This is a genomic window from Celeribacter sp. PS-C1, assembly GCF_019429625.1.
In the GTDB taxonomy this organism is placed as follows: domain Bacteria; phylum Pseudomonadota; class Alphaproteobacteria; order Rhodobacterales; family Rhodobacteraceae; genus Celeribacter.
Genome location: NZ_JAHXRW010000006.1, coordinates 166,891 through 221,854, shown reverse-complemented (window position 1 = coordinate 221,854; position 54,964 = coordinate 166,891). Strand labels below are relative to the sequence as shown.

Here is a 54,964-nt window from a genome sequence, read left to right as displayed (position 1 = left end):
GTTCGAGATAACAAAGGGGCATGAGGCCAATGAGCAAGAGCACAACAATCAAGAAAGCGCTGTACGCCGGTGTGGCAGCCCTTGGCCTGGGCGTCATGCCGATGGCATCTTGGGCGGAAACGCTGGGCGATGCGCTGGCGTCGGCCTACAAGAATTCCGGACTTCTGGAACAGAACCGCGCCACGCTGCGCGCGACGGACGAGGGGGTGGCCTCGGCTCTCTCCGATCTACGTCCTTCTCTGACGTATAATTATCAGGTCGGCAAAGAACGCGGTTTCCAAACCGGCGATGTCTGGTCTGACTGGAGCGACACGTTGTCTTTCGTCGCTTCGATGGACATCTACACCTTTGGACGCAACAAGCTTTCCGTTGATCTGCAAAAAGAGGTTGTGCTTGCGACGCGCGCCTCTTTGGTCAATGTCGAACAGGCCGTTCTGGCCTCTGCGGTCGACGCTTATATGAGTGTGCGAGAAGCGCAGGCGCTGGTCAATCTGCGCCAGAACGCTGTGCGTCTGAACCAGCAAAACTTGCGCGCTGCACAGGATCGGTTCGAAGTCGGTGAGATCACCCGCACCGAAGTGGCGCAGTTTGAGGCGCAATTGGCGTCCGTGCGCGCCGATCTGGCTTCTGCGCAGGGTACGCTTTCTGCCGCGCGCGAGACCTATAAGGTCGCTGTCGGACATTATCCGACGTCGCTCTCGACCCCGCCCAACATCACATTACCGGTGCCGACGCTGGAGGCTGCTGTCTCCACCGCGCGTCAAAGACATCCGGGCATCATCGCACTGCAGCACCAGGCCACCGCTCAGGACATCGCCGTCGATATTGCCGAACGCAATATGTTCCCGACTGTGACCGGCTCGGTGACGCAGAGCTATTCCGACGATTTTGACAATGACACGACCTCCATCGGCGTTGGCGTCTCCGGCACGATCTATTCCGGCGGTGCCGTCGCCTCCGGTGTGCGGAGCGCGATTGCCAACCGCGATGCGGCGCGTGCCGAATTGCTGCAAACCACCCGCGAAGTGGAGCAGGGCGTGCGCACCAGCTGGGCGATGCTGTCTGTGTTTGCGGCTTCCGAGAGCGCGTCGAACGCCTATGTTCAGGCCCAGCGTGTGGCCTATGACGGTGTGCGCGAAGAGGCCGATCTGGGCGCAGCGACCACGCTCGATGTGCTGGACGCGGAACAGGACCTGCTCGATGCGCAGGTCTCGGCCATTCAGGCCCGTATTGCGCGCGAAACCCAATCCTACGCGGTGCTGCAATCGCTGGGTATGCTGACCGTGGAGCAACTCAAGCTCAATGTTCCGGTTTATGACCCTGCAGCTTACTATAACGCTGTCAAAAATGCCCCGACCCGCTATGTCAGCCCGCAAGGCGAAAAGCTGGATCGGGTGCTCGAAGGTTTGATGAAAAAGTAACAGCCGAGGCTTTCGGTTGACTGAAAACGCCCCCGCATGTCGGTTTTCCGATCTGCGGGGGTTTGCGTTTGAAGACGGCTTCTGTTGTATGTGAGACGGAAGCTGGCTACCATCAGGGGTAGTGTAAGGGGAGTCGGGATGTCTGATCCGATGACAAATCTTGATGCGGACGATGTTTTGGCCTCGATCCGTCGTTTGGTGGCGGAAACCCACGCGCAGAGTGCTGTGAAGGCGTCTGCGCCATCAAAAGCCGCAGAGCCGCCCCTGACTTTGGAACGCCCGCTTGAGACACCTTCTGAGCCGAAAGACGTCGCTCCTGCGCCTGCAGCGCTGGTTTTGACGCCTGATTTCCGGGTGGAAAAAGCGCCAGCCGTCGCACCGGAAGAGGCTAGCGAGCCGCTTTCGGAAGCCCCCGAGCCTTTGGTTCTGTCGATGGAACAGGCCGTGCATGTTCCGCAAGCGGATGAAGAAGAGGCGCCTGAGACGGACCTCGAAGCCTTGGTTGCAGAAGAGGTGCACGCTGCGGCGGACGCGCCCGAAGAGCCCGTGCCTACGGCGGAAGATTGGAGCGCCGATTTGGACGACACGCCCGACGAGGTCGCGGCCGCCCATGTCGCACGTCTGTCTCTTGAACAACGCATTGCCGAGCTTGAAGCCGCTGTCGGCGCGCAGGGCATGGAATGGGAGCCGGACGGCTCCGAGGACCTTGAGGCAGAAATTCCGCGTGAGATGCCGCGTGCCTTCGCGGAGCCGGGGGGGCGTGTGCTTCATTTCGGTCCGGTAGAAACGGGCCCAGTTGAAACCGGCTCTACGAAAACTGGTCCGGAGGAAACGAATACTGCGGATTCGGAGGGGGATGAGACGCCCGCCGAGGACGGGACGGACAAAGCACATGAGGCAGACGGAGCTGCAATGACACAGTCTGACGACCGGGCAGATGACGAGATGGATAACATCGCCGATGCCGAGGTGATTGAGGAAAGCGCGTTTCAGTCTGCCCAAGACGCGTCGGAGAATGTCGCAGCCGAGGATGAAGAACTTGAGGCGCCCGCACAGGGCGTCGCCCCCGATTTCGATCCAAACTTCGAGGAAGAACTCGCTTTGGCGGGCTATGCCGATGAGGAGATTCTCGACGAAGAGGCGCTACGTGAGATGATCGCTCAGGTCATTCGCGAAGAGTTGCAGGGCGAGTTGGGCCAGCGCATCACCCGCAATGTGCGCAGTCTTGTGCGGCGCGAAGTGCAGCGCGCTCTGACCCTGCGCGAGTTTGAGTGATCAGACCGCTTTGATGGCTTCGGCAAGCGCATAAATTCGGTCGAGGTCCAGATGGGCCTCGATATGATCTGCCAGCGCATCCAGCGTGTGCTCCACCGTGGCGTCGAAAATGATCCCTGTGTTCGCGGCGCCAAATCGCTCCAGATAGGCTGAGCGAAACGCATCTGCGGTGAACAATCCGTGCAAATAGCATCCCATTACACGCCCGTCCTGTGACGCCGCGCCTTCGGGGCGTCCTTCCAGGGTGAGCCAAGCGCGGGCCATGTCGGGACCGTCGGTGCACCCGATGTGGATTTCATAGGCGCGCACCTCATGCCCGCTGGCGTGGTCCGTCGCCACCACTTCCGCCAGCCGCTTGTCGCCGCCCATGGTGGTTTCCACGTTCAAATACCCAAGTCCCGGATGGCGCCCTTTCGGCCCTTCGATGCCCTCGGGGTCGTCGATCCATTGTCCAAGCATTTGATATCCGCCACAAATCCCTAGAACGTGCGCACCACGCCGGATATGGGCGTGCAGGTCGATGTCCCACCCTTGCGCCCGAAAGAATGCCAGATCGCCCAGCGTCGATTTCGTGCCGGGGATCAGAACCAGATCAGCGTCACCGGGCAGCGGCTCTCCCGGTTCCACGATCTGCACCGTCACATCCGGCTCGGCGGCGAGCGGATCAAGATCGTCAAAATTCGCGATCCGCGAGAGTTTCGGAACGGCGATTTTGATCCGCCCTGTTCCACGCGAGCTGATCTCCATTACATCCTCGGCGGGCAGACGATGGGCCTCGGGAAACCAAGATAAGGTGCCGAGATCGGTCCAGCCGGTGCGTTGGGCGATGTCTTTCGAGCCCTCTTCGAACAGTTTTGGATCACCTCGAAACTTATTGACGGCGAAGCCCCGTATGCGGGCGCGATCCTCAGGGGAGAGCACCGTGTGAGAGCCGACAAGCTGCGCGATCACGCCTCCCCGATCGATGTCGCCGACCAAAATGACAGGCACATCGGCGGCCTCGGCAAAGCCCATATTTGCAATGTCGCCTTTTCGTAGATTGGTCTCCGCCGGGCTGCCGGCGCCTTCGATCACTACGAGATCGGCAGCTGCGGTGAGGCGGTGGAAGCTTTCCAAAACCTTGGGCATCAGATTGGGCTTTTCCTGCCCATAATCGCGCGCCATGAGCGCCCCTACGCGTTTGCCTTGCACCACGACCTGAGCGCCATGTTCGCTTTCGGGCTTCAATAGCACGGGATTCATGTCGGAATGCGGAGCCAAACCGCAAGCGCGAGCCTGAAGCGCCTGCGCGCGGCCAATCTCACCGCCATCTTGGGTCACGGCAGCGTTGTTGGACATGTTTTGCGGCTTGAAAGGCACGACTTTGAGCCCGCGACGGGTGAAGGCCCGGCACAGCCCCGCCACCAACATGGATTTGCCCACATTAGAGCCGGTGCCCTGGATCATGATCGCCTTGGCCATGTGCCTCTCCCTTTTGAGGCTCATGAGTATGTGAGCTGCAATGAAGAGGGAAGGGGTTAATCCTCGCCGGGGCCACGGCGACGGATGTTCGGGTAAGGTGTTCCATCAAGTTGAAAGTAGAAATTATCTTTTCCTGTGTCCGCCATGAGATCGAGGCCGGGGTAAAAAGCCCGCTCGCCCTTTTTGCGCGATCCAACTTCCAGCACGACCACATCGCTGTCGGTGTCGTTGCGCAGACAGTGGCCGATCTCGACGCCTGCTTTGAATCCTGCGCAATCTCCCGGCGAGAGGCGTTCTTCGCTGTCGCCATAAACCAGCGTCGGGTGGCCCGCGACGATATAGACAAACTCGTCTTCCTGTTCGTGCCAGTGGGGCAGGGCGGAACTGCTGCCGGGCGGCAGTGTGGTTAGGTTGACACCGAATTGTGTGAGCCCCGCCTGATCGCCAAGCGCGCGTTTGACGCGGTCGCGCGTGCCCATGTGATGCGGGGGCGGGTAGAGGGTGCCGATCTTGGGCGAGATGGCAGAGATGTCGATTTTCTTGCTCATGTGGCTCTCCTTTTGAGACAGCATGCGCGCAAAAGAAAAGACGCGCCAGCAGCTTGGCGCGTCTTGTTCAGAACATCGGCAATAGCGTGTTTTACGCAGCCTCTGCCGCCTCTTGGGCGTGACGACGTTCGCTTTCCTCGCGCGACAGCGCGACGGAGGTCCGAATGCCTTTGGAGACGAATTCCATCAGACCGGAGACGACGCGTTCACACGGGTCGATGCCGGCACAGGACAGAACTTCACGGCCATCACGAGAGCGCGCCCAACGGGCGATCTGTTCCGGGCCATTGCCATATTTTTTATCATCGGCGATCGCATCATCGAGCGCAGCCAAAACAACAGCGGCAAAAAGTTTGCGTGCGCGTTGTCCTTGCTCGTAATTGAATGCGGTGCCATCCACGAACTCAGCCATGAGTTATCCTTGTATTATTGCTCTTGTCTTTTTGGCGTGCGGGCCCTTATGGCAGGTTTGTAACGATTCGGATACAACGCAAATGCATACCTATCTTGCATTTGGCGCATATCTTTCAGCGCTAACATCCTGCCCCAGTTTCCGCGAGACAAAGCGGTACACCTTACTCCGGAGCGCCCAGAGGCGCTTGTCGTGAGCCTTGTCAGCCAGCGACTGGCCAGATATAGGGTGCGCTGAGATATCTTCAACCAAACGCCACGGTTTAGTGACATGCCCAAAATCAACGGTAACGAAATCCGCCCCGGCAATGTGCTGGAACATGACGGGGGCCTTTGGGCCGCTGTGAAAGTCGACCACGTGAAGCCCGGCAAAGGCGGCGCCTTTGCTCAGGTCGAAATGAAAAACCTCCGCGACGGACGCAAGCTCAATGAGCGCTTCCGCTCCGCCGACAAAGTCGAGCGCGTGCGTCTTGAGCAAAAAGACATGCAGTTCCTCTATGAGAGCGACGGTCTTTTGAACATCATGGACACCGAGACCTACGAACAGGTCACGATCCCGGCCGACATTCTGGGTGAGCGTCGTCCGTTCCTTCAGGACGGCATGACCATCGTTGTTGAGTTCTACGAGGAGGAGGCGCTGAACGCGACCCTGCCGCAGAAAGTGATCTGCAAAATCGTGGAGACCGAGCCGGTCGTCAAAGGTCAGACCGCTGCGAACTCCTTCAAACCCGCTACGCTCGACAACGGCGTGCGCGTTATGGTGCCGCCGTTCGTGGGCACCGACGAGGACATCGTGGTGAATACCGAGACGATGGAGTATTCGGAACGCGCCTGAGGCTCAGGTCTTTCGCTGAAATTAAAAAAGCCGCTCCTTTCGGGCGGCTTTTTCCGTTTTCAGGGTGCGAGGATTATCCGGCCCGCAGTCCAAGAATTTTGCGGGCCTGTGCAGGTGTCGCGATGGGGCGGTCGTGGCGCTGGGCGGCCAGAACCGCGAGTTCCACCAAGGCCGCATTCGAGGGCGCAAGCGTGGTCTTGTCGATGCGGATGTTGTCCTCAAGCCCGGTGCGCAGGTGACCACCTGCGGCTGCGGCCCATTCATTGACCTCAAGTTGATGCCGCCCGATGCCTGCGGCACACCACGGGATATCATCACCAAAGAGGTCGTGCACCGTGTCGACATAAATATCGAACACGCGCTTCACGGCGGGCATGGCGTTTTTCACCCCCATGACGAATTGCACATAGGGCCGCGCGCCGATCTGGGCGTGCTCCATCATGTCGTGGGCTTTATAGATGTGTGACAGATCGAAGGCCTCGATCTCTGGTTTGACGCCGTAGGTCTTCATCTCTGCGGCGAGCCAATCGACGAGATCCGGCGGGTTCTCGTAGACGCGGGTCGGGAAGTTGTTCGAGCCCACGGACAGCGAGGCCATCGGCGGGCGCAGGGACAGCATGCCGCCCCGGGTTTTGCCAGCGCCGGACCGACCGCCGGTCGACAGCTGGACAATCATGCCGGGACAATGAAGCTGGATCCCCTCCATCAAGCGACCGAAGCGCTCGGGATCGGAGGTCGGTTTGCCCTCGTCGTCGCGGACATGGCAATGCGCGATGGAGGCGCCGGCCTCATAGGCCTCATGCGTGCTTTCGATCTGTTCGGAAATGGTGATCGGAACGGCCGGATTGTCGGCCTTCGTCGGCAAGGAGCCGGTGATCGCCACACAGATGATACAGGGTTTTCCGGCGACATCGCTCATGCCAGTTCCTTTCAAAATGATCTTCCCGCCGCGGCACGATGTGCAACATGCCTCCCGTCGGCATATCCATCATGCCGTCGCTTGCGCGGATTGAACAGAAAAGAGTTTGCGATTTTGTTAAAGGCTGATCAGCGCGTCACCGGCTTTAAGCGTGCCATGGGCTCGATCATAGCGCAGATAGGCGATGGCGCGGTCACCCGACTGGGTGAAGAGCGTGCCTGCAGTTTTGCCGTCCTCGGTCACAATCTCGGTGCCGACGGGGGCGGAGCCGTCGATTGCGACTTGTTTCAAGCCTTTGCGCAATTCGGTTTTATGATGCATCCGAGCGGTGACCTCTTGGCCGACATAACAGCCTTTCTTGAAGTTCACGCCGTGCAGCTGCGCAAAGCCTGCCTCCAAAATGAAAGTGTCCGGCGTGAGTTCAATACCGAATTCCGGCACGCAATGCGCCACGCGGATCGCATCCCAATCGACGTCCTCCGAGGGCCGCCCGTCATAGGCGCGCCAGCCCATCTCGGGCGTGCGGGGGTCTTGGAAAGCGCCCTCGGGGGCTTCGCCGAGGCCCCGAGATACAACACGGTCCGTCGGCGTCAGTGTGACTTTCGAGCGCAATTTATACATGGTGAGCCGCTTCATCAGGCTCTCTTCTTCGGAGGCCGGGATGTCCATCAGCACCACGTCGCCCTCGGGGACGAGAAAGAAATCGACGAGGAACTTGCCCTGCGGCGTCAAAAGGGCGGCATAGACCGCGCCGGTCTCGAGGCCTTTGACATCATTGGTGATCAGCCCTTGCAGGAAATGTAGCCGGTCGTCGCCCGAGATTTCGATCACTTTGCGCGCTTGGTCAGTCATGTGAACCCTTTCCCCTTTTGTTGCCCTTCATATAGGAAGGGAAGAAGCCAAGAGAAGCTGCAAACCTGTTGAGGGGCCTATGCGCGCACCAATTTCTGTCATTATCCCGACGCTGAACGCGACGCCAAAGTTGCGGGAGACGATGCTGTCTCTGATGGAGGGGCTGGATGCCGGGCTGGTGCGGGAGTTGATCCTCACGGACGGCGGTTCCACCGATGGGGTGGAGAGAATGGCCGATTTCGTGGGCGCCGAACTTGTCATCGGCGCGCCGGGGCGCGGGGCGCAGCTCAAGCGCGGCGCAGAAGCGGCTCAAGGCGATTGGTTGCTGTTTTTGCATGCCGACACTTGGATGCCGGAGGGCTGGGCCGAGGCGACCGTGCAGCATCTCGCGAAATCTTATGACCACGCGCTGGTCTATGGTCTGTCGTTTCGCAACGCAAAGGGGCTGGGTCCGAAAGTGACGGCAGGTTGGGCCAACCTGCGCAGCAGGGTGTTCGATCTGCCTTATGGCGATCAGGCCCTGTTGATCTCGCGCGAGCTTTACGACGAGATCGGCGGATTTGCAGAACTGCCGCTGATGGAGGACGTGGAGATCGCGCGCCGCCTCAAGGGCAAAATCGCGCTTAGTCCTTTGCGCGTCCAAACAGACCCAACACGTTATCAAACATCCGGCTGGTGGCGGCAAGGAGCCCGGAACCTTTGGCGTCTTCTGCGCTACCTTCTGGGCGCCGATCCTGCCCGGCTCGCACGGGGCTACCGTCCATAACCGTGCGCCCGTCGGCGTATTGTAGGCGATAGAGATCGGCATAAAGCCCACCGCGTGCGATCAGTTCGTCGTGGGTCCCTTCGTCCACCACGCGACCCTTGTCCATCACCACAATCTTGTCGGCGTTGCGGATGGTCGACAGACGGTGCGCGATGACCAAAGTGGTGCGGTTTTTCGACAGATCTTCGAGCGCGTTTTGCACAATCTTTTCGGACTGGGCATCAAGCGCCGAGGTGGCTTCGTCCAAGAGCAGCACGGGCCGGTTGCGCAACACGGCGCGGGCGATGGCCACGCGCTGACGCTGACCGCCCGACAGGCCCGATCCGCGTGGTCCGACCGGGGTGTCGAGCCCATGATCCAGGCGGCTGGCAAAATCCTCGACATGGGCGGCCTTAAGTGCGGCTTTCAAGCGCTTGTCGTCGACTTCGGTGCCCATCAGCACGTTGTCCCGTAGGCTTTCGTCGAACAAAAGCGCGTCTTGCGAGACCACGGAATAGAGCCCGCGCAGATCCGTCAGGCCCAGTTTCGTGGTCGGCACGCCGCCGATGCTGATCTGGCCTTTGACCGGATCCGCGAGGCGGGTCATCAGATGGAACAGCGTCGATTTCCCGGCACCAGACGCGCCCACAAGCGCGGTGGTCTTGCCCGCTTCGGCGGTAAAGGTCGTGCCGCGCAACACGGGGGAGTCCGCATAGGCGAATTCCACGTTCTCGAACCGAATGTCGGCCTTTGAGGCCGGCACCGGCAGGGAAACGGGTTTTGCGGGGCTGGTGATGTCCGGGCGTTCGTTGAAAATGGCGTAGATGCGCTCCAAAGAGGCGCGCGCGGCCTGCCACGAGCCGGAGACATTGCCGAGACGCCGCAGGGGTTCGAACACCACGGCCATGGCGGTGAAAAACGACATGAATTCGCCAACAGTCTTTGTGCCGTCGATGATCTGTTGCCCGCCGTAGAGAAGCACCCCGAAAAAGCCGAGCCCTGCGACCAAATCCATCAGCGCGGGAATACCCGCCTGACCGGCGTCAGAGCGAATCTGCGCGCTCACCAGATCGGAGATTTCATCCTCGAACCGATCCGCCTCACGGCGTTCTGTGCCGGACAGTTTGATGGTGGTGGCGCCGTGGAAAATTTCATCCAAACGGGTCGAAACGCGGGCAGAGGCCGCACGGGCGCGGCGCGTGGTCCGGCGCACGAGGTTTTGCAGCACTGTGACAGGAACGGCCAAGAGCGGCGCGCCGGCCACAGCGATCAGGGTCCAGCGCCAATCAACGGAGATCGCCACAGCCAGTAGCGAGACAAGCATGATAACATCGCGGAAGGCGGCGGAAAGCACCGTGCTCCACACGCCCGCCGCAGCACCACTGTCGCCACGGGTGCGTTCGATCAGTGTGCCCGGTGGGTTGTCCTGAAAGAACCGCCCGTCGAGCGTCAGCATGTGGGCCACCAGATTGCCCTGAAGTTTGGCGGAGACCTTTTGGCCGACCCGCGACATGATCACGCGCTGACCAAAGGAGGCCAGAGCGCGCATGGAAAAGACGCCGAAAACCGCGAAAGCGACCCAAAAGAGTGCGTTGGATTCCCCTGCGACCAGCACCTTGTCGAACATCGGTTCAATCAGGGAGGCGAAGACCCCCAACATGGCACCTTCGACCGACATGAGAATGAGGGCGATGATGACCAGGCCGATATGAGAGCTGAGATAGTCCCGCCACATCCAGCGGATCAGCACTTTGGACGGTGTGTCCGGGATGACTTGAAGGCGACTGCCCCGGGGCGGAGACTGTCGAGCCGGGGCGCTGGGGTCGCCGTTGGTTTTTTGCGGTGTGCCTGTCATGGGAAGGCCCGAAATGTTTTGAACTCACGCGCTTTTTGCCGGTCGTAACGAGTCAGGAACCACTCGCGGATCGGGATCGGCCCGTTTTCTTCCACGTCTTTTTCATAAAGGCGCAGGATGTAATCAAGAATGCCGGTTTTCGTGCTTTTGAGATGCATGAACCGCCAGGACAGCATTTTCTTGGCCTCTTTGATCGACGCTCCCTCGCAATGCAAAAGATAGAGCGCCGCGGCCATGCCAGCCCGGTCTGCACCCGATTTGCAATGGATCACAAAGGGCTTTTCGAGCGAGGCCAGAATGTCGATCTGTTCGACATAATCCTCTCCCTTAAGCGCATTGCGGGCGCCTGCCTTTTTCGTGATGACAAGATTGAGACCATGCGCTTCGCAGGCCTGCTTTTCGAGCAGAGTGTAAGACACATCTTTGTCGCCTCTGAGCGACAGAACGGTCTTGATCCCCATCTTTGCGTATTGGGCAATCCGGCGCGGCGACGGCTGGTTCGAGCGCCAGGCGCCGGGGGCGAATTCATAGAGGTTTGTCCAAATCCCGCGCAGAAACGCGTGGTCGAACAGGTGGAAATGCCACATTGCCAGACGCCGGGTGCGCGGGGTCGTGACGTCGTTGCCAAATTGGCCGACCTCTGCGCGTTCAAGCTTCTTGAACCCTTTTTTCAGCGTCTTGAACATATGGTCCATTCCTAAGAAAGATCGCGTCTCTTTATCCGTCTTTGCGGGTTGGGGCAAGCGAGGCGCAGGCGGCGCCATCTCTGCAAGGCGGATGTGCCTCTACATGTCATTGACGCAGGCGCAGCGCAGCGCTAGTCGAAAGGTCTTCACAGATTTTCGAGGTTTCTCATGTCTCTTGCCAACGGCCGTCATTACCTTGCTATTCCGGGTCCGTCCGTGATCCCCGATCCCGTGTTGCAGGCGATGCATCGCCCGGCGCCGAACATCTACACCGGCGAGTTGGTGGAACTGACCCACGGTCTGATCCCCGATCTCAAGACGATCGCCGGGACCTCTGGCCATGTGGCGCTTTATATCACCAATGGTCACGGTCTTTGGGAAGCCTCTCTCACCAACATGATCTCGCGCGGGGACAAGGTTCTGGTCTGTGTGACTGGCAATTTCGGCCATGGCTGGGCCGATGTCGCGGCGCGTCTGGGTGCCAATGTGGAAATTCTCGACTTCGGGAAACAGGCCCCGGTCGATCCCGCTCGCCTCGAAGCGGCTTTGAGGGCAGACACCAAGCATGAGATCAAGGTGGTGCTCGCCACCCATGTCGACACCGCCACCTCCGTGCGCAACGACATCGCGTCGATCCGCGAGGCGATCGACGCCGCCGGGCACCCCGCTGTCTTTGGGGTCGATTCCATCGCGTCCCTCGGCTGTGACCGGTTCGTAATGGACGCCTGGGGTGTCGATGTGATGATCGCAGCCTCGCAAAAGGGGCTGATGACGCCTCCCGGCATGGGCTTTGTCTGGTTCTCGGAAAAGGCCCGGCAGGAGGGGCAGGGCAATGATTTGCGCACGCCCTATTGGGACTGGGAAACGCGCGCCAAGCCGGTGCATCTCTACGAATATTTTGACGGCACGCCGCCGACGCATCACCTTTATGGTCTGCGTCAGGCCGTCACGATGATCCTCGAGGAAGGTCTGGAAAACGTCTGGGAGCGGCACGAAACGTTGGCGCGGGCCTATTGGGCCGCTGTCGAGACTTGGGGGCAGGGCGGTGATTTGCGCTTCAACATCGCCGATCCGGCTTACCGCTCACATGCTGTCTCGACGCTGAGCCTCGGCGCTGGAGACGGCACGCGGCTGCGCACATGGCTGACGGAGCATCTGGGGATCACCTTGGGGATTTCCTTGGGCTTTGGTGACATAGGCTCGTCTGAGGCCGCCGGTTATTTCCGCATTGGTCATATGGGCCACATCAACGCGCATATGGTGCTGGGCATCATTGGCGCGATGGAAACGGCCTTCACGGCGCTTGAAATTCCGCATGGTGAAGGCGGGTCTGTCGCCGCGGCCAAGCTTTTGGCCAGCCGGGTGTGATCCAAGGGGCCTTCGGGTCCCTTTCTTTTCTGCGGATTTGTCTTTCAGATTGAAGAGGAACTTAGCTGCCACCTCTTCCCCTCGCGTTAACTTTAATGCGAGGTTATGGAACGTGGCGCAAAGCGTGGGCCGTTACCCCAAATCCGCGAGCGCCAGCGGCAGGCGCTCCGCGAAAATCTCGATCTCTTCGGGCAACCCGACAGAGACGCGGATGCAGCGATCTAGTGGCGCCACACCAGGCATGCGGACAAAGACGCCACGGGCATCGAGCGCCTTGACCAGCGCGCGGGCATAATCGCCATCGTGCCCGCAATCCATCGTGACGAAATTGGTGGCCGACGGCAGTGGTGTCAAACCTGCCGATTGTGCGATCTGTGCAAGTCTTTCGCGGCCCTGTGTGACGTTCTTGACGGTGTCAGCCAGATAGGCCTGATCCTCAAGCGCTGCCAAGGCACCCGCCTGCGCCATCCGGTTCACGCCGAAATGGTTGCGGATTTTGTCAAAGCTCATGGCGATGTCACGATGCGCAATGCCATAGCCGACACGGGCGCCCGCCATGCCATAAGCCTTTGAAAAGGTGCGAAACCGGATCACACGGGCGTTCGAGGTGTCGAGCGCTGGGCGGGTGCTCTCCGGTGCGAACTCGGTATAGGCCTCGTCCAAGATCATAAGACAGCCCTCTGGCACGGCGTCAATCATCGCCTGCACAGTCTCCGCCCGATGCACCGATCCCATCGGATTGTTCGGATTGGACAAGTAAACCAGCTTGGCTCCGACCTCTTTTGCCTTGGCGATCAGCGCCTCGGGGTCCTCAAAGTCGCCCTTGTAAGGCACAGTGTGCAGCACGCCGCCAAAGCCCGCGACATGATAGTTGAACGTCGGATAAGAGCCCGCCGAGGTGACCACCGCATCGCCAGCACCGACATAGAGCCGCACAAGATTGCCCAGCAGACCGTCGATGCCTTCGCCCACTGTGATCTCATCTGCGTCAATGCCATGGTGCGCGGCCAACGCCAGTCGCAAATTGCGATTTTCCGGTTCGCCGTATTTCCAGACACCGCTCAGGCTTTCGGCCATCGCCTCCAAGGCCTTCGGAGAGGGTCCAAAGGACAGTTCATTGGCGCCCAGTCGGGCGTCAAAGGCGGCGCCACGCAGTTCTTCCATGCGCTCGGGCGCGACGAAAGGCACGGTGGCGGGCAGGGATTGGGCGAGCGGGGTTTGGCGTGTGTCTGTCATACCGGCTTCCTGCCCCAAAGCGCAGGGGCGCGCAAGCGCCGCAACGTCAGACATGACGGATTTGCGTGCCTTGATAAGGTGGCTGAAGGAGGACCCACCATGACCGTCACGCTCGAGATCAAAGACCACATCGCCCATCTGACCCTCAATCACCCCGACAAGATGAACGCGGTGACCGAAGGCATGATTGCCGATCTTCTGGCGCATGTGGCGGAGATTGCCGCCTCAAACGCTCGTGTCGTTTTGCTTTCGGGCGCGGGCAAGGCCTTTTGCGCGGGGCTTGATACCTCGAATTTCCAACGCTTCCTGTCCGAAGATTTGGACCAACTCGTGATGGAGCGCACTCATGGCGATTGCAATGCGTTTCAGGCCTTCTCTCTCGCGCTTTACGACCTGCCGATCCCGGTGATTGCCGCGATCCATGGTCCCTGTTTCGGCGCTGGCATGCAGTTTGCCATCGCGGCAGACATTCGCATCGCGAGCCCTGAAGCCCAACTGTCGATCATGGAGATGAAATGGGGGCTGATTCCCGACATGGGGGGCATGGTGCTGTTTCCGCGCGTGCTGAGATCAGATGTGTTGCGGCTGCTGACCTACACGAATGACATCGTTCCTGTCGACCGCGCAATTGAGCTGGGCCTCGTCACCGAAGTGGCCGAAGACGCGCACACGCGCGCCTTTGAGATTGCCACCACCATTGCCAGTAAAAGCCCATCGGCGATGCGCGCCGCCAAGCGGTTGATCGGAGTGGCGGAAACCTCGGAGGATCGCACGCATATCCTGATGGAGGAAAGTCGCGAGCAACGGGCCTTGATTGGCACTAAGGACCAGATGGAAAGCGTCATGGCGCAGATGCAGGGCCGCGCGGCCAAGTATAATTAAGGGGTTCTTCTTGGTCTAAATACTCAAAAGGCCCGCCGGTGTGGCGAGCCTTTCATGAGTATTTTTGACCGCAATGAAGATCAGGCGATTTCGGAAAGGCGCGCGAGTGCCGCTTTGAGTTTGCCCTCTTCCTCTTCGCGGGCGGCGAGGTTTTCCTGCGCCTCGGCGACAACCTCTTCAGGCGCGCTGTCCACGAATTTCGGGTTGTTCAACCGACCGCGCAGACCGCCGAGTTCCTTTGCCAATTTGCCAAGCGCTTTTTCCAGACGCGCCTTTTCCTCAGCGATGTCGATCACGCCTTCGAGGGGCAGGGCGAAGGTGCCGCCCGCAACCGAAATCGTGATCGCGCCTTTGGGCATTGCACCTTCGGACAAGCTGTCGAGGCGCGCGAGTTTCATGATCATCGCTTCGTTGTTGGCCCAGGCGGTTTTGCCCGCCTCGTTCAATTCGACCTGCACCATCGGGATTTTGAGACCCGCAGGCACATGCACCTCGGCGCGCGACGAGCGGATGCTCTCGATCAGATCAATCACCCAGTTCATTTCCGCATCGGCGTCCGCGTCGATCAGATCGGAGGACAGCTCCGGCCAATCGGTGAGCGCCAGCATGCCACGACCCGGTTTGATCGTGCCCCAAAGCTCTTCGGTGATAAACGGCATGATCGGGTGCAACATGACCAGCGCCTGATCGAGGACCCAGCCCATGGTCTGGCGCGTCTCGGCCTTTGTCGCCTCATCGCCATCGTAGAACAGCGGTTTCGACAGTTCGACATACCAGTCGCAGAGCTTGCCCCAGACAAAGGCATAGAGCGCGTTGGCGGCGTCGTTAAACCGGTATTCCTCGAAGGCGGTGTTGACCTCAGAGAGCACCTTGGCGGTTTCACCGATGATCCATTTGTTCACGGTCGCGCTGGGCGTTGGTGTAAGGCCCGGCTCGTAGGCGTCAAAGACCTCGTTCATCTCGGCAAAGCGCGCGGCGTTCCAGATCTTCGTGGTGAAGTTCCGGTAGCCTTTGATGCGGTCCACGGAGAGTTTCAGCACACCACCGATGGAAGCCATGGAGGCATTGGTGAAGCGCAGCGCATCGGCGCCGTATTCGTCGATGATCTCCAGCGGGTCGATGACGTTGCCCGTGGTTTTAGACATCTTCTTGCCCTTCTCGTCGCGGACGAGCTGGTGCAGGTAGATCGTGTGGAACGGGATTTCATCCACGACCGCCAGTTGCATCATCATCATCCGGGCGACCCAGAAGAACAGGATGTCAAAGCCGGTGACCAGAACATCGGTCGGGAAGTATTTCGACGTACTCTCATCCCAATTCGGCCAGCCCAGCGTGCCGATCGGCCAGAGGCCCGAAGAGAACCAGGTGTCGAGCACATCGGGGTCACGCCACACCGGGTAGACGAGTTTGGTCGGGTCCTGCGTGACGTTATATTGCGCGAGGCCTTCGGCGAAGGCTTCGATGCCTGCTTGGCGATCTGCGACCTCGATGACGCGGCAGTGGTTCAGCGGCGTCGGCAGGTTAGCCATATCGGCGAAGAATTTGGCATGCACGGCGTCGAAGTCCGACGCGCAGTGGTGGACGGAACCGGCGTGCAACATGCCGCCCTCGGTCAAGAGGCGCATGAGTTCGACTTCGTCCAGAGCGCCATCGCCCTCGTCGTCTTTGAAGTTCGGCGCGGAGAGATCGAGGCCGTACCAGACAGGGATTTGATGCCCCCACCAGAGCTGACGCGAAATGCACCAGGGTTCGATGTTCTCGAGCCAGTGGTAGTAGGTCTTCTCGCCGCTTTCCGGCATGATTTTTGTGCGGCCAGAGCGCACAGCGTCCAGCGCGGGGCCGACAACTTTCTCGGCGTCCACATACCATTGATCGGTCAGCATCGGCTCGATCACGACTTTGGAGCGGTCGCCGAAAGGCTGCATGATCGGTTTGTTTTCGACGTAAGGAACGGTCTCGGTCACCTCGGACTCATTGCCATCCTCGTCTTTGACCTTCTTTGTTACCGTGGTCATGACGGCGAGACCTTCGTCGTTGATCTCGGAAACAACGGCTTTACGCGCCTCGAAACGGTCGAGACCGCGCAGGTGATCCGGCACAAGGTTGATCGTATCGACTTCGGCCTCGGTGAACGGTTTGCCCGCGAGGATTTCGGCGGCCAGAATGGCGCTGTCTTCGTAGGACAACCCGTCGGCGCGCATCGCGCCTTTGGTGTCCATCAGGCGATACATCGGCAAGCCGCCACGTTTCGCCACCTGATAGTCGTTGAAGTCGTGCGCGCCGGTGATTTTCACCGCGCCGGAACCGAAGTTCATATCGGGGTATTCATCGGTGATGATCGGGATCAGACGGCGGTGTTCTTTCGGGCCGACCGGGATTTCGCAGAGCTTGCCGATGATGGGCGCATAGCGTTCATCATCCGGGTGTACCGCGACGGCACCGTCGCCCAGCATGGTTTCGGGCCGGGTCGTGGCGATGGAAATGTAGTCGCGTTCCTCGGAGAACACGACGTTACCGTCCTCGTCCTTCTCCACATAGGTGTAGGTCTCACCACCCGCGAGCGGGTATTTGAAGTGCCACATATGGCCCGCAACTTCGATGTTCTCGACTTCGAGATCGGAGATCGCTGTTTCGAAATGCGGGTCCCAGTTCACAAGCCGTTTGCCGCGATAAATCAAGCCCTTGTCGTACATGTCGACAAAGACCTTGATCACGGCGTCATGGAAATTCGGGCTGTTTTCATGGCCGATGCGCGGATCACCCGGCGCGCCGGCCATGGTGAAGGCGTTGCGCGACCAGTCACAGGACGAGCCGAGGCGCTTGAGCTGGTTGATGATCGTGGCGCCGTATTTGCCTTTCCACTCCCAGACCTTCTCGATGAAGGCGTCGCGGCCCAATTCGGCGCGCGACGGCTGGCCGGTTTTGGCGAGTTCCTTTTCGACCATCAACTGCGTGGCGATGCCCGCGTGGTCCTGACCCGGCTGCCAGAGCGTGTCAAAGCCGCGCATCCGGTGCCAGCGCACAAGGATGTCCTGAATGGTGTTGTTGAACGCGTGTCCGACATGCAGCGCGCCCGTGACGTTGGGCGGCGGGATCATGATGGTAAAGGTTTCGTCGCGGCTCTTGTTGGCCCCGGCCTTGAAGGCGCCTGCCTTTTCCCATTCCGCATAGATGCGGGCTTCCGCTTCATGTGCGTCGAATGTCTTTTCCATAGCCATCTTATGTCTCGCTCAGTCGGATTTCTCGGTCTCGCGATGTTTAGCCTGTGCGGCTGTGAAGGAAAAGGGCGAAAGACCGGGAGAACTGCGGCGGGAAACCGGTCGGGAAACCCATGTGGGCGGCAATATGCTCGACCACCGCTTGCCCTATTTTGCGATGGGCGTGCCCAAATTGTTCGTGACGCCAATCCTGTTGCCGCTCTGATAGGGCGAGGAAATCGACCTTGATGCGCCCCTTTTGCGTTGCATCGGGGACCGGACGCACAACCTGTGCCGCGCTCCGCAGAGGCTCTCAGACATTCAACAGGCCCGATCTTAAATAGACCGGTCGAATTTGGTCGACAGGTGAATGAGGCTTTCGATGTCCTGCACGCCGGTGATGCCGTTGATCTGATCAAGCGTCTGGTCGATCTCTTCGGTCGTCTCGCAGGCGATCTGCGCGATCAGATCGACGCGACCGGTCGAGGTCGCGACCATTTCCACCTCCGGCACGGCTTTGAGTTTCGTCACCACAGAGGCCGAGCTGCGCGGCTCCACCTGAATAAGCACGGTCGCCTTGATCCGTCGCGCCAGCGCCACGTCCCCCAGTTTGATCGTATAGCCCGCGATGATGCCTGTGGTCTCCAACCGCTCAAGGCGGGCCTGTACGGTCGAGCGCGCGACTTTGAATCGACGCGCGAGTCGCGACACGGAGGTCGAGGAATCGGCGGCCAGCGCCATCAGAATCTTGTTGTCGAGATCGTCCAAAATCGTCTCCCAAAGCCCGAGGTGCGGTCTCGAAGGGCCCGCAAATCTGCCTCGTGTCAAATTGACCGATCATTTCGTCAAAATGACCGGCATTCCGCATGATTTTACCCTTTCGAACGGCAAAATCAACACGCATATAGCGATCATTGATTTACAGGATCAAAGGGCGGTCGAGACCCCCGGGAAGACCCGGAAGACCTGCACCTGGCCTGGTTCGGATTAACCGCGTAAGCGCAATCCCAACCGGACTTTTCCCGGGCAAGATGTGGCTGCGCTCTGTTGGTAAAGGACGACACCAATGGGGCTCTCTAAGACCATCTGGGCAACGCCCAGCGAATTCCTGCGCACTCATGCTCCTGAGCATCCGGTGCTGTTCTTCTCTCCCTCGATCCTGCAAGCGACCGCGCGTCGCTTTCTCAAGGGGTTCCCGGGGCTTGTGACCTATGCGGTCAAATCCAACCCGGATGAAGGCGTGCTCGCCAACCTCGTTGCCGCTGGCGTCAAAGGGTTCGACGTGGCCTCCCCCGTCGAGATGGACACCATTGCCCGCATCGCGCCGGGTGCGGCCATGCATTACAACAACCCGGTCCGCTCGCGCACCGAGATCCTGCATGCCGTCAAAATGGGCGTGAAATCCTACTCCGTGGACAGCCACTCCGAGCTTGTGAAACTCGGTGAACTGGTGCCTGCCGATGGTGTCGAGATTTCCGTGCGCTTCAAACTGCCGGTCGAGGGCGCAGCCTACAACTTCGGTGCGAAATTCGGCGCGACTGTCGAATCCGCTGCCGAGCTTCTGCTGCTCGCCTCTCAGCTCGGCTTCACGCCGTCTTTGACCTTCCACCCGGGCACCCAGTGCACCGATCCGCATGCATGGGACAAATACATCCGTGCCGCTGCCGAGATCGCCCGCATGGCCGATGTCAAAATCGCGCGTCTGAACGTGGGCGGCGGCTTCCCGTCGCACCGTCTGAACGAAGTTGTACCGCAGCTCGAGCCGACCTTCGACCTCATCGGTCGTGTGGCCGCGGAAGCCTTTGGCGACGACATGCCGGCGCTCGTCTGTGAGCCGGGCCGTGGTCTTGTGGCCGAAAGCTACTCGCTTGTGACCCGCGTCAAAGCGATCCGTGACGACGCCCATGTGTTCCTGAACGATGGCGTCTACGGTGGCCTCTCCGAGCTGCACCTCGTCGGCGTCATCGACCGCATCGGCGTGTTCGGCCCGCAAGGCGTCAAACGCGACGGCGAGACCGTGAACCGCACTGTCTTTGGCCCGACCTGTGACAGCCTCGACAAACTGCCGTCCGAACTGGCTTTCCCGGTGACGATGGAAGAGGAAGATCACGTGATCTTCTACGGCCTCGGCGCCTATTCTTTGGCGACCGCAACGAAGTTCAACGGTTTCGGTCAGATCACCGTGGAAACCGTGCACCGTCACCTGTGATTGGCACTTGTGATCGGGCGCCTCTGAGATACGCCTGAGAGTCGTTCCTCATGCGAAACCCCTCCTCGAAAACCGGGGAGGGGATTTTTAGCGATTCTATGGTAACTCTCAGGAATGGAAGAGAGAAAAAGCGTCATTGGCCGTCTCGGCCCTTTGTTCAAATTTCGCAAACGCGTCCGCACTTCTGGCGGGCATCATTCGCGTGGGCCGCTGAGCCATGTGATCTTGATGGATGGCACATTGTCGTCTTTGCAGCCGGGGTTGGAGACCAATGCGGGACTGGCGTATAAACTTTGCTCCGAAGAGGCGCAGGCGGCGAACATGCTGGTGCGCTATGAGGCGGGGGTCCAATGGGTCGATTGGCGTGACACGCGCGATGTGATCGAGGGGCGGGGCATCAATCGGCAAATTCAGCGTGTCTATGGCGCGCTGGCCTCGCGTTATCGACCCGGCGACAAGATTTACCTTTTCGGCTATTCGCGTGGCGCCTATGCGGTGCGCTCACTGTCTGGGTTCATCGACATGATCGGGCTGTTGCGCGCCGAAGAGGCGACCGAGCGCAACATTCGGGACGCTTACCGGCACTACCAAATGGCGCCGCATGCGCGGTCTTCCAAGCTGTTTTCACAGGCGCATTGCCACGACAAGGTCGAGATTGAATTCTTGGGCGTCTGGGACACAGTGGCAGCCCTCGGCCTGCACATGCCTTTGGTGTGGCGCTATTCTTCGGTGTTTCACGAGTTTCACGACCAAGAACCGGCGTGCTGTGTCAAAGCGGTTTATCATGCGCTGGCCTATCACGAACGCCGCCGCGCCTATGAGCCGGTCCTGTTCGAAAGCCCCGCCGATCCGCCTGTGTTCCACGGGCGCAAACAAGTGTTGCAGCAGATGTGGTTCCCCGGCACCCATGGCGATGTCGGCGGGCAATTGTCGGGCTATAACCCGGAGCGGCGGTTGTCCAATGCGACCCTTGTGTGGATGCTGGACAAGGCGGAGCAGTCGGGGCTGGAGCTGCCGGAGGGGTGGCGGATGCGCTATCTGGCGGACCCGCATGGGCCGTCGGTCGGGCTCAATCGCGGGTGGGGCAAGTTCTTTTGGCTGCGTGACAAGCGCAAGGTGGGGCAGGACCCGTCAGAGATCCTGCACCCTGCGCTCAAATCAGAGATCGCACCTTAAATCACGCCCAGATTGGCGCAGACAGCTTTGGTCAGGGTCGGGCGGTTCAGCGTGTAAAAATGCAAATCCTCGATGCCTTCCGCGAGAAGCTTTTCACAGAGCTTGGTGCACAGATCGATGGACAGCTGGTGGTGGTCCGTCGAGTGCTCAAAGGCTGCTTCGTAGCTGATCGGGATCGGCGTGCCGCAGGAGGAGGCGAATCTCTGGATGCCTTTCCAGCTGGTGATCGGCAGAATGCCGGGGATCAATTGCCCGGTGATGCCTGCGCGGTCGCAACGGTCGCGGAAGCGGAAAAAGTTTTCCGGCTCAAAGAAGAACTGCGTGATGGCGGAATCGGCACCGGCTTCGAATTTCTGTTTCAGCCAGGAGACATCCGCATTCTCGTCCGCGGCCTCAGGGTGCGGATCGGGGTAGGCGCCGACGCGGATTTTGAAGTCACCGGTTTCTTTCAGGGCACTGATCAGCTCGACAGAGTTGGCAAAGCCGCCCTCGGCGGGGGTGAATTTGCCCGCACCTTTCGGCGGATCGCCCCGAAGTGCGACGATCTCATTGACGCCGACCTCTTTGTAACTCTTTGCAATCGCGATCGTTTCTTCCTTGGTGGCATTCACGCAGGTCAGGTGCGCGGCGACGTTCCAGCCGTATTCCTTATGCAGCAGAGAGACCGCATCATGGGTCAACTCGCGCGTCGTGCCGCCTGCGCCATAGGTCACGGAGACAAAGGTCGGGTCCATGCCCTGAAACGCCTCGACGGTTTCGAACAGGCTGAAACAGGCCTGGATATTCTTCGGCGGGAAGAATTCGAAAGAGATATTGGGCGCTTTGGTCATGATCTTATCCTTGGTCTTTTGACGCCTTGTGTCATGCCTCGCCATGTGAGACAAATTCATAATTCTCAAGAACAACATGAGCGTTACTCAAGATGCATCTCGAATTTCGCCACCTGCGGACGATCAAGGCCATCTATCAGGAGGGCGGTCTGGCGCGTGCGGCCGAGCGTCTGAACATTACGCAATCCGCGCTCAGCCACCAAGTGAAGGGGCTGGAGGATCAGGCGGGGGTGGAATTGTTCGTGCGGCGCTCGAAACCGCTCAAGCTTTCCGCGGCTGGGATGCGGTTGTTGGCTTTGGCCGAGGACGTGCTGCCCAAGGTCGAAGCCCTCGAAGACGAGTTCCGCGGCATCGAGGCGGGCACGTTGGGGCGGCTCCACATCGCGATGGAATGCCACGCCTGTTTCGACTGGCTCTTTCCGGTGCTGCATCAGTTCCGCGAGGCTTGGCCCGAGGTCGACATCGACATTCGCCAACGCCTCGCCTTCGGGGCACTTCCGGCGCTGGAGCGCGAGGAGGTGGATTTCGTCATCTCGTCCGATCCCGAGAACATTCACGGCATCACCTTTGTGCCGCTGTTTGATTACGCGCCGATGTGTGCCATGTCGTCCAAGTCGCCGCTGACGCAAAAGGCCTATGTCGAGGCGGAGGATTTTCGCGATCAGACCTTGATCACCTATCCGATGGACCGCACGCGGCTTGATGTGTTTAAGAATTTGCTGATCCCGGCGGGGGTCGAGCCGTTGCAACAGCGTAAGGTCGAGTTGACGGATGTGATCCTCATGCTGGTCGCCGCCGGGCGCGGGGTGGCGGTGCTGCCCGATTGGGTGATGCGCGATATTCGCAACATGCCGGATTACGCCGTGCGCCCGCTGACCGCGAAGGGGGTCAAGCGCACGATGTATGCCGCCGTGCGCGATACTGATCTGGAAAAACCCTATATGACCGATGTGCTGCGCATCGCGAAAGCCGAGGCGACCAAGCTCAGAGGCGCCTGATCACCGTTTCAACATCGTCTCAAAAGTGCCGAAGATCATGCGTTTGCCGTCGAAAGGCATGTCTGCGCCCATCTCAGCGAAACGCGGGTCGGTTTCCATTGCTTCCATACAGGCCATGGCTTTCTCCGCATCGGGCCATTCGATGAAAGAGACGACCACGGTCTCATCGTCCTTCAGTTGAACTGCCATCGGCAGGGAGGTCACCTCGCCCGGCGGCACCATACTCCCCCAGCCTTCGAACATCTGCACGGCACCGTATTCCATAAAGAGCGGGGCCATCTTGGCGGCGATGGTTTCATATTGAGTGCGGCTTTGCGTGGGCACGGGGATGACGGCGATTTGAAAATAAGACATGGTGAACCTCACTGTGTTTTCATCCGTATTTGCACGAGACGATAGCACGGAGCTATCGGAGGTGGACGGTTTTCGTTTCCCCCCATCGCGACCGGCGGAAAATGGCGATCCGTGTCAAAAACGGCGCCAGAGCATTTCTTTGCCCGCAAACCCTTGGCAGAAAGGGTTTGGCGGCGTATACGCCCGGTCTGAACATCTTACACAATCTACGCCCCGGAGCCCGGACCCATGCAAGGCAGTGCCAATCTCAACGTCATGATCAAAGCTGCGCGCGCCGCAGGCCGCTCGCTGGTGAAAGACTTCCGCGAGGTCGAAAACCTGCAAGTGTCCTCGAAAGGCGCCGGCGACTTTGTGTCCAAGGCCGACATCCGCGCCGAAGAGATCATCCGCGACATGCTGATGGAGGCGCGTCCGAACTACGGTTGGACCGGCGAAGAGAGCAAATCCGTTGAGGGCAAGGACCCGACGCGTCGCTGGATCGTCGATCCGCTCGATGGCACGACGAATTTTCTGCACGGCCTGCCGCATTGGGCGGTGTCCATCGCGCTTGAGCATAAGGGCGAGATTGTCTCCGCCGTGGTCTTCGATCCGGCCAAGGGCGAGCTGTTCTGGGCGGAAAAAGGCAATGGCGCTTGGATGAATGACATGCGCATCCGCGTTTCTGGCCGCACCAAGATGATCGAGTCGATTTTTGCCACCGGTTTGCCGTTTGGCGGTCGTGCCGATCTGCCGGAAACTCTGCGCGATCTGGCGCGGCTTTTGCCCGCCACCGCCGGTGTGCGTCGTTGGGGCGCCGCGGCGCTTGATCTCGCCTATGTGGCTGCGGGCCGTTACGACGGGTTCTGGGAACGCCGCCTCAATGCGTGGGATATGGCTGCGGGTGTGCTCTTGGTGAAAGAGGCTGGCGGTTTCGTTGAGGCGATTGATCCGGAGGACAATCCGGTCGAGAGCGGCGAAGTGATCTGTGGCAACGAGGCGCTGTTCGAGCGTTTCGCCAATGTGATCCGCTCCGCCTGATAGCGCGACAAAACGCGACCTTAGGTGCCGTCTTGTGACGGCTCCTTCGTCCACTCACCTTTCATTTGTACGGATTTCGCCTCAGTTTCGGCGCTTTTGGCGCGGATAAAGAAATCGTTATCAGATGGATGTAATGTGATGGACGCGATGAAAATCTCTTGGCGCAAGTTTCGCACCGCAGACGACGGCGCGGTCACTGTGGATTGGGTCGTGCTCACTTCCGCGGTCGTCGCTCTTTGTATCACATTGCTGAACGTGATCTGGGGGGGCGCTTTCACCTTGACCACGAAAGTGACCACGGAAATCGAAAACATCGATGTCGAAAAATACATCAGCGGCATGGATGGCGGCTGATCTGGCTGGCGTGTCTTCGCCGCTCTCTTCACACAGATAAACGACTGTTACCGGCGTCTGCGGACGACCGGGATAGAGCTTTGCGCAAAGCGATAGCGCGCCTCGGCATGGGCCGGATGGCCGCGCGTGTGTGACCAGAACGCTGTGCCGCCCAGACGTTTCCACATCGGGTAGGTCACGACAACCCCGGCGATGAAGCCGCCGATATGCGCAAGATGCGCCACGCCGCCCGCGCCGGTCGATCCCATTTCCGCGACAACCTGCAAGCCGAACCAAAGTCCTAGCATGATCCATGCGGGCATGGGGAAGACTTTGAAAAAGATGATGAAAATGAACAGGACATCGACGCGCGCCTTGGGGAACAGCAGAAGGTAGCCGCCCATCACGCCTGCGATTGCGCCCGAGGCGCCGACCATCGGCACGCGTGAGGACGGGTCGGCAAGATACTGCGCCAGACCTGCCGCGAGGCCGCAGGTCAGATAGAACCCGAGATAGCGCAGATGTCCCATCTCATCTTCGAGATTGTCGCCGAAGATCCACAGGAACAACATGTTGCCCGCGATATGTAGAAAGCCGCCGTGCATGAACATGGAGGTGAAAAATGTGAAATAACCGTCGCCATAGCTGATGCGCGCAGGCAAGAGCGCCCAGTCCGAATAGATCTGCAACAGCGCGCGCTCGTTGCCGTAGCTGGGCAACATTGCCATGAACACCGCGATATTCACTGCGATCAACGCATAGGTGACAAAGGCGGGTCGGCGGGACGGATTATGATCGCGGATTGGGAACATATCGCCAATTTGGGGGCCGGTGGCGGCAGGTCAAGGGAAACCGTATGCCGCATCTGCATAACCACGACAAGGTGATGTTTTGAGGAGTCGGCAAGGGCCCGCGTGTCTTTCTTAAATCAAGGCAGCATCATGCCATTTGTCAAAGCATTGCCACATTCTCGCCCCACTTAGGACGTCGGCCTTTTATAGCCTCGGAAAAAATGACGAGGCTTCGATGCGTAATCTCTTCATATTGGCGGCCCTCATGCTCATGCCCTCAGGACTTTTCGCAGATAAGGCCGGTGTTGGCGCGTGGGAGAACAGCAGCAACTCCATGTTGCGCTGGATCGAAGAGGCGCCGGCGCTTGATTGGTATTACACATGGCGCCCGACGCAGATGTGGTCGCAAAGCCGATCGCGCCGTTCGGTCGAATTCGTGCCGATGATCCGTGATGCGTCTGACGTGAATAAAAAGATCGTCTCCGAGTTGCCGGTGCGCGCTCTTTTGGGATTCAACGAACCGGATTCGCGCAAAAGCGAGGGCAGCAATATCTCCGTCGAGCAGGCCGTCGCCCTCTGGCCCAAACTCGAAGCCCGTGGGTTGCGTCTTGGCAGCCCGGCGGTGACACAGGGGCAGACGCTTGGCAAAAACTCGTGGCAGGGGCGCTTTATGGCGCAGGCTGAGGCGAAAGGCCTGCGCGTCGACTTCATGGCGGTGCATTACTATTCCACCAATGGCAATGTGAAAGACTTTGAAAACTGGCTGCGTAAGGTGCACGCCGAATATAAGCGCCCGATCTGGGTCACGGAATTTGCCTTTATTGATTGGGAAAACGTGCGGGGCGTCAGCTACACGCAAAACGCCGCCTTCGCCGAATCCGCGATCCTGATGATGGAGCGTTTGCCCTTCGTCGAACGCCATGCCTGGTTCGCCGCCAATCCCTATCCCTATGGCGGGGCCAAGCCGCAGATCAATCTGGTTTCCAACACCTTACAGCCGACCCCTGTGGGTGTCGCCTTCGACCGCACGCTCAGCCGCATTGGCGCACGGCGCGTGGCGTCCAACACCGAGTGAGCCCTTCGCGGCTTTCTGGTTGGAAATCGACTTGTAACCGCCGATACATCCTGTAACTGTCCGTCCTGACATGTTTCTTGAGGCTGATCCCGGAAAAAGGGCTTCGCCGATGAATTGGCCCGCGTGGTGGAATGGTAGACACAGAGGACTTAAAATCCTTAGGCCGTAACTGGCCGTGCCGGTTCGAGTCCGGCCGCGGGTACCAATGACGCTTTGCGTCAGAAAACTACCAAATATCTGAAAACAGCGACACGCGACGGCGTCTCCTGGACATGAAAAGGCCCTCCGCGGGGGGAGGGCCTCGTCACATTCGATCATGGTCGCGGAGGAGCCTTAGCTCCGGGTGCCCGCGAATTTTTCCTGCCATTCTTCGCGCTGCTCGTCAGCGATTTTGCCAAAAAGATTGTCCGGCACAGCGAAAGCATGACCCGGTTTCAAGGCGTCAAGCGCACCTGCCACGTCTTCCGGCCAATCGAGATCCGGCAGCGCCAGAGCGGTTTGCAGCTTGCCTGCCGTGTCCGGGATGAAGGGGGCGGAGAGGCGCGCGTAAAGGCCGATCAGGTTGAGGCCCAGACGGACCTGCGCCGCCGCCTTTTCCGGGTCTTCCTTAAAGGTGGACCACGGTGCGGCCGATTGCAGGTATTCGTTGCCCGCGACCCAGATGGCCCGCAAAGCGTTGGCGCCTTTGCGCACGTCGATGGCGTCCATATGGGACTGATATTCAACGACTTTTGCGGTCAGGTCGGCAATCAACGCCGCTTCCTGTTCGCCATACTCACCGCCCTCAGGCACCGCTTCGGAGAATTTCGAGCGGCAGAATTTGGTGATGCGGGAGACGAAGTTGCCCAGCACGTCGGCGAGGTCTTTGTTCACGGATTGCTGGAAGTTTTCCCAAGTGAACTCGGAGTCCGAGCTTTCGGGGGCATGGCTCAATAGCCACCAACGCCAGTAGTCGGACGGCAGGATCGAGAGCGCCTGATCCATGAACACGCCGCGGCCGCGCGAGGTGGAGAACTGCCCGCCGTCATAGTTCAGATAGTTGAAGCTTTTGATGTAATCGACCATCTTCCATGGCTCGCCCGCGCCGAGCATGGTGACCGGGAAGGAGAGGGTGTGGAAAGGCACGTTGTCCTTGCCCATGAATTGCACATATCGAACATCGTCCGCACCTTTGTCCGTGCGCCACCAGCGTTCCCAAGCCTCATCGTCCAAGCCCTGTTTCGCGGCCCATTCGGCGCCACAGGCGATGTATTCGATCGGGGCGTCGAACCAGACGTAGAACACCTTGCCGTCCATGCCATTCCAAGGCGCGCCTTCGAATTGCACCGGCACGCCCCAGCTCAGGTCGCGGGTGATGCCGCGGTCCTGCAGGCCATCGCCGTCGTTGAGCCATTTCTTGGCAATCGAGGTGGTGAGCACCGGCCAGTCGGTCTTGCTGTCGATCCACTCATTGAGGGAATCGCGCATGTCCGACTGTTTCAGATAGAGGTGTTTCGTGACGCGCTGTTCCAGATCGGTCGCGCCCGAAATCGTCGAATGCGGCTCGATGAGATCGGTCGGGTCGAGCTGTTTCGTGCAGTTGTCGCACTGGTCGCCCCGCGCGGAATCATAGCCACAGTTTGGGCATGTGCCTTCGATATAACGGTCCGGCAAGAAGCGCCCGTCGGTTTCCGAATAGATCTGCGTCTCTTCTACGACTTCGATCAGACCTGCTTCGTAAAGTTTGGTCGCGAGGTGCTGGGTCAGCTCATGGTTCGGCTGCGAGGAGGACCGCCCGAAATGGTCAAAGGACAGGCGGAAGCCTGACGCAATCTCGGCCTGAATGTCGTGCAGCTCGGTGCAATATTCCGCGACCGGCTTCCCGGCCTTTTGTGCCGCAATTTCTGCGGGTGTGCCGTGCTCATCGGTGGCGCAGAGGAACAGAACCTCATCGCCACGCGCGCGGCGGTAGCGGGCATAGAGATCGGCAGGCAACTGAGAGCCGACGAGATTGCCGAGGTGCTTGATGCCGTTGATATAGGGCAGGGCGGATGTGATAAGCGTGCGTGCCATGAGGAGAGTGGTCCGGTCGGTTACATATGTCTTGGGGCTTTCCTATCGCGCTTGTGGGCAAAGGGCCAGAGGGCATAGGGTTTCCGGACCAAGTGAGGTCCTGGCTGTGCGGAAAAACCTGTGCGCTCGGGGTTGCTCTGCGGGCCAGCAGAGCTAGTGTATGCGACAACTCACAAAGAGACAGGATCCTTTCATGAAAATGCGCAAAATTGGTCGCAGCGACCTTTTGGTATCGGACATTTGCCTCGGCTCCATGACTTGGGGCAGCCAGAACACCGAAGCAGAAGCCCACGCCCAGATCGATCGGGCCAAAGAGGTCGGCGTCAATTTCATCGATACCGCCGAAATGTATCCGGTGAACCCCGTGCGCAAGGAAACCGCAGGCGATACCGAAGAGATCATCGGGCAATATTTCGCGGCGCGTGGCGGGCGCGAGGATTGGGTGATCGCGTCGAAAATCGCGGGGCCGGGCAATATCAATGAAGAGGGCATTCTGCCCAGCAACCTCGAGGCGCGGCTGGACGCGAGCCTGAAACGGTTGAAGACCGATTATGTCGACCTTTATCAATTCCACTGGCCGAACCGTGGCTCTTACGCCTTCCGCCAGAACTGGCATTACAATCCTTCAAAACAGCCGTCTAAAGCCGAAATCGAGGACAACATGCGTGGCGTGCTCGAGGAGATGACGCGATTGCAGAAAGCCGGCAAGGTGCGCGAATTCGGGACCTCGAACGAGAGCGCTTGGGGCATGGCGATGTGGCTCAAGCTGGCCGAGGAAATGGGCGCGCCGCGGATGCAGTCGATCCAGAACGAATATTCCATGATGTGCCGCCTGTATGACCTCGATCTGGCCGAGCTGGCGGTGCATGAAGACATAACGCTTTTGGCATATTCTCCTCTGGCTGCCGGGCTTTTGACCGGTAAATACGAGGGCGGCACGGTGGTGCCGAAGGGCTCGCGGATGGATCTCAACGGTGATCTTGGCGGGCGGACCAAAAGCGATCGTGTCTGGCCGGCAGAGCGCGCCTATGTGGCGCTGGCGGCAGAGAACGGGTTTGATCCGACGACGATGGCGGTGGCCTGGACGCTGGCGCGCCCGTTCGACTGTATGCCGATCATCGGCGCGACCTCTGTCGATCAACTTGAGAAATCTCTCGACGCCCGCGATGTGACTTTGCCCGAAGATCTGTTGAAAGAGATCGAAAAGCTGCACAAACTGCATGCGATGCCGTTCTAAGGATCCTGCGTGATGCGCCAGATTTTGATGGGCCTCTTGGTCTGTGTAAGCCTCGCGGCCTGTCAGGGCGAGGAGACGGAAACCTCGCCGGGCTACGGGCTTGCGGGGTTTGATCCCAATGCGGTCCAGACCCAAAAAACGGCCTGCGAAGCGCGTGGGGGCAAGTTTCAGCCCGGCGGGCTGGGTGGGTTCATGACCTGTTTTGTGACGCCGAAGGATGCGGGTCAGCGCTGCACAAAGTCGACGGATTGCTCGACGGGCAATTGCCTCGCACGTTCTCAAAGCTGCGCGCCGATCACGCCGCTTTTTGGCTGTAACGAAATGCTGGACGCCGAAGGGCGTAGGGTGAGCCTGTGCGTGGACTGATCGCTGCTGTGTCTCTTGTCGTTCTGTCAGGCTGTCTGGCGCCGGAGGCCTCTGAACCTGTGACACGCAATGCTGATGCCTCGATGTCCTCCATCGCGGCACTTGATCCGGTGCGGTTTTCCGGTCGCTGGTATGAGGTCGCGGCCTTCGTGCCCGAGGGCAAATCCTGCGTCATCGGGGCGGTGACGTTCACGGCGCAGAAGTCCGGTGACCTGATGGTGACCGAGGGGCCTTGTGCCGATGGTCAACCGACGCGCGGTCTGGCGCGCAAGGTGGGGCCGGGGCGCTATGCCTTCAAAGGCGACGAGATCTGGGTGCTCTGGGTCGACGCGGAATACCACACGGCGGTGATTGGCTACCCATTGGGGCCAGCGCATGTTTTGTCGCGTGATCTGAGCCTGCCGTCGGACCGCAAGCTGGCGGTTGAGGGCATTTTGGAATGGAATGGCTACGATGTCGGGCTGTTGCGTCCGGCGCGGCGGCGCTGATCGTCAGATAAGCCTTTCAGATATGAGCGGAAATCCCCTCTTCACAGATGGTGATGGGGGGATGCAGAATTTTTGACTAGGCGGTTTGAAAAATCCCGCCTATAGGCCGTGCCATGACGATGGAACGCACATATCTTGAGCACGCCAAGAAAACTCTGGTGTTGGGGCTGCCTTTGGCGGGCAGTCAGATCGCACAATTTGCGGTCCATATGACCGATGTGATCATGATGGGGTGGTATGGGCTCGATGAGTTGGCCGCGCTTGTTCTGGCTTCGGGGTTCTGGTTCATCCTCTTTATTCTATTGGCGGGCTTTGCCTTTGCGGTGATGCCGCTCGTTGCCACCGCCTCGGGGCAGGGGGACAGCACCACGGTGCGCCGCGCGACCCGGATGGCGATCTGGCTGTCGGTGTTGGCGGCCGTGCTGATCTACCCGATCTTTGGCTTTTCCGACGACATTCTCATGGCGCTGGGCCAACAGCCGCATATCGCGGCCCAAGCTCGCCCCTATCTGGCCATCGCCGGGATTGAAATGATCCCCGCGCTGATCGTCGCCGTCTTTCGTAGCTATTTCTCCGCGCTTGAGCGCACCCGCGTGGTGCTTTTTGCGGTGATCGGGGCGGTGATCCTGAACGCCGGACTGAACTATATGTTTATCTTCGGTAATCTGGGCGCGCCGGAATTGGGCGTTATGGGGTCGGCGATCGCCTCTCTGATCGTCAACTTTACAATGTTGGCGGTGCTGGCGGTCTATGCTGCGAAGGCGACGCCGGAGAATGATCTATTCCGCAACCCGTTCAAGCCCGATTGGGCGATGTTTGCCACAGTGTTCAAGATGGGCGTGCCGATTGGCATCACCTCTCTGTCTGAGGTTGGCCTCTTCAATGCTGCCGCCCTCATGATGGGCTGGATCGGCACAGCGACACTTGCGGCGCATGGCATCGTGCTTCAGCTTACGGCGATTGCCTTTATGACCCAGATCGGCCTGTCACAGGCCGGGACGATCCGTGTGGGCAACGCCATGGGGCGCGGCGACGAGGCTGATATGCGCAAGGGCGCTTTGGTCGTCGTTGTGCTGTCGCTGATCATGGCGGCGCTGTCTGCGGCGCTGTTTCTGTTGCTGCCGGATCTTCTGATCGGGTTGTTCATCGCTCCGGACGAGCCGGCGCGCGATGAGGTTTTGGCCATCGGCGGTGTGCTGATCTTCTTCGCGGCGGCGATGCAATTCTCTGACGGCGGTCAGGTCGTGGCATTGTCCTTGCTCCGAGGCCTGCATGACACGGCGGTGCCGATGTGGCTCGCGGCGATCAGCTATTGGGTGCTCGGCATGCCTGCGGGCTACATCTTTGGCTTCGTGCTGGGGTGGGGCGCAGAGGGCGTCTGGATGGGCTTTTTGTTCGGTCTGACTGCGGCGTGGGTGATGATGAGCTATCGCTTCTGGGCGCAAAAAGCGCGGCTGTCGCGCGTAGCGTAAGTCTCAGTCTTTCCCCAGCAAACGGTCAGCCTTTTTGCGCACTAAAACGGTGCGCAGGTCATGCATCGCCAGCAAAAGCGCATCGGTGACGTTTTCCAATTGCTCATCCGTGGCGCGCGTCTGGGCCCAATGCGCCGTCAGGTTCAGGTAGTCCACAGCGCGGTGAATGTCGTCGATGTCGCGTTGGGCCAGAAGCGCGACGCGTTCGGCCAGCCAGTCTTCGATGACCTTTAGATCCTCCGGCGACAACTCGCGCCCGCCATGCGGTTTGATCTCCCCGTTTTTGACGTTCACCACAGCGATCTGATCCATCTCGATCCGGCGCTGACGGTTTTCTGTGTCCACGCGGAACACAAACGCGCCGTTCTCACGGACGCGGAAGTAATATTCGGGGAGATCGACGCTCATTTCAGCCCTTTGCAAAAGGCCTGAATGCGGGTGCAGGCTTCTTTGAGGGTCTCGTCCGAGGTGGCGTAGGACACGCGGAAGTTCGGCGATAGGCCAAAGGCCGCCCCAAAGACCACGGCGACACCGTTTTCTTCGAGCAAAGCGGTCGCGAACTCTTCGTCGTTGGTGATCTGCGCACCACCTGCCGAGGTCTTACCCAGACAGCCGGAGATGTCCGGATAGACGTAGAAGGCGCCCTCGGGCGTTGGGCAGGTGATGCCCTCCGCCGCGTTCAGCATCTCAACCACCAGATTGCGACGACGCACAAAGGCCTCGTTGTTCTCTGCGATGAAGTCCTGCGGGCCATTGAGTGCCTCGATGGCGGCATATTGCGAGATTGAACAGGGGTTCGAGGTCGATTGTGACTGTACCTTGCGCATTGCGGCAATGAGTTCCACCGGACCCGCCGCATAGCCGATCCGCCAGCCGGTCATCGCATAGGCTTTGGAGACGCCGTTCACGGTCAACGTGCGCTCGTAGAGACCCGGCTCGATCTCGGCAGGGGTGCAGAATTCGAACCCGTCAAAGGCGAGGTGTTCATACATATCGTCCGACATCACCCAGACATGAGGATGTTTCATAAGCACATCGGTGAGCGCCTTCAGTTCCGCTTTTGAATAGCCTGCGCCCGTCGGGTTCGAGGGCGAGTTGAAGATGAACCATTTGGTTTTCGGCGTAATCGCGGCGTCAAGCTGCTCCGCTGTGATTTTAAAGGCGTTTTCAAGCTTGCCTTCGATCGCGACCGGCGTGCCGCCTGCGAGTAAGACCATATCCGGATAGGACACCCAATAAGGCGCCGGGATGATCACCTCATCGCCGGGGTTCAGCGTCGCGACCAGCGCGTTGAACAGCACCTGCTTGCCGCCGCCAGACACAGAGACTTGGGCGGGTGTGTAGTCGAGGTTGTTGTCGCGTTTGAACTTGGCGCAGATCGCGGCTTTGAGTGCCGGCATGCCATCGACGGCGGTGTATTTCGTCTTGCCCTCTTCGATGGCGCGAATGCCCGCCGCCTTAATGTTGGCGGGCGTGTCGAAATCCGGCTCGCCTGCGCCCAGCCCGATCACATCCTTACCCGCGTCCTTGAGTTCGCTCGCCTTATTGGTCACGGCGATGGTGGGCGACGGTTTTACACGGGAGAGGGTCTCGGAAAGAAAAGGCATGGGATGAGTCCATTTGCGTTAGATCGTCGTAGTGATAGCGTCAAAAACCGCCCCGCGCCAAGACGTCCCTTGCGATAATCCTGTACCCGGTGCAAAAAGCGCGTGATCAAAGGGAGTTTGCCATGACAGAGACCATCGACATTCGCCGCAAGCGTCTGAAAATTCGTGCCTGGCGGCGTGGGATCAAGGAGATGGACCTTTTGATTGGCGGCTATGCCGATGCGCATCTGTCGATGATGGATGAGGCGCAGCTTGATGAATTCGAGCAGCTGATGGATGAGCATGATCAGGATCTTCTGTCCTATGCGACTGGGCTGAAGCCTGTGCCGGAGCACCTGAAGCCGATGCTCGACAAGGTGATCGCGGATGCGGATCACGCGTCATGGGGCGTGAAAGGCTAAGAAGGCCCACAAAGGTTACCAAACCCTTGTCATATCCTGCGCTCTCGTCAGGCAATTTTTCGATCAATTTGCTTCGATTGCAAAAATCTCAGCTGTTTAACCGAATTTTGGGAAATTACGGTCAATCTGCTCTGTGAAAAAGCCATTGGCGGAGTAACAGATGAGTATGCATTCAGCATTCGTAAAGCCGGTAGAGACCCCGTTTATGTCTCAATATCTTGAGGCCTTGTCCCTCGTGGAGCGGCTTCATCGCTTGCTTCTAGATGTGATCAAGGACGAATTCGAACGGGTTGGCATTCTCGAGATCAACGCGGTTCAGGCACTTTTGCTGTTTAACGTGGGCGAGAATGAGGTGACCGCCGGTGAATTGAAAACGCGTGGGTATTATCAGGGCTCGAACGTGTCCTATAACCTCAAGAAACTCGTCGATATGGGCTATATGCACCACCAACGCTGTGAGATTGACCGTCGCTCTGTGCGTGTCAAGCTGACCGATAAAGGCAACCATGTGCGTGTGACTGTCGCCGATCTCTTCGCGCGCCATGCCGAGGGTTTGCAGGGCAAAGGTGTAATTTCTTCCGAAGGGATTGAGGACATCAACACCGCGTTGCGCCGGGTCGAGCGGTATTGGGCGGATCAGATTCGCTACATTTATTAAGATATTTAACGATCCCCATGATGGAAAACGCCTCCCTGCAGAGGGAGGCGTTCCACGTTTCAATAGGGTCGCTGGCTCGTCGTCTTTGGATTACCAATGCCCTGTGTTTTCCATCGAGGCCCAAGGCTCGGCAGGGGCAAGGCTTTCGCCTTTCTGCAACAATTCGACAGACACATTGTCCGGCGAACGCACAAAGGCCATATGTCCGTCACGCGGCGGACGGTTGATCACCACGCCCGCGTCCATCAGCTTTTGGCACAGCGCGTAAATGTCCTCGACCTCATAGGCCAGATGCCCGAAATGTCGGCTGTCAGAAGGAAGGCCCTCGTCGCCGTCCCAATTGTAGGTCAGTTCCACCGGGCATTCAGGCTGGCCCTCGGGCGCCATGAAGATCAGCGAAAAACGCCCACCCTCATGGTCGATCCGTTTGGTTTCTTTGAGCCCCAAAAGCTCGAAAAACGCCATGGTTTTTTCCAGATCCTTCACCCGGACCATCGTGTGCAGATAGCGCATGCGGCTTCCTCCTGTCATTGTCTTGCCTGAACTCTAGCTTTTCTCGGGGCGAATTCCATGTTTTGTCCTCTTCCTGCTTGGCGAACCCCCTTTGCATTTGTATGACTGGACTCTCTGACGCCACTACATCTTGGGGGATGCCCGTGCAGCAATACCATGATCAGCTGAAAACCATCCTAGCTCTCGGGGTCGACACCACCGACCGCACAGGTACGGGGACGCGATCCTATTTCGGTCTTCAGGCACGCTATGACTTGGTCGATGGCTTCCCGATGGTGACCACGAAAAAGCTGCATCTGCGCTCTATCATCCACGAACTTCTGTGGTTTCTTTCCGGCGACACCAACATTCGATACCTGAAAGAGAACGGCGTTTCGATCTGGGACGAATGGGCCGATGAGAATGGCGATCTTGGTCCGGTCTACGGCGCGCAATGGCGCAAATGGCCAGGGCATGAGCGTGGACCCATTGATCAGATCGAGAACCTGCTGGCCGCGATCCGCAAATCTCCCGATTCCCGCCGCCTCATTGTCTCCGCCTGGAACCCGGCGGAGGTCGATAATATGGCACTGCCACCCTGTCACACGCTGTGGCAGGTGAAAATCCTCGGCGGCAAGCTACATCTGCAACTCTACCAACGCTCCGCCGACATGTTCCTCGGCGTGCCGTTCAACATCGCCTCCTACGCGCTTCTGCTCGCGATGCTGGCGCAGGTCACGGGCTATGAACCGGGCACCTTCGTGCATTCCATCGGTGACGCGCATATCTACACCAACCACATGGAGCAGGTGGATCTGCAACTGTCACGCACGCCGAAGGCGTTGCCGACATTGCGTCTCAACCCTGATGTGAAGAGCCTGTTTGATTTTAAGTATGAGGACATCGAAATCCTCGACTACGACCCCGACCCGGCGATCAAAGCGCCGGTGGCCGTGTAAGGACCCGCACAGATGATTACGCTTATCGCCGCCCGTGACCGCAACGGGGCCATTGGCAAGGACAACACCATCCCGTGGGAGGCGCCGGAGGATCTGAAATTCTTCATGCGCGAAACCATGGGGGGCGCGGTGATCATGGGACGGCATACTTGGGACAGTCTGCCATTCAAGCCATTGAAAAACCGCCTCAACCTTGTGGTGTCGCGGCAGGGCGTCGATCACGAACATGTCTTTGAGACGGTAGAAGACGCCATCGCTTTCGCCCAATCCGAAGGCCGCGCGCGCATCTATGCGATGGGGGGCTTCCGGATCTACGAGGCGATGCTGCCATTGGCCGATCGGCTGGTGATCACCGAGGTCGATACAGAGGTCGAAGGCGCAGACACATGGTTCCCGACGTTCGATCCCAAGGACTGGCGAGAAGTGTCCCGTGTTGTGCTCCGCGAGGATGCGCCGCGCTGCGAGGTTGTGGAGTGGATGCGCTAAGTCGCACCAATGCGCAGAATGGGGCGTGATTGTTTCTTTCTTGTTAACAATTATTCCGTCTTCGCCTCCAATCCTTGCTGCACATCTGGCCCGGAGGTATCCTTGACAAACAAGTCGTGTCAGGAGTTCGAGCCATGTGGAAGTCAGCCATCGCCGCCCTCGTCGTGACACTGGGCGCAAGCTCGGTTTTTGCCGCGGAGACGCAGCCCTACGATCCTTCGGTCAAGCTTTTCGCCTATGAAAAACAGGTGGATAACTTCTGCCCGTCAGGCACGCAGCCGATCCGCTACGAGGGCATGATCTCTTGTGGAATACCCAACGCAACCGGCTACGGCGAGGCGCCCGTTGTGCGTCGAAGCCCTGCGCCCACCGCGCAGGCGACCGGTCCGAAATCGCCCATTTATCAGCCCGACACGATCTACATGTCGGGAAACTAAACGGGATCTGCATTGGCGCAGAGATTTCATAGGGTGGTTGTCATATCTGTGTTACATTAGGGGCATGACCACCAGACGCACAGCTTTTCTCTGTTTCCTCTTCGCGGTTTCGATAACCGGTGTTTCGGGCGTGCAGGCTCAAAGCCTGATCGGCGACGTCCTTTGCGGCACCAAAGAGGACATTCATACGAAACTCACCCGCCAATTCGGCGCGGTCAAAACAGGAGCCGGACTGCGTGGCCCTGAGGCGGTGATGGAGATTTGGACCAATCCCAAATCCGGAGACTGGACCCTTGTGCAAACCTATGTCGAGGGTAACAGCTGCATCGTCGCTATGGGCGAATATTGGGAAGACCTCGTGCCGACGGACACACCGGAGACCGCCGGCTGAGCTTCAGTCCTCCGCAATTTCCGACAGGATAAAGGCGGCGAAGGCCTGACCCAAGGTCTCATGGGCTGCGGCGTCAAAATGCACGCCGTCCAGATCAGAGACGGAAATCACCTCATTGGCATCAAAGACGGCCACGTCGCGGGCGTCGGCCTCTGCACGCATGGCGTCCTGAACCGCCTGCGCTTTGTCCGCTGCGCCGATATAGGTCTCAGCCAGGCAGCCCGCTGCATGAGGGCGGGGCGGCAGGATGAGGAAGGGCTCGAACCCACCGTGGCGGGACTGCATCTCTTCGGACAGTGCGACGTCGAGGTGAAAGGCACAGGCGGCAGCGATCTCTGCGGGGGAGGCTTCGAAATGCGCCTTGAGATCGTTGGTGCCCAGCATGATCGTCAAGGCATCAATCGGCCCGTGGCTTTCAAGCGCGGTGAACAGCCCGATCCGCCCATCCATATGCGGACCCATTTCGGGATCGGGAAAGGCAAAGGTGCGCCCCGGCAACCCCTCTTCGATCACGTCCCATCCCAGAACTTCGGCCATCACCACCGGCCATCGGCGGGTAAGGCGCGGCAAGTCGGTGGGCCGCGTGATCATCGGCTGAACGCCATGGGTGTTGCTGTCGCCGAAGGTCAGGATCAAAGGCATCGGGATCTCCAAAAAGAAAAGCGGCCCCGAGACTGCGCCCGGAACCGCTGACTTTCAAGATCGAAAAGCTTTAAAGCGCGACAAGTTCAGAGGCGGATGCGCGACCGTCGCGACCTTCACGAAGTTCGTAGCCGATCTTCATGTTGTCTGCGAGGCCGGTCATGCCGGCGCGCTCGACCGCGGAAATGTGCACAAACACATCCTTGCCGCCATCGTCAGGTGCAATAAAGCCGTAGCCTTTGGTGGTGTTGAACCATTTCACGGTGCCAGTGGGCATAGTCCGTATCTCCTTATCGTTTCATCCGCCGCAACGTGCGACGGGCCGGTGCAGCCAGGTCTTCCAAGTCTTCCTGCTGCCCCGTAAAAAGGAGCGGTCGTTCGAAAGTCAGCAGTCACGCTTTTGAGTGTGCAACACATCCGTATAAAGGCAAGCGACAAAATCGTAACACATGGCCAAGTGCCGAAATTTGGGCAAAATGCCACCAAAACCGCCAGTGAGGAGAGAGAAATGACTGTGATTTACGGGATCAAGACCTGTGATACATGCCGAAAAGCGGTGAAGTCTCTGGGTGTTGAGTTGACCGATATTCGCGCAGAACCTCTGTCCAATGAGCAACTTGAGCGATTCTATGCGGTGTTTGGTGAGGCTTTGGTGAACACGCGCTCGACCACCTGGCGCGGGCTCTCGGAGGAAGAGCGCACCCGCGCGCCGCTCGATCTTTTGACGGATCACCCGACGCTGATGAAGCGACCGGTGATCGAAAAAGACGGCCAGCTTTATCTCGGCTGGGGCAAAGATGTGCAGGCAGCCCTTCTTTAAACGCGGCTCCACATGTCTTATGTGCAAGCGACAGGTGTAAAGGAGAGCGAAGATGCGCAACGCGGCGCTTGTGCTTGGAATTTTGGGCGGCGTGCTCGCCATGTTTGTGGGATTTTTCAGCTTTGGCTATACCGAGGCGATCGATCGCTGGGGCGAGGTCGAAGGGTTGTTCGAACAGGTTGCGAATGTTGATCTGATCCGGGCGGCGAGCTTTCTGGCCCCGATCCTCGCCATCGCAGGTGGCGCCATGGCCCACGCCCGCGCCCTTTGGGGCGGTGTTCTGATGTGGGCCGCGTCGGGGCTGATCTATGTCGGCTTTGGCTTCAACGTCTTTACCATGTTCCCCTTGGGCTTTTGCGTGTTGGGCGGTTTGTTGGCACTGGCGGCGGGCAAACCGGACGAGGCCAAGGCGCATTTTTAACGGTGTTTCAGGCGGTTGAAAATGAGCCGATCCAATGAGGCCCAACCTCCGCCAAGGCCCACAAGCGTAAGCAAGACCATCCCCCAAAGCGCGCGTTGATCGAGGATCAGCGCGTCTGAATGCCGGTCGAACAGCGCGCCAATGCTCGCCATGTCGAGACCATGCCCGATCACATCGGTGAGGCTTTGCACGAGGACAAAGCCGATCATGCCCAGTGCGGCCAGCCGGGTCGCGAGCCCTAATGTGATGAGCAAAGGCAGTAGGAATTCGGCGTAGGCTCCCGCCATGATCACCAGCCATTCAAAAGCACCAAAGCCCGAAATGTCATAGCCTGCCGCCTCCATTTTTCGCGGGAAAATCTGGGCATAGGCGTTGAAGGACGGGGTCAGCGGTCCCTCCAATTTGGTCAACGCCGAGGCCCAGAAATAGCGCAGCAACACGGCGGCGAATGTGAGACGCGCCAGCAGAGGCAGGGCGTTCATGGCCACAGCGTTGGTCTGGGCGAGCTTGGTCGAACATAGATCTTTAAACATCGTGATCCCCCTCCAGAATGTCGATGATGGCGCCGCCTTTCAAAAGCGTGCCGAGAAACTGCGAAAGATCGAGCTCTGTAGGCGCAAGCTCGGCGGCATTCGCGAGCGCCATGCCGTTCCGCAGCGCATCAAGCACGGCGATGGTGCCGTGAGGGAAGGCCGTGGCGACGGGGTCATAGCCCGGGCGGGTGATCAGAACATCCTCCGCCCCGCCGGATGGCCTGTCGCCGTCCAAGGTAAAGCGGCGCAATTGCGTGACGGGATAGGTGCTCGCGAGCCAGATCACCGTGGGCGCGAGCACCACTTGGCGGGTGAACAACAAGGGATCAGAAAACTCCGCCGCCGGCACCGGGCGCGTGTCGGCGGCATGATAACTTTGGCGAAGCGCAAATTCGAGGCGCGCCACATCGGCGAGATAGGGCAAACGGGAGGCCGGAGCAAAGCCCTCGATAAATTCTGCGAAATCATCGCCATAGAGTGGCAGGATTGGCGTTTTTGGTGCATGTGCGCGGACGTAGTCTCCCGTCATCGCCTCGAAAAATGCGTCTCCGACGAGAGATTTGACCGCGGGGTAGGAGGCGGCGATGGCTTCTTTCAATCCGACGATGATGTTGTTGCGATAGACGTCAAAGCGCCTCTGTGCAGGGGCGCCAGAGGGGGTGATAAGCCCTGCCGGAATAGGGGCATCAGGCGCAAGCGCGGCTTGGATGAACTCTTGCTGTTTCATACCAGCACCTGTTCAAGACGGAGCGCTGCGCGGGCGGCCTCAGAGGCCAGCACGTCCCATTCGGGCACATCCGTGTCCCATTCGATGAGTGTCGGCTTCGGCCCGCCGGTGGCCAGCGCGTAGGTGTAAAGATGCCAAACCGGATCGGCGACCTCGCGACCGTGGCTGTCGATCAAAAGCGGCGCGCCGTCTTCGTCCTGATCCTCATCATGACCGCCAAGGTGGATTTCCCCCACGGCCTCATGCGGAAAGGCGTCGATATAGTCATGGGCGTCAATCCGCAGGTTGTTGGCGGAGACGAAAACATTGTTCACATCGAGCAAAAGCCCGCAGCCGGTGCGCTTGACCACAGCGCGCAGGAACTCGACCTCGCCATAGGTGCTTTCGGCGAAGGCCAGATAGGAGGACGGATTTTCCAACAGCATCTGCCGCCCCAAACGGTCCTGCACCTCGTCGATATGATCGCACACACGGGCGAGGGTTTTGGCGGTATAGGGCAGGGGTAAGAGGTCGTTGAAATAAGCCGTGTCATGCGTTGACCAGGCGAGATGTTCCGAGAAAGAGGCGGGGCTGATCTCGTCGATGAGATGTTTCAGCCGGGCGAGGTGATCCGGGTCCAGACGGCCCTCGCCGCCAATAGAAAGCCCCACACCATGCACGGAAATCGGAAAGCGATCTGAGAGCGCGCGCAGCTGCGCCATCGGACGTCCGCCGGCCGCGCCTTTTTCCCCCATGTAGTTTTCTGCATGGATTTCGAGCCATTTTACCGGGTGATCCCCCTCGGAAATGTTTGAAAAGTGCTTGGATTTATATCCCACGCCGACGCCCATCGGCAGCTGTTTTGTCTGGTCCAACATCGAAGCCTCCTACAGGTTTGCGAAAATTGGCCCGGCACATGTGGTCCGTCACGCGCCGGGCCAAACCGGTTAGCTGTCCATCGGCAGGTCGCGGTCAAGCGCTTCGAGCGAGCCCATGCGCGCTGTGCCGTCCATCATGGCCGGAAGTTCGATGTCGGCGCAGGTGCCAGCAGGCACCAGCGTCCAGGCGTTGCCTTGGTAGTCGACCTTCGAGGTGCCGGCACAGGTCGTACCCGGACCTGCCGCGCAGCCGTTCTCACCGGCCAGTGCCACGCCGAAGCATTTTTCCTGCTCTTGGGCAGAGGCGGCGTTCGCGATGGAGAGGGCGGCGGTCATTGCGCCCAGAAGCGCGAGGGTTTTGGATTGAGTGCTCATTGGGTGTGTCTCCCGTTGGTTTCATGCGTTTCCGCCGTCAGTGGCGGTGAACACAGATTGGCCGACTGAGGCGGTCACAGGCCATTCACGGGGGCGTCACCTGACGCGTGTGTCAGGGTTTGAAACAAACGGGTTTGTGAATTGATCCGATGGCGAAACTGGTCCGCGACGCCCGAATTCAAACTCTCGAATTTTTCCGAGGTTGCTATTTTGAGCGTATACTCAAGTATTTGTCGGCCAAAATCCGCCGCTGTCCGCCTGTAACAATCCTCACGCAAAAAGCGATATTGCGTGTGCCGCAATGCAAAAGGCCCCCAAAGCGGGGCCTTTTCGTTTCGGAAGTGTCTGAATTATTTCAAGTCTGGCGCGAGAGCGGCGTCTTTCAGCTCAGCCACGATGTCCAAAAGTGACATCATAGCGGTCTGTTTTTCACCCAAACGGCGCACTGAGACGGTCTTGTCCTCGACCTCGCGGGCACCCACAGCCAGAATCACCGGCACTTTGGCAAGGCTGTGTTCGCGGACCTTATAGTTGATCTTCTCGTTGCGAATGTCGGCCTCGGCGCGCACTCCGGCGGCTTTGAGGGCGGCCACGACCTCGGCGGCGTAGTCATCCGCCTCGGAGACGATGGTGGTCACAACGACCTGACGGGGCGCGAGCCAGAAGGGCAGTTTGCCCGCGTGCTCTTCGATCAGAATGCCGATAAAGCGCTCGAAAGAGCCCACAACGGCGCGGTGCAACATGATCGGGCGGTGTTTCGCCCCGTCCTGACCGATGTAGCTGGCGTCCAGACGCTCCGGCAGGTTCGGGTCCACTTGCAGCGTGCCACATTGCCATTCGCGGCCAATCGCGTCGGTCAGCACGAATTCAAGCTTCGGTCCGTAAAACGCCCCTTCGCCTTCTTGAATCTCATAGTCGTAACCGGCGGCCTTACAGGCGTTGCCCAGAGACTCCTCGGAGTGATCCCAGCTTTCTTCCGAACCGATACGTTTCTCGGGACGGGTCGAAAGTTTGATCGACCAGTCGTTGAACCCGAGATCGGCGTAGATTTTCGCAAGAAACTCGATGAACTTCTTGGTCTCCGCTTCGATGTGCTTCTCTTCACAGAAGATATGCGCGTCGTCCTGAGTGAAGCCGCGCACGCGCATGATGCCGTGCAGTGCGCCCGAGGGTTCATAGCGGTTGCACGAGCCAAATTCGGCCATACGCAGCGGCAGGTCGCGGTAGGATTTCAAACCCTGATTGAAAACCTGCACGTGACAGGGGCAGTTCATCGGTTTCAGCGCGTTGACGGTCTTCTCGCGGGCATGGTCCTCGTCCACTTCGACGATGAACATGTTTTCCTGATAGTTGTCCCAATGCCCCGAGGCTTCCCAGAGCTTGCGGTTCACCACCTGCGGCGTGTTCACCTCGACATAGCCGTCACGATCCTGTTGGCGGCGCATGTAGTCCTGCAACGTGGTGTAGATTTTCCAGCCGTTCGGATGCCAGAAAATCTGTCCCGGGGCCTCTTCCTGCATGTGGAACAGGTCCATTTCCTTGCCCAGCTTGCGGTGATCGCGCTTGGCGGCCTCTTCCATCATCAGTTCCCAGGCCTTCAGATCCTTGCGGTTCTTGAAGGCCACGCCATAGATGCGCTGCAACATCGGGCGCGAGCTGTCGCCCAGCCAATAGGCGCCCGCCACATGGGTCAGTTTGAAGGCATCCGCAGGCACTTGGCCGGTGTGTTGCAAATGCGGACCGCGGCAGAGATCCTGCCAGTCGCCATGCCAATACATCCGCAAATCCTCACCCTCGGGAATGCGGTTCACCAGTTCGACTTTGAACGGCTCATTGCGGGCGTTGTAATAATCAATCGCCTCGTCACGGCCCCACACTTCGGTCTTCACCGGCTCGCGGGCGTTGATGATGTCCTTCATCTTCGCTTCGATCGCCCCCAAATCTTCGGGCGTGAACGGCTCTTCGCGGTCGAAGTCATAGAACCAGCCGTTGTCACGCACCGGGCCGATGGTCACTTTGACATCGGGCCAAAGCTCTTGCACCGCGCGCGCCATGATATGCGCAAGGTCATGCCGGATCAGTTCAAGTGCGGGGGCGTCGTCTTGCATGGTGTGAATGGCGATTTGGGCGTCCGCGTTGATCGGCCACTGGAGGTCCCAGTGCTGACCGTTGACGGACGCGGAGATCGCTTTCTTCGCAAGGCTGTTCGAAATGCTTGCGGCCACATCGGCAGGGGTCACGCCAGCATCAAACTCGCGGGAATTGCCATCGGGGAATGTGAGAGAAATCGGTGCCATATTGTGGCTCTCCTCGTCGGTTTGGCGCCTACCAAGCGCCCGGTTGCGGGTATGTGTGTTTGCCCTATGTCTTCGTTTGAATGTGTAAAGTCAATGTGAAAGGTTTCCCAAATGTCTCTTTCCGAGCGTCTGTTTCGCACCCTGAGCGGGGCACAACTGCGAGACGCAGACGCGCAAGACACGGCCAATGGTCTGAGCGATCAGGCGACGCAAGCCGAACCCACAAATTTCCTGTGCCATGTCGGCGCTTTGTCGATGACCAAATCCGCCGATGGGCTGTTCGATCCGAAACTTGTCCTGTCATGGTTGATGTCGCATCTGGGCGCACCCGCCGCGCTCATCGGGCTTTTGGTGCCGATCCGTGAGGCGGGCGCTTTGTTGCCCCAGCTTTTCACCGCGCCCCGCATTCACCGCATGGCGCAACGCAAATGGGCTTGGGCGCTGGCTTGTCTGGGGCAGGGGATAGCGGCGGCTGCCCTCGTGCTCATTGGTCTGACGCTTTCAGGTTGGGCGGCGGGCCTCGCGGCCTGTGTTGCCGTCGCCTTTCTGGCGGTGTCCCGCTCCGTGGCCTCGGTCAGTTACAAAGACATCCTTGGCAAAACTATCGCCAAGACCCGGCGCGGTGCGGTCACTGGCGCTGCGAGCTCTGTGTCCTCGATTGTGGTCGTGGCTTTCGCGCTCTTGCTCATTTTCTTCCCTGTCGACCGCTATGCTTTGGTCCTTGGCGCGCTGGCCCTCGCAGCGGTGCTTTGGGGGCTGGCCTTTGTGATCTTTTCCACTCTGCGCGAGAAAAAGGACCCCGGAGAAGGTCGGGACAAAGTACTGGCCCAGCTCAAGCTCCTCAAAGAGAAGCCCATGCTGCGCCGGTTTATCTATGCACGCGGGCTTTTGACCGGCACGGCACTGGCCCCGCCCTATCTGATCGTCCTGGGCGCGGAGGCGGGCAATGGCACGTTTGAGGCCTTGGGGGCTTCCGTTCTTGCCTCCGCACTTGCGTCTTTTCTGTCGTCTTACGTTTGGGGACGGTTGGCGGATCGCTCGTCGAAAACCGTTCTGGCGCTTTCCGGCCTCTTCGGGGCTGCCGCACTTGTGCTTGGCGTTGCTCTTGATTTCATGGGGCTCTCCGCGACCTCTTGGGCCATACCATTGTCGCTATTCCTGCTCATGATCTGCTATCACGGCGTGCGTCAGGGTCGCTCCACCTACCTTGTCGATCTCGCGCCCGAAGACCAGCGCACGGCCTACACCGCGGTTGCCAACACGGTGATCGGCGTGATCCTTTTGGGGTCGGGTGTCATTGGCGCCGCGGCATCGGCCATCGGTCCGCATGCCGCCCTTTTGACCTTTGCGGGTCTGGCGTTTGCGGGCGCTGCAGTGGCTTTCCGTCTCGAAGAGGTCGAAAAGGGCTTTACGCTCTTCGCCATGGAAAAAGACTGATGCGCGATTGATTGCAAACCTTCGGCAGGACCGATAGCACTCATCTCAAAAGGGAGCCCAACATGACCGATTATCTCGACACCCCCTCCGGCCGCCGCATCGCCTACAATCGCCTTGAGGGCGAGGGCACGGGCGTCGTGTTCCTTGGCGGGTTCATGTCAGATATGGCGGGCACCAAAGCCGTCGCGCTGGAACAATGGGCGGCGGCACAGGGACGGCCCTTCTTGCGGTTCGACTATTCGGGGCATGGCGAAAGCTCTGAGGCCTTTCGCGATGGTGCGATTGGCGACTGGGCCGAGGATGCGCAGGCGGTGATCGAAGCGTTGACGGACGGCCCGCAAATTCTCGTCGGTTCCTCCATGGGCGGCTGGATTTCGCTGTTGATGTGCAGACGCATTCACTCGCGCGTCGGTGGCCTCGTCACCATCGCCGCAGCACCTGACTTTACCGAAGACGGGTTCTGGGCCGGGTTCGACGAGGCACAGCGTCAGGCGCTCATGGATGAGGGCGTCGTCATGGTGCCCTCCGACTATGCAGAACCCTATCCGATCACCCGGCGCCTCATCGAGGACGGCCGTGATCACCTGATCCTGCGCAGCCCGCTTGCGCTGCCCTTCCCGGTGCGGTTCTTGCAGGGCACGGCGGACACATCGGTGTCGGTCGAGACGGCGATGCAGCTGTTCGAGCATGCGGCGGGCGATGATATCCGCCTGACGCTGGTCAAAGGTGCAGATCATTCGTTCTCTACTGTTGATTGCCTTAAAATCATCGAAGCCGCGATCTTTGATGTGCTGGCGCGCATATGAACGCAGAGTTGATCAGTGCTCTTCTTGACCGCCCGTCCTGCGGCATGTGACAAAAAAAGTATAAGTTTTTCTGTGGATTGATCTATGACCGAGAGCCTCGTTTTGCTGCCCGGATTTCTGGCCGATGGCCGGGTGTTCGCCGATCAGATCATTGATCTGAGCCGCCACCATGCGGTGATGGTCGCACCTTTGATTGGGGAAAACCTGACGGAAATGGCCGACGCGGTGTTGGCCGTCGCACCGCCGAAATTCGCGGTGGCGGGGCATGATCTCGGGGCTTCTGTTGCGACCGAAATTCTGCGCCGCGCGCCTGGGCGGGTGAGCCGTATCGCGTTGATCTCCGGTTCTGCCCAGGCCGAGCCGCCCAATGCCGCCGCCGCCCGCGAACCGCGGATGATCAAGGCCAAGACCGGTCGATACGGCGAGGTGCTGCTCGAAGAACTGCCCTCGACCTCGCTCTATGAGTCACCCCATCGCAACGCTATTCGCGATCATTGGCTCGACATGGCGATGGAGGCGGGGCTTGAGACTTATTTGACGCAATCGCGCATCCTGCAACGTCGCCCGGATCATCAAAACGTCCTGCGCCGCGCGCGCATTCCGGCTCTGGTGATCGGGGGCGCGGCCGATACGGTCTGCCCGCCCCGGCGTCAGGACTTTATCGCCCAGCTTATGCCGCGTGCAGATCTGGTGCTGATAGAAAAGGCCGGGCACCTACCCATGCTGGAGGCGCCGCGCACCGTTTCGCAGGCACTCAAGACATGGTTGGAGGCCGAGGCCCCCTTTGTCCTGCGCTAAGTCGTCATTGCAGCAGAAATATTCAAAGAAACGGCGCGCTTCGGCGCCGTCTTCGAGTGTGCCGTCCTTTTAGCCTGCTTTCGCTTGGGCGTCCTTGCCGCCCACAATGCGCGGGCCGGAATTGGCGTCGATGAATTCGAGCACCAAGGGCCGGATGTTGTTGCGCCAGCTTTTGCCCGCAAAAATCCCGTAATGCCCGGCGCCCGGTTCGAGATGCGCGGCCTTTTTGCTGTCCGGCAAGCCGGTGCAAAGATCCAACGCGGCGACACATTGGCCCGGCGCGGAGATGTCGTCATTTTCACCTTCGACGGTTTTCACTGCCACATCGGTGATCTTGCCGATGTCGACCCGTTTTCCAGCGACCACGAATTCGTTCTTGGCGATCTCGAGGCCTTTGAAGATGCGCTCGACGGTGGAGAGGTAGAATTCGGCGGTCATATCCATGACGGCGAGATATTCATCGTAGAATTTGTTGTGGCGGTCATGTTCGCCCGCCTCACCTTTGGCGACGCGCGCGATCTGGTCGGCGAAGGCTTTGGAGTGGTTGTCCATGTTCATCGCGATGAACGAAGACAGCTGCAACAGCCCCGGATAGACCTTGCGTCCGACGCCTTTGTATTTGTAGCCGACGCGCTGAATCATCGAATTTTCGAGCTGGCCCATGGTGACGCGGTTGCCGAAATCTGTGACTTCGGTCGGTGTCGCGTCCGGGTCGATCGGCCCCCCGATGAGGGTTAGAGAGCGGGGCTGCGCCTTCGGATCTTCTTCGGCGAGATAGGCCGTGGCCGCGAGCGTCAGCGGTGCCGGTTGGCAGATGGCGATCACATGGGTGTTCGGGCCCAGATGTTTCATGAAGTCGACGAGGTAGAGGGTGTAGTCCTCGACATCGAATTTGCCTTCGGAGACCGGAATGTCACGGGCATTGTGCCAGTCGGTGACATAGACCTCGCAATCGGGCAGGAGCGAGATGACGGTCGAACGCAAAAGCGTGGCGTAGTGGCCGGACATCGGCGCGACCAAAAGCACGCGGCGTTTCATCTCCTGACGGCCCTGCACTTTGAAATGGATCAGATCGCCGAAGGGTTTCGCCACTTCGACATCAATGTCGACGAGGTGATCGCGCCCATCTTCGCCCACAACCGAGCCGATGCCCCAGTCGGGTTTGGCGACCATGCGCGAAAAGGCGCGTTCGGTCACTTGACCCCAGGCGGTGAGCCACTGAATGCCGGGGTTGGGCATCATCGCAACCGCCGGGTAAGAGCCAAAGGCCTGAGCGGTGGCGCCCAGCCATTGGTTGGTGTTGCGGATCGTTTCCATCAGATCGTAGGTTGCCATAAAGCGCATGTGGGCCTCCTGTTTGTGCGTGATACAGGCCTGACCTCTGGGAGAGTGCGCGCTGCGGTATCGCAATCTTCGGCTGCGTCTTCCCACAGGACAAGTCTGTCGCTATCGTAACTGATATAGTCTTACAGCATTTTTCGATGCTGCAAGTGCAAAAAATTGGGGAGGATGCGCGATGGCTCGTGATGGAGAGGTCAAAACGCAGGAAAAACAACAGGATTTGGACAAGCTCAACGAGAATATTGTCAAAATCGAAGAGCTTTCTTCGCGACTTGTTTCTGCTTTGGCTCAGAAAAAGCCGATTCCTCCCGCGCTTCAGGGGCCCAGTCAGGAGCTTTTTCTCAAGGCCGCGAGTGCCTACATGGCCGAAATGATGAACAATCCGGCCCGCGTGATCGAGCATCAGGTGAGCCATTGGGGCAAGACGCTCAAGCATTACGTCGAAGCGCAGAAGAGGCTCAGCCAAGGTGATCTGACGCCGCCGCCCGACGAGACACCGAAAGACCGTCGGTTCCAGAACCCGCTCTGGCAGAGCAACCCCTATTTCAACTTTCTCAAACAGCAATACATGATGAACGCCGAGTCGATGGAGAACGCCGTCACCGGTCTTGAAGGGATGGACGCCCGGGATCGTCGGCGCGTGGACTATTTTACCCGGCAGATCATCGACATGATGTCGCCCACGAATTTCCTCGCGACCAACCCGGATGCTTTACAGCAAGCGCTCGAGACCGATGGCGAGAGCCTTGTGAGAGGCTTGGAGAACCTCGTGCGCGATCTCGAAGATCACAGTGGCGAAATGATCGTCAACCTCGCCGACAAGGACGCGTTTCAGGTGGGCGGAAACATCGGCACCTCGAAAGGCTCCGTGGTGTTTCGCAACCGGATGTTCGAACTGATCCAATATGCGCCCCTGACCGAAGAGGTGCATAAGACACCGCTTTTGATCTTTCCGCCCTGGATCAACAAATTCTACATCCTCGACCTGCGCGAACAGAATTCGCTGATCAAATGGATCACGGAGCAGGGCTACACGGTCTTTGTCGTCTCTTGGGTCAACCCGAATGAGGGCTACGCCGATGTCGGGATGGATGACTACGTCGAAGAGGGATTCCTGACGGCGATCGAACAGGTCAAAACGATCACCGCAGAGCCGAAGATCAATGTCATCGGCTATTGCATCGCGGGCACCACGCTGTCGATCACGCTGGGCCTGATGAAGCAGCGCGGCGATACGTCAGTGAAATCCGCAACCTTCTTTACGACGCTGACGGATTTCTCCGATCAGGGCGAGGTGGGTGTGTTCCTCGATGACGATTTCGTCGACGGGATCGAGGCGGAGGCCAAGCGTACCGGCCTGATGAAATCACTCTATATGAACAGGACATTCTCCTATCTGCGCTCCAACGACCTGATCTATCAGCCCGCCATCCGCAGCTACATGATGGGCGAGGCGCCGCCGGCCTTTGATCTGTTGTATTGGAATGGCGACGCGACCAACCTGCCGGGCAAGATGGCGGTGGAATATCTGCGGGGCCTGTGCCAGCGCGATGAACTGGCCACCACGGGCTTTCCGATTTGCGGCACCAAGGTGCATCTCTCCGAAGTCACCGTACCACTTTGTGCCATCGGTTGTGAGACGGACCACATTGCCGCTTGGGACAGCTCCTACAACGGTGTCCGCCAGATGGGGTCGAAGAACAAGACATTCATCCTGTCCGAGTCCGGCCATATCGCGGGCATCGTCAATCCGCCTTCGAAAAAGAAATATGGCCATTACACCAACGCCGATCTGACTTTGTCTCCGCAAGAATGGAAAGCAGAGGCGCAGTTCCATGAGGGGTCGTGGTGGCCTCGGTGGGAGAAGTGGCTACGTGCGCGGTCGGGCAAGATGATCCCTGCGCGGGTCCCTGGCGATTCGGGGGCGGAAATCCTCGGTCCGGCGCCGGGCAATTACGTTAAATCCCAAGCGACGCCCTGAATCTTCTGGTTCGTTCTTGGGCAAGTGCCTGAAAACTCGACATTCCTAGGTGTATTCTGCGCCGCAGCATAAATCTCTTGATTTTCTGCACTGCGGCATGCATATTGTTTGTGCAGACGCAAGCTGAACGGGCGTTCAGATGCGCAGACAAAGCGAAAACCCATACCAACCGGTAGGGGCCGATTTCGCAAAATACCAGAAGGACTACGAGATATGGCCAAGACCGACGACTTCACCAAGATGATGAAAGACATGATGGGTTCTTTCCCGATTGACATGTCCGCGATGCAGGAAAGCTTCAAAACCCAAGCTTCGCTCGCTGAGAAAATGTCCAAAGTGGCAATCGAAGCCGCTGAGAAATCCACCGAGATTTCCTCGAAATGGACCAAAGACACCCTGACCAAAGTCTCCGACATCACCACCGTGAAAGAAGAGCCGACCGATTACACCAAGGCGTTGACCGATTTTGCCTCCGCCCAAGCTGAAATGGCCGCCGAAAACATGGCTGCCTTCGCGGAAGTGGCTAAGAAAGTGCAAATGGAAACCGTCGAGCTGATGCTGGCCGCTGGCAAAGACATGGGCGAAGACATGACCGCCGCTGCCAAAAAAGCGACCGATGAAATGACCAAAGCCGCGAAAAAAGCGACGGCGAAGTAAGCGTTCGAATTCAGTACGAGTAACTTCTCCACATTTTTCCTCCTCCCTGAAAATGTGGATCGTGAAACGGGCCTCTCTCCTCGGAGGCCCGTTTTTTCATGGCTTTCCGAGCCGCGATGCACGCCTTGGTTGCGTTAACATTATCGGCCGGATTTCTTTTGCTTTTGCAGCATTGCTCGCTTAGGCTCGGTTCATTGCCAATAAAGGGAGGGGAGCCCAATATGGCCACCGATAAAAAAAACGCAGATACGTCTGCGCCGCTGCTGATCAAACGCTACGCGTCCCGGCGGCTTTATAATACGGAAACCTCGGATTACGTGACGCTTGAAGACATCGCGGGATTTATCCGCGAGGGGCGTGATGTGCAGATCGTTGATCTGAAGTCCGGCGATGACCTGACCCGCCAATATCTTTTGCAAATCATCGCGGAACACGAAAGCCGGGGCGAAAACGTGCTGCCTTTGGGCGTACTGACCGATCTTGTCCGCAGCTACACGACCGACATTCAATCCGTTGTGCCGCAATTTCTGGCGCAAAGCTTTGACATGCTGCGTCAGGGCCAAGAACAGATGATGCAGAATTTTGGCACGCAGATCCCAGGCTTCGAGGCGCTGCAGGCGCAGCAGGAGGCCTTTATCAAGGCGATGACTGGCGGAATGGCGAGCGGCATGGGGCAAAACTGGTCGGGCCCGAGCGCTGAGCCGGAGGAGACCAAGGAAGACCTGAGCGAGATCAAGAAGCAGCTCGCGGATCTTCAGGATAAGCTTTCCAAGATGAAATGAGTGGGACGCTTTGACATGATGCAAACCCTGATCCAAGGATCAGGGTTTTCTTTTTTCTGTGAGGTTTTTTGAGTATTTAGGGCACAAAGGACATGGGAGGTCGTTGGGATGAGTGACAAGGTTGGGCGATTGACGCTCTGGGGGGTCGAGGTGTTCCTCGCCGTGGCAGAAGAAGGTTCGGTCTCCGCCGCCGCCAAACGCCTTAGCGCTTCGCCCTCTGCCGTGTCGCAGCAAATCTCGAACCTTGAAACCGCGCTGGGCACGGAACTTATCAACCGCCGCGAACGTCCAATGAGCCTGACGCCTGCGGGGCGCGTGTTGCGTCGCCGGGCGCAAAGCATTTTGTTGGAAGCGGCCCGCGCGCGCTCCGAGATTGCGGGGTTGGATCTCAGCCACCTGGGGCAATTGCGTTTGGGGATGGTCGAGGACTTCGAAACCTCCGTGACGCCTATGATGATCACGCAGATGGCGGGGCGCCTGACGGAGACGCGGTTCGAATTGGAGACCGGGCCGTCGCATCGCTTGCTGGATCGGTTGGAAAACCGCGCGCTTGATGTGATCGTGGCGGCTGAGCTGGGCGAGAGTGCGGAGTGGTTCGAACGTCATCCTTTGTTGCAGGACCCGTTTGTGGCAGTGGTGCCAAAAGGCCGGCATGACGCACCGGGCAAACTGCCGCTGATCCAATATACGCGCCGCCATGTGATGGGGCGGATGTTGGCGGAGCATCTGAGCAGCGAGGGGATGACGCTAACGCATCGCTTCGAGTTGGACAGCTACCGCGCGATTTTGGCGATGGTGGCGGGCGGCTCGGGCTGGACGGTTTTGTCGTCTCTTGGCGTGTTGAATGCTGGGCGATATGCCGATGAGATCGAGGCGATTCCTTTGCCGGTCGCCCCCTTGTCGCGGAAAATTTCGCTCACTGTGCGGCGCGACGGGATGTCGGAAATGGCCACCGAGATTGTCCAGCAGTTGGGGCCTTTGTTGCAAGAGCAGGTTGTCGATCCTGTGGTAGCGCAATACCCGTGGCTAGGTGGCTATCTCAAGCTTTTGTAACGCAAAACGCCTCCCGCGAGGGGAGGCGTTTCTTTGCTTTTGGGGGCCGATTTACTCGGCGGCGACTTTTACCGCTTTCACTTCTGCCGCCGCGGAAATCAGTGCGTCGGCGATGAAATCGCAATCCTCTTCGGTCAAACGCGCAGGCAGGCGGGTGTCGCAGGCCTTGGACAGCATCTCGCGGGTTTTCGGCAGATCGGGCGTCTCGCCCAAGAATTTCCAGTTCCAGAACGCACGTGCGTTGTCGGTCGAAAGGCCAAAGACCTGCACGGACACACCGCGCGCTTTGGCGGCGTTTTGAAAGGCGATGGCTTCCTCGCGGGTGAAGTCGACGAGGTTGAATTGCAGGCTGTCGGGCGCGCGGACCTCTTTGTCGAGTTTAGCGGGCACGGTCAAAAACGGCGAGCTTTCCAGACGCGCTGCGGTGTAATCGTGGTTGCGACGACCGTCTGCCACACGACGCGGCACTTCGCCCAACTGCGGGCGCACGAGGGTCGCGGACATGTTCGACAGGCGCGTGTTGTAGAGCGGCAGCTGGTTCTGCCATTTGGCGAAGGCTTCGGCCAGCGCATTGTCGCGCTGCGGATTGTGCTTGCCCCAGTTGTGCTCATAGGCGCCCGACATGATCACGGCGCGGGCCATAATCTCCGGATCGTCGGTGATCATGATGCCACCTTCGCCCGCGTTCAACAGCTTGTAGGACTGGAAGGAAAAACAGCCGATCTTGCCGATGGTGCCGATGTTCTGGCCGTCCCAAACGGTGCCAAGCGAATGCGCGGCGTCCTCGATCAGCGGGATGTTCTTCGCGTCACAGGCGGCTTTGATCGCATCCATGTCTGACGTGTGGCCCCGCATGTGGGAGATCATCACGGCATCGGCGTCTTCGATCTTGGCATGGAAATCCTCAAGATCGATGCGGTAGTTGTCGCCGCATTCCACGAGCACCGGTTTGCAATCGGCGTGCACGATGGAGGACGGCACGGCGGCAAAGGTGAAGGCGGGGATCAGAACCTTGGCGTCGCGCGGCAGGTTCAGAGCCTTCAGGGACAGGAACAAAGCGGCGGAGCAAGAGGCCACGGCCAGCGCGTATTTCGCACCCAGCATTTCGGCGAATTCCTGTTCCAAAAGCGTCACGGGAGCGTCTTGTGCGGCAGTGTAGCGGAACAGGTCGCCGGATTTCAGCAGCTGTTCGACGATGGCGCGCGCCTCTTCCGGGATTGGTTCGGCGTCGTAGACATTGGGCCCGAGACTCATATTTTCACCTTTTTGGAATTCTTCTTTCGGATTTACTGTAAGTGTTCGACGGTTAAAAATCTAGTGTCGCATGTGAGGGCCGGCGGAATTTCGCAAAAAATTCACATGCTGCAGTGCGGTGTAAATCGGCATGAAAAAAGGGCCCGAAGGCCCCTTGATCGTCGCTTCCGACCCTTTAGACGTTGAGCAAGAGATGCTCGCGTTCCCAAGGGCTGATGACCTGAAGATAAGCATCGTTTTCGGCACGTTTGACCTGAAGGTAGACGCGGATGAAATCCTGGCCCAAAACATCCTGCATCTGCGTGGAGTTTTCTAAAAGATCGAGCGCGCGGGACAGCGTGTCGGGGATGCCCTCAGCTGAGGCGTAGGCATCGCCAATATATTCCGCGCGCGGTTCGCGACGCTCAATGAGGCCGAGGTAGCCGCAGGCCAAAGAGGCCGCGATCGACAGGTAAGGGTTCACATCCATGCCCGGCAGACGGTTCTCGATCCGCCGTGCCTCAGGCCCGGAGATCGGCACGCGCAGACCCGTGGTGCGGTTGTCGCGGCCCCATTCGAGGTTGATGGGCGCTGCGAAATCGCGGACGTAGCGGCGATAGCTGTTCACGTAGGGCGCATGCATCGCAATCGCGGAGGGCGTGTGGTTTTGCAGGCCCGCGATGA

At 59.1% G+C, this 54,964-nt stretch carries 57 protein-coding genes, 1 tRNA gene and 1 pseudogene (1 of these 59 cut by a window edge); 32 read left to right on the top strand and 27 right to left on the bottom strand.

Translation table 11 applies throughout. The features are described from left to right. The first annotated feature begins 29 nt into the window (after positions 1–29). Positions 30–1,421: a TolC family outer membrane protein gene (locus J5Y17_RS11245; RefSeq protein ID WP_219785343.1), complete on the top strand. Its 1,392-nt coding sequence runs from the start codon at positions 30–32 to the stop codon at positions 1,419–1,421. 138 nt (positions 1,422–1,559) lie between these two features. Then, on the top strand, positions 1,560–2,696 hold the full coding sequence (locus J5Y17_RS11240) for a hypothetical protein (RefSeq protein ID WP_219785342.1): 1,137 nt from the start codon (positions 1,560–1,562) through the stop codon (positions 2,694–2,696). Here J5Y17_RS11240 and J5Y17_RS11235 read toward each other — a convergent pair whose 3' ends face one another. From J5Y17_RS11235 to J5Y17_RS11225, 3 genes are all read right to left on the bottom strand, one after another. Beyond that, positions 2,697–4,157, bottom strand: coding sequence for a cobyric acid synthase (locus J5Y17_RS11235; RefSeq protein WP_219785341.1), 1,461 nt, complete (start codon positions 4,155–4,157; stop codon positions 2,697–2,699). Positions 4,158–4,213: 56 nt separating this feature from the next. Beyond that, complete coding sequence (locus J5Y17_RS11230; RefSeq protein ID WP_219785340.1) at positions 4,214–4,705, bottom strand: cupin domain-containing protein; 492 nt, start codon at positions 4,703–4,705, stop codon at positions 4,214–4,216. Between the two features lie 91 nt (positions 4,706–4,796). Beyond that, the gene (locus tag J5Y17_RS11225; protein WP_043868949.1) at positions 4,797–5,117 is read right to left on the bottom strand and encodes a DUF6280 family protein; all 321 of its coding nucleotides are present in this window, start codon (positions 5,115–5,117) and stop codon (positions 4,797–4,799) included. Positions 5,118–5,387: 270 nt separating this feature from the next. Between J5Y17_RS11225 and efp the strand changes: the two genes are divergently transcribed. Further along, positions 5,388–5,951 (top strand): elongation factor P, encoded by a 564-nt coding sequence (gene efp, locus J5Y17_RS11220; protein ID WP_219785339.1) that lies wholly within the window; start codon positions 5,388–5,390, stop codon positions 5,949–5,951. A gap of 73 nt (positions 5,952–6,024) precedes the next feature. Here efp and J5Y17_RS11215 read toward each other — a convergent pair whose 3' ends face one another. Beyond that, the gene (locus tag J5Y17_RS11215; RefSeq protein ID WP_219785338.1) at positions 6,025–6,870 is read right to left on the bottom strand and encodes a 3-keto-5-aminohexanoate cleavage protein; all 846 of its coding nucleotides are present in this window, start codon (positions 6,868–6,870) and stop codon (positions 6,025–6,027) included. Positions 6,871–6,987: 117 nt separating this feature from the next. Then, entirely contained in the window at positions 6,988–7,722 is a 735-nt protein-coding gene (locus J5Y17_RS11210) for a folate-binding protein YgfZ (protein WP_219785337.1), read from the bottom strand. Between the two features lie 79 nt (positions 7,723–7,801). On the opposite strand from J5Y17_RS11210, the pseudogene J5Y17_RS11205 reads away from it, so the two are divergent. After that, positions 7,802–8,419 (top strand): annotated as a pseudogene (locus J5Y17_RS11205) (glycosyltransferase); the annotation flags it as partial. On the opposite strand, the gene J5Y17_RS11200 reads toward J5Y17_RS11205, so the two are convergent. Together J5Y17_RS11200 and J5Y17_RS11195 are read right to left on the bottom strand one after the other, a co-directional pair. Continuing rightward, complete coding sequence (locus J5Y17_RS11200) at positions 8,346–10,322, bottom strand: ABC transporter ATP-binding protein (protein ID WP_370628924.1); 1,977 nt, start codon at positions 10,320–10,322, stop codon at positions 8,346–8,348. The pseudogene J5Y17_RS11205 and the gene J5Y17_RS11200 overlap by 74 nt on opposite strands. Next, positions 10,319–11,008, bottom strand: a complete 690-nt coding sequence (locus J5Y17_RS11195) for a tyrosine-protein phosphatase (RefSeq protein ID WP_219785335.1) — start codon at positions 11,006–11,008, stop codon at positions 10,319–10,321. The genes J5Y17_RS11200 and J5Y17_RS11195 overlap by 4 nt, the downstream gene beginning before the upstream one ends. A 168-nt stretch (positions 11,009–11,176) precedes the next feature. Here J5Y17_RS11195 and J5Y17_RS11190 point away from each other — a divergent pair, with 168 nt between their 5' ends. Beyond that, entirely contained in the window at positions 11,177–12,376 is a 1,200-nt protein-coding gene (locus tag J5Y17_RS11190; RefSeq protein ID WP_219785334.1) for an alanine--glyoxylate aminotransferase family protein, read from the top strand. 132 nt (positions 12,377–12,508) lie between these two features. Here the strand turns inward: J5Y17_RS11190 and J5Y17_RS11185 are convergent, their stop codons facing one another. Continuing rightward, entirely contained in the window at positions 12,509–13,612 is a 1,104-nt protein-coding gene (locus J5Y17_RS11185) for a pyridoxal phosphate-dependent aminotransferase (RefSeq protein ID WP_219785333.1), read from the bottom strand. A 99-nt stretch (positions 13,613–13,711) separates the two neighbouring features. Here J5Y17_RS11185 and J5Y17_RS11180 point away from each other — a divergent pair, with 99 nt between their 5' ends. Further along, a complete protein-coding gene (locus tag J5Y17_RS11180; RefSeq protein ID WP_219785332.1) occupies positions 13,712–14,494 on the top strand; it encodes a crotonase/enoyl-CoA hydratase family protein in 783 nt (260 codons plus the stop codon). Between the two features lie 80 nt (positions 14,495–14,574). Here J5Y17_RS11180 and J5Y17_RS11175 read toward each other — a convergent pair whose 3' ends face one another. Further along, on the bottom strand, positions 14,575–17,712 hold the full coding sequence (locus J5Y17_RS11175; protein ID WP_219785331.1) for a valine--tRNA ligase: 3,138 nt from the start codon (positions 17,710–17,712) through the stop codon (positions 14,575–14,577). A gap of 315 nt (positions 17,713–18,027) precedes the next feature. Then, the gene (locus J5Y17_RS11170; protein WP_219785330.1) at positions 18,028–18,459 is read right to left on the bottom strand and encodes an Lrp/AsnC family transcriptional regulator; all 432 of its coding nucleotides are present in this window, start codon (positions 18,457–18,459) and stop codon (positions 18,028–18,030) included. A gap of 298 nt (positions 18,460–18,757) precedes the next feature. On the opposite strand from J5Y17_RS11170, the gene J5Y17_RS11165 reads away from it, so the two are divergent. Both J5Y17_RS11165 and J5Y17_RS11160 read left to right on the top strand, forming a co-directional pair. Further along, positions 18,758–19,900: a type III PLP-dependent enzyme gene (locus J5Y17_RS11165; RefSeq protein WP_219785329.1), complete on the top strand. Its 1,143-nt coding sequence runs from the start codon at positions 18,758–18,760 to the stop codon at positions 19,898–19,900. A gap of 114 nt (positions 19,901–20,014) precedes the next feature. Then, a complete protein-coding gene (locus tag J5Y17_RS11160; RefSeq protein WP_219785328.1) occupies positions 20,015–21,076 on the top strand; it encodes a DUF2235 domain-containing protein in 1,062 nt (353 codons plus the stop codon). Here J5Y17_RS11160 and metF read toward each other — a convergent pair. Further along, positions 21,073–21,906 carry a methylenetetrahydrofolate reductase [NAD(P)H] gene (gene metF / locus J5Y17_RS11155; protein WP_219785327.1) on the bottom strand — a complete coding sequence of 278 codons (834 nt, stop codon included), beginning with the start codon at positions 21,904–21,906 and terminating at the stop codon, positions 21,073–21,075. The genes J5Y17_RS11160 and metF overlap by 4 nt on opposite strands. Before the next feature lie 92 nt (positions 21,907–21,998). Between metF and J5Y17_RS11150 the strand changes: the two genes are divergently transcribed. Beyond that, entirely contained in the window at positions 21,999–22,904 is a 906-nt protein-coding gene (locus J5Y17_RS11150; protein WP_219785326.1) for a LysR family transcriptional regulator, read from the top strand. Here the strand turns inward: J5Y17_RS11150 and J5Y17_RS11145 are convergent, their stop codons facing one another. Beyond that, a complete protein-coding gene (locus J5Y17_RS11145; protein WP_219785325.1) occupies positions 22,905–23,258 on the bottom strand; it encodes a DUF1428 domain-containing protein in 354 nt (117 codons plus the stop codon). A 228-nt stretch (positions 23,259–23,486) separates the two neighbouring features. Between J5Y17_RS11145 and J5Y17_RS11140 the strand changes: the two genes are divergently transcribed. Together J5Y17_RS11140 and J5Y17_RS11135 are read left to right on the top strand one after the other, a co-directional pair. After that, positions 23,487–24,275, top strand: a complete 789-nt coding sequence (locus tag J5Y17_RS11140; protein ID WP_219785324.1) for an inositol monophosphatase family protein — start codon at positions 23,487–23,489, stop codon at positions 24,273–24,275. Between the two features lie 138 nt (positions 24,276–24,413). Next, entirely contained in the window at positions 24,414–24,629 is a 216-nt protein-coding gene (locus tag J5Y17_RS11135; RefSeq protein ID WP_255572035.1) for a hypothetical protein, read from the top strand. A gap of 47 nt (positions 24,630–24,676) precedes the next feature. Here the strand turns inward: J5Y17_RS11135 and J5Y17_RS11130 are convergent, their stop codons facing one another. Next, complete coding sequence (locus J5Y17_RS11130; protein ID WP_219785323.1) at positions 24,677–25,420, bottom strand: rhomboid family intramembrane serine protease; 744 nt, start codon at positions 25,418–25,420, stop codon at positions 24,677–24,679. A gap of 214 nt (positions 25,421–25,634) precedes the next feature. On the opposite strand from J5Y17_RS11130, the gene J5Y17_RS11125 reads away from it, so the two are divergent. Together J5Y17_RS11125 and J5Y17_RS11120 are read left to right on the top strand one after the other, a co-directional pair. Continuing rightward, positions 25,635–26,474, top strand: coding sequence for a glycosyl hydrolase (locus J5Y17_RS11125; protein WP_219785322.1), 840 nt, complete (start codon positions 25,635–25,637; stop codon positions 26,472–26,474). Between the two features lie 117 nt (positions 26,475–26,591). Next, a tRNA-Leu gene (locus J5Y17_RS11120) sits at positions 26,592–26,679 on the top strand. 128 nt (positions 26,680–26,807) lie between these two features. Here J5Y17_RS11120 and metG read toward each other — a convergent pair. After that, on the bottom strand, positions 26,808–28,526 hold the full coding sequence (metG, locus tag J5Y17_RS11115) for a methionine--tRNA ligase (RefSeq protein WP_219785321.1): 1,719 nt from the start codon (positions 28,524–28,526) through the stop codon (positions 26,808–26,810). Between the two features lie 193 nt (positions 28,527–28,719). Between metG and J5Y17_RS11110 the strand changes: the two genes are divergently transcribed. From J5Y17_RS11110 to J5Y17_RS11095, 4 genes are all read left to right on the top strand, one after another. Further along, positions 28,720–29,763 (top strand): aldo/keto reductase, encoded by a 1,044-nt coding sequence (locus J5Y17_RS11110; RefSeq protein WP_219785320.1) that lies wholly within the window; start codon positions 28,720–28,722, stop codon positions 29,761–29,763. Between the two features lie 12 nt (positions 29,764–29,775). Beyond that, on the top strand, positions 29,776–30,129 hold the full coding sequence (locus J5Y17_RS11105; RefSeq protein ID WP_219785319.1) for a hypothetical protein: 354 nt from the start codon (positions 29,776–29,778) through the stop codon (positions 30,127–30,129). Next, the gene (locus tag J5Y17_RS11100; RefSeq protein WP_219785318.1) at positions 30,117–30,617 is read left to right on the top strand and encodes a lipocalin family protein; all 501 of its coding nucleotides are present in this window, start codon (positions 30,117–30,119) and stop codon (positions 30,615–30,617) included. Before J5Y17_RS11105 ends, J5Y17_RS11100 begins: the two co-directional genes overlap by 13 nt. A gap of 113 nt (positions 30,618–30,730) precedes the next feature. Continuing rightward, a complete protein-coding gene (locus tag J5Y17_RS11095; RefSeq protein ID WP_219785317.1) occupies positions 30,731–32,089 on the top strand; it encodes an MATE family efflux transporter in 1,359 nt (452 codons plus the stop codon). Positions 32,090–32,092: 3 nt separating this feature from the next. Here J5Y17_RS11095 and J5Y17_RS11090 read toward each other — a convergent pair whose 3' ends face one another. Then, positions 32,093–32,497, bottom strand: coding sequence for a hypothetical protein (locus J5Y17_RS11090; RefSeq protein ID WP_219785316.1), 405 nt, complete (start codon positions 32,495–32,497; stop codon positions 32,093–32,095). Continuing rightward, a complete protein-coding gene (locus tag J5Y17_RS11085) occupies positions 32,494–33,696 on the bottom strand; it encodes a pyridoxal phosphate-dependent aminotransferase (protein ID WP_219785315.1) in 1,203 nt (400 codons plus the stop codon). The genes J5Y17_RS11090 and J5Y17_RS11085 overlap by 4 nt, the downstream gene beginning before the upstream one ends. A 122-nt stretch (positions 33,697–33,818) precedes the next feature. On the opposite strand from J5Y17_RS11085, the gene J5Y17_RS11080 reads away from it, so the two are divergent. Together J5Y17_RS11080 and J5Y17_RS11075 are read left to right on the top strand one after the other, a co-directional pair. After that, the gene (locus tag J5Y17_RS11080; protein ID WP_219785314.1) at positions 33,819–34,097 is read left to right on the top strand and encodes a succinate dehydrogenase assembly factor 2; all 279 of its coding nucleotides are present in this window, start codon (positions 33,819–33,821) and stop codon (positions 34,095–34,097) included. 160 nt (positions 34,098–34,257) lie between these two features. Beyond that, positions 34,258–34,755 carry a MarR family winged helix-turn-helix transcriptional regulator gene (locus J5Y17_RS11075; protein ID WP_219785313.1) on the top strand — a complete coding sequence of 166 codons (498 nt, stop codon included), beginning with the start codon at positions 34,258–34,260 and terminating at the stop codon, positions 34,753–34,755. A gap of 90 nt (positions 34,756–34,845) precedes the next feature. Here the strand turns inward: J5Y17_RS11075 and J5Y17_RS11070 are convergent, their stop codons facing one another. After that, positions 34,846–35,268 (bottom strand): VOC family protein, encoded by a 423-nt coding sequence (locus J5Y17_RS11070; RefSeq protein ID WP_219785312.1) that lies wholly within the window; start codon positions 35,266–35,268, stop codon positions 34,846–34,848. 143 nt (positions 35,269–35,411) lie between these two features. Between J5Y17_RS11070 and J5Y17_RS11065 the strand changes: the two genes are divergently transcribed. The 4 genes from J5Y17_RS11065 (at position 35,412) to J5Y17_RS11050 (ending at position 37,520) form a co-directional block, all read left to right on the top strand. Then, positions 35,412–36,206, top strand: a complete 795-nt coding sequence (locus J5Y17_RS11065) for a thymidylate synthase (protein WP_370628923.1) — start codon at positions 35,412–35,414, stop codon at positions 36,204–36,206. A gap of 12 nt (positions 36,207–36,218) precedes the next feature. After that, a complete protein-coding gene (locus tag J5Y17_RS11060; protein WP_219785311.1) occupies positions 36,219–36,692 on the top strand; it encodes a dihydrofolate reductase in 474 nt (157 codons plus the stop codon). 134 nt (positions 36,693–36,826) lie between these two features. Beyond that, on the top strand, positions 36,827–37,129 hold the full coding sequence (locus J5Y17_RS11055) for a hypothetical protein (protein WP_219785310.1): 303 nt from the start codon (positions 36,827–36,829) through the stop codon (positions 37,127–37,129). Between the two features lie 64 nt (positions 37,130–37,193). Next, positions 37,194–37,520 carry a hypothetical protein gene (locus tag J5Y17_RS11050; protein ID WP_219785309.1) on the top strand — a complete coding sequence of 109 codons (327 nt, stop codon included), beginning with the start codon at positions 37,194–37,196 and terminating at the stop codon, positions 37,518–37,520. A 3-nt stretch (positions 37,521–37,523) separates the two neighbouring features. Here the strand turns inward: J5Y17_RS11050 and J5Y17_RS11045 are convergent, their stop codons facing one another. Both J5Y17_RS11045 and J5Y17_RS11040 read right to left on the bottom strand, forming a co-directional pair. Then, complete coding sequence (locus J5Y17_RS11045; protein ID WP_219785308.1) at positions 37,524–38,162, bottom strand: GDSL-type esterase/lipase family protein; 639 nt, start codon at positions 38,160–38,162, stop codon at positions 37,524–37,526. 70 nt (positions 38,163–38,232) lie between these two features. Beyond that, positions 38,233–38,439, bottom strand: coding sequence for a cold-shock protein (locus J5Y17_RS11040; protein ID WP_167601962.1), 207 nt, complete (start codon positions 38,437–38,439; stop codon positions 38,233–38,235). A gap of 231 nt (positions 38,440–38,670) precedes the next feature. Here J5Y17_RS11040 and J5Y17_RS11035 point away from each other — a divergent pair, with 231 nt between their 5' ends. Then, positions 38,671–38,982, top strand: coding sequence for an arsenate reductase family protein (locus tag J5Y17_RS11035; protein WP_219785307.1), 312 nt, complete (start codon positions 38,671–38,673; stop codon positions 38,980–38,982). A gap of 52 nt (positions 38,983–39,034) precedes the next feature. Continuing rightward, positions 39,035–39,403: a hypothetical protein gene (locus J5Y17_RS11030; protein ID WP_219785306.1), complete on the top strand. Its 369-nt coding sequence runs from the start codon at positions 39,035–39,037 to the stop codon at positions 39,401–39,403. Here J5Y17_RS11030 and J5Y17_RS11025 read toward each other — a convergent pair. The 5 genes from J5Y17_RS11025 to thrS all read right to left on the bottom strand — a co-directional run bounded on the left by J5Y17_RS11025 (position 39,400) and on the right by thrS (position 44,192). Further along, on the bottom strand, positions 39,400–39,936 hold the full coding sequence (locus J5Y17_RS11025; protein WP_219785305.1) for a DoxX family membrane protein: 537 nt from the start codon (positions 39,934–39,936) through the stop codon (positions 39,400–39,402). The two genes, J5Y17_RS11030 and J5Y17_RS11025, sit on opposite strands and share 4 nt — an antisense overlap. Next, positions 39,929–40,663: a DNA-binding domain-containing protein gene (locus tag J5Y17_RS11020; RefSeq protein ID WP_219785304.1), complete on the bottom strand. Its 735-nt coding sequence runs from the start codon at positions 40,661–40,663 to the stop codon at positions 39,929–39,931. The genes J5Y17_RS11025 and J5Y17_RS11020 overlap by 8 nt, the downstream gene beginning before the upstream one ends. Continuing rightward, complete coding sequence (locus tag J5Y17_RS11015) at positions 40,660–41,520, bottom strand: DUF692 domain-containing protein (RefSeq protein WP_219785303.1); 861 nt, start codon at positions 41,518–41,520, stop codon at positions 40,660–40,662. Before J5Y17_RS11015 ends, J5Y17_RS11020 begins: the two co-directional genes overlap by 4 nt. A gap of 69 nt (positions 41,521–41,589) precedes the next feature. Further along, positions 41,590–41,895 carry a DUF2282 domain-containing protein gene (locus J5Y17_RS11010; RefSeq protein WP_219785302.1) on the bottom strand — a complete coding sequence of 102 codons (306 nt, stop codon included), beginning with the start codon at positions 41,893–41,895 and terminating at the stop codon, positions 41,590–41,592. A gap of 350 nt (positions 41,896–42,245) precedes the next feature. Further along, entirely contained in the window at positions 42,246–44,192 is a 1,947-nt protein-coding gene (gene thrS, locus J5Y17_RS11005; protein WP_219785301.1) for a threonine--tRNA ligase, read from the bottom strand. A 111-nt stretch (positions 44,193–44,303) separates the two neighbouring features. Between thrS and J5Y17_RS11000 the strand changes: the two genes are divergently transcribed. The 3 genes from J5Y17_RS11000 (at position 44,304) to J5Y17_RS10990 (ending at position 47,233) form a co-directional block, all read left to right on the top strand. Beyond that, entirely contained in the window at positions 44,304–45,629 is a 1,326-nt protein-coding gene (locus J5Y17_RS11000) for an MFS transporter (RefSeq protein WP_219785300.1), read from the top strand. A 62-nt stretch (positions 45,630–45,691) separates the two neighbouring features. After that, the gene (locus J5Y17_RS10995; RefSeq protein WP_219785299.1) at positions 45,692–46,435 is read left to right on the top strand and encodes a carboxylesterase; all 744 of its coding nucleotides are present in this window, start codon (positions 45,692–45,694) and stop codon (positions 46,433–46,435) included. Between the two features lie 84 nt (positions 46,436–46,519). Further along, positions 46,520–47,233, top strand: coding sequence for an alpha/beta fold hydrolase (locus tag J5Y17_RS10990; RefSeq protein WP_219785298.1), 714 nt, complete (start codon positions 46,520–46,522; stop codon positions 47,231–47,233). 69 nt (positions 47,234–47,302) lie between these two features. On the opposite strand, the gene phaZ is transcribed toward J5Y17_RS10990, so the two are convergent. Next, entirely contained in the window at positions 47,303–48,577 is a 1,275-nt protein-coding gene (gene phaZ, locus J5Y17_RS10985; protein WP_219785297.1) for a polyhydroxyalkanoate depolymerase, read from the bottom strand. A 172-nt stretch (positions 48,578–48,749) separates the two neighbouring features. On the opposite strand from phaZ, the gene phaC reads away from it, so the two are divergent. The 4 genes from phaC to J5Y17_RS10965 all read left to right on the top strand — a co-directional run bounded on the left by phaC (position 48,750) and on the right by J5Y17_RS10965 (position 53,047). After that, positions 48,750–50,555: a class I poly(R)-hydroxyalkanoic acid synthase gene (gene phaC / locus J5Y17_RS10980; protein ID WP_219785296.1), complete on the top strand. Its 1,806-nt coding sequence runs from the start codon at positions 48,750–48,752 to the stop codon at positions 50,553–50,555. 213 nt (positions 50,556–50,768) lie between these two features. Further along, positions 50,769–51,212 (top strand): Phasin, encoded by a 444-nt coding sequence (locus J5Y17_RS10975; protein ID WP_219785295.1) that lies wholly within the window; start codon positions 50,769–50,771, stop codon positions 51,210–51,212. A gap of 221 nt (positions 51,213–51,433) precedes the next feature. After that, positions 51,434–51,994 (top strand): polyhydroxyalkanoate synthesis repressor PhaR, encoded by a 561-nt coding sequence (phaR, locus tag J5Y17_RS10970; protein WP_219785294.1) that lies wholly within the window; start codon positions 51,434–51,436, stop codon positions 51,992–51,994. A 108-nt stretch (positions 51,995–52,102) separates the two neighbouring features. Next, complete coding sequence (locus J5Y17_RS10965) at positions 52,103–53,047, top strand: LysR family transcriptional regulator (protein ID WP_219785293.1); 945 nt, start codon at positions 52,103–52,105, stop codon at positions 53,045–53,047. Between the two features lie 51 nt (positions 53,048–53,098). On the opposite strand, the gene J5Y17_RS10960 is transcribed toward J5Y17_RS10965, so the two are convergent. Then, the gene (locus J5Y17_RS10960; RefSeq protein ID WP_219785292.1) at positions 53,099–54,301 is read right to left on the bottom strand and encodes a DegT/DnrJ/EryC1/StrS aminotransferase family protein; all 1,203 of its coding nucleotides are present in this window, start codon (positions 54,299–54,301) and stop codon (positions 53,099–53,101) included. A 175-nt stretch (positions 54,302–54,476) separates the two neighbouring features. Beyond that, positions 54,477–54,964, bottom strand: the final stretch of a protein-coding gene (locus J5Y17_RS10955; RefSeq protein WP_370628922.1) for a glutamine synthetase family protein. Its footprint extends 865 nt past the window's final position; 488 of the gene's 1,353 nt are visible here — the last part of the coding sequence; the start codon falls outside the window, past its right edge — the gene reads right to left on this strand; it ends in the stop codon at positions 54,477–54,479.

Bases quoted from the DNA above. Each gene is read 5' to 3' on its own strand.
- phaR (WP_219785294.1), top strand. From the start codon at position 51,434: ATGGCCACCGATAAAAAAAACGCAGATACGTCTGCGCCGCTGCTGATC.
- phaZ (WP_219785297.1), bottom strand. From the start codon at position 48,577: ATGCGCTTTATGGCAACCTACGATCTGATGGAAACGATCCGCAACACC.
- J5Y17_RS11050 (WP_219785309.1), top strand. From the start codon at position 37,194: ATGACCACCAGACGCACAGCTTTTCTCTGTTTCCTCTTCGCGGTTTCG.
- J5Y17_RS11195 (WP_219785335.1), bottom strand. From the start codon at position 11,008: ATGTTCAAGACGCTGAAAAAAGGGTTCAAGAAGCTTGAACGCGCAGAG.
- J5Y17_RS11150 (WP_219785326.1), top strand. From the start codon at position 21,999: ATGCATCTCGAATTTCGCCACCTGCGGACGATCAAGGCCATCTATCAG.
- J5Y17_RS11075 (WP_219785313.1), top strand. From the start codon at position 34,258: ATGAGTATGCATTCAGCATTCGTAAAGCCGGTAGAGACCCCGTTTATG.
- J5Y17_RS11235 (WP_219785341.1), bottom strand. From the start codon at position 4,157: ATGGCCAAGGCGATCATGATCCAGGGCACCGGCTCTAATGTGGGCAAA.
- J5Y17_RS10975 (WP_219785295.1), top strand. From the start codon at position 50,769: ATGGCCAAGACCGACGACTTCACCAAGATGATGAAAGACATGATGGGT.
- J5Y17_RS11080 (WP_219785314.1), top strand. From the start codon at position 33,819: ATGACAGAGACCATCGACATTCGCCGCAAGCGTCTGAAAATTCGTGCC.
- J5Y17_RS11240 (WP_219785342.1), top strand. From the start codon at position 1,560: ATGTCTGATCCGATGACAAATCTTGATGCGGACGATGTTTTGGCCTCG.
- J5Y17_RS11215 (WP_219785338.1), bottom strand. From the start codon at position 6,870: ATGAGCGATGTCGCCGGAAAACCCTGTATCATCTGTGTGGCGATCACC.
- J5Y17_RS11165 (WP_219785329.1), top strand. From the start codon at position 18,758: ATGGGGCTCTCTAAGACCATCTGGGCAACGCCCAGCGAATTCCTGCGC.
- J5Y17_RS11185 (WP_219785333.1), bottom strand. From the start codon at position 13,612: ATGACAGACACACGCCAAACCCCGCTCGCCCAATCCCTGCCCGCCACC.
- J5Y17_RS10990 (WP_219785298.1), top strand. From the start codon at position 46,520: ATGACCGAGAGCCTCGTTTTGCTGCCCGGATTTCTGGCCGATGGCCGG.
- J5Y17_RS11145 (WP_219785325.1), bottom strand. From the start codon at position 23,258: ATGTCTTATTTTCAAATCGCCGTCATCCCCGTGCCCACGCAAAGCCGC.
- J5Y17_RS11070 (WP_219785312.1), bottom strand. From the start codon at position 35,268: ATGCGCTATCTGCACACGATGGTCCGGGTGAAGGATCTGGAAAAAACC.
- J5Y17_RS11230 (WP_219785340.1), bottom strand. From the start codon at position 4,705: ATGAGCAAGAAAATCGACATCTCTGCCATCTCGCCCAAGATCGGCACC.
- J5Y17_RS11135 (WP_255572035.1), top strand. From the start codon at position 24,414: ATGGACGCGATGAAAATCTCTTGGCGCAAGTTTCGCACCGCAGACGAC.
- J5Y17_RS11180 (WP_219785332.1), top strand. From the start codon at position 13,712: ATGACCGTCACGCTCGAGATCAAAGACCACATCGCCCATCTGACCCTC.
- J5Y17_RS11045 (WP_219785308.1), bottom strand. From the start codon at position 38,162: ATGCCTTTGATCCTGACCTTCGGCGACAGCAACACCCATGGCGTTCAG.
- J5Y17_RS11095 (WP_219785317.1), top strand. From the start codon at position 30,731: ATGACGATGGAACGCACATATCTTGAGCACGCCAAGAAAACTCTGGTG.
- metF (WP_219785327.1), bottom strand. From the start codon at position 21,906: ATGACCAAAGCGCCCAATATCTCTTTCGAATTCTTCCCGCCGAAGAAT.
- J5Y17_RS11245 (WP_219785343.1), top strand. From the start codon at position 30: ATGAGCAAGAGCACAACAATCAAGAAAGCGCTGTACGCCGGTGTGGCA.
- J5Y17_RS10965 (WP_219785293.1), top strand. From the start codon at position 52,103: ATGAGTGACAAGGTTGGGCGATTGACGCTCTGGGGGGTCGAGGTGTTC.
- J5Y17_RS11025 (WP_219785305.1), bottom strand. From the start codon at position 39,936: ATGTTTAAAGATCTATGTTCGACCAAGCTCGCCCAGACCAACGCTGTG.
- J5Y17_RS11175 (WP_219785331.1), bottom strand. From the start codon at position 17,712: ATGGCTATGGAAAAGACATTCGACGCACATGAAGCGGAAGCCCGCATC.
- J5Y17_RS11190 (WP_219785334.1), top strand. From the start codon at position 11,177: ATGTCTCTTGCCAACGGCCGTCATTACCTTGCTATTCCGGGTCCGTCC.
- J5Y17_RS11060 (WP_219785311.1), top strand. From the start codon at position 36,219: ATGATTACGCTTATCGCCGCCCGTGACCGCAACGGGGCCATTGGCAAG.
- phaC (WP_219785296.1), top strand. From the start codon at position 48,750: ATGGCTCGTGATGGAGAGGTCAAAACGCAGGAAAAACAACAGGATTTG.
- J5Y17_RS11055 (WP_219785310.1), top strand. From the start codon at position 36,827: ATGTGGAAGTCAGCCATCGCCGCCCTCGTCGTGACACTGGGCGCAAGC.
- J5Y17_RS11010 (WP_219785302.1), bottom strand. From the start codon at position 41,895: ATGAGCACTCAATCCAAAACCCTCGCGCTTCTGGGCGCAATGACCGCC.
- J5Y17_RS11090 (WP_219785316.1), bottom strand. From the start codon at position 32,497: ATGAGCGTCGATCTCCCCGAATATTACTTCCGCGTCCGTGAGAACGGC.
- J5Y17_RS11105 (WP_219785319.1), top strand. From the start codon at position 29,776: ATGCGCCAGATTTTGATGGGCCTCTTGGTCTGTGTAAGCCTCGCGGCC.
- J5Y17_RS10960 (WP_219785292.1), bottom strand. From the start codon at position 54,301: ATGAGTCTCGGGCCCAATGTCTACGACGCCGAACCAATCCCGGAAGAG.
- thrS (WP_219785301.1), bottom strand. From the start codon at position 44,192: ATGGCACCGATTTCTCTCACATTCCCCGATGGCAATTCCCGCGAGTTT.
- J5Y17_RS11030 (WP_219785306.1), top strand. From the start codon at position 39,035: ATGCGCAACGCGGCGCTTGTGCTTGGAATTTTGGGCGGCGTGCTCGCC.
- J5Y17_RS11225 (WP_043868949.1), bottom strand. From the start codon at position 5,117: ATGGCTGAGTTCGTGGATGGCACCGCATTCAATTACGAGCAAGGACAA.
- J5Y17_RS10995 (WP_219785299.1), top strand. From the start codon at position 45,692: ATGACCGATTATCTCGACACCCCCTCCGGCCGCCGCATCGCCTACAAT.
- J5Y17_RS11035 (WP_219785307.1), top strand. From the start codon at position 38,671: ATGACTGTGATTTACGGGATCAAGACCTGTGATACATGCCGAAAAGCG.
- J5Y17_RS11000 (WP_219785300.1), top strand. From the start codon at position 44,304: ATGTCTCTTTCCGAGCGTCTGTTTCGCACCCTGAGCGGGGCACAACTG.
- J5Y17_RS11160 (WP_219785328.1), top strand. From the start codon at position 20,015: ATGGAAGAGAGAAAAAGCGTCATTGGCCGTCTCGGCCCTTTGTTCAAA.
- J5Y17_RS11015 (WP_219785303.1), bottom strand. From the start codon at position 41,520: ATGTTGGACCAGACAAAACAGCTGCCGATGGGCGTCGGCGTGGGATAT.
- J5Y17_RS11210 (WP_219785337.1), bottom strand. From the start codon at position 7,722: ATGACTGACCAAGCGCGCAAAGTGATCGAAATCTCGGGCGACGACCGG.
- J5Y17_RS11040 (WP_167601962.1), bottom strand. From the start codon at position 38,439: ATGCCCACTGGCACCGTGAAATGGTTCAACACCACCAAAGGCTACGGC.
- J5Y17_RS11020 (WP_219785304.1), bottom strand. From the start codon at position 40,663: ATGAAACAGCAAGAGTTCATCCAAGCCGCGCTTGCGCCTGATGCCCCT.
- metG (WP_219785321.1), bottom strand. From the start codon at position 28,526: ATGGCACGCACGCTTATCACATCCGCCCTGCCCTATATCAACGGCATC.
- J5Y17_RS11200 (WP_370628924.1), bottom strand. From the start codon at position 10,322: ATGACAGGCACACCGCAAAAAACCAACGGCGACCCCAGCGCCCCGGCT.
- efp (WP_219785339.1), top strand. From the start codon at position 5,388: ATGCCCAAAATCAACGGTAACGAAATCCGCCCCGGCAATGTGCTGGAA.
- J5Y17_RS11110 (WP_219785320.1), top strand. From the start codon at position 28,720: ATGAAAATGCGCAAAATTGGTCGCAGCGACCTTTTGGTATCGGACATT.
- J5Y17_RS11125 (WP_219785322.1), top strand. From the start codon at position 25,635: ATGCGTAATCTCTTCATATTGGCGGCCCTCATGCTCATGCCCTCAGGA.
- J5Y17_RS11140 (WP_219785324.1), top strand. From the start codon at position 23,487: ATGCAAGGCAGTGCCAATCTCAACGTCATGATCAAAGCTGCGCGCGCC.
- J5Y17_RS11085 (WP_219785315.1), bottom strand. From the start codon at position 33,696: ATGCCTTTTCTTTCCGAGACCCTCTCCCGTGTAAAACCGTCGCCCACC.
- J5Y17_RS11130 (WP_219785323.1), bottom strand. From the start codon at position 25,420: ATGTTCCCAATCCGCGATCATAATCCGTCCCGCCGACCCGCCTTTGTC.